We start from the raw sequence: 57,671 nt of genomic DNA on the forward strand, positions 1-57,671 counted from the left end.
AAGTACCTGTAGTTCCAATTTATTTTCATGCTAAAAATAGCCGTCTGTTTTATCGCCTTTCTAAGATTAGCGATACCCTAAGAACAGCCAAGTTACCTTCTGAAGTCTTAACGCAAAAACGTCGTGTTATTAAGGTACGTATTGGTAGACCGATTTCGGTAAAGGATCAGAATGAGCATCCAACGCTTCCTGAGTTTTCAGAATTTTTAAGACGAAAAACTTATATGTTGTCTAAAACCTTTGAAGATAAACCGAAGATTTTAGATAATATTCAGTCGCAATTAAAAGTGGCTAAAATGCCCAAACGTATTGTTACGCCTATTGCACCGAAGATTATGATTGCAGAGGTGGATAAGTTACGTGTGAACGACAGCAGGCTACTTATGAGCAAAAATTACGAAGTGTTTTTAGCCTCGCCTAAGGACATTCCTAATATTCTGAGAGAAATAGGGCGTTTGCGAGAAATTACCTTTAGAGAGGTTGGAGAAGGTACCAATGAAGCTATAGATTTAGATAAGTTTGATACGTATTATCACCATATGTTCTTATGGGATAACGAGCAAAATATTATTGCAGGTGCATACCGTATGGGCTTAGGGTCTAAGATCTATGAACGTTTTGGTATAGATGGGTTTTACCTTCAAGATTTGTTTCGCTTTGAGCCGGAATTGCACAAAATGATGAGCCAATCTATTGAGATGGGGCGTGCTTTTATAATCAAAGAATACCAACAAAAACCAATGCCTTTATTTTTACTTTGGAAAGGGATTGTGCATATTACTTTACGTTTCCCTGAACACAAGTATTTAATTGGTGGAGTAAGTATTAGCAATCAATTTTCTAACTTCTCTAAAAGTTTGATGATTGAGTTTATGAAGTCGCATTATTACGATCCTTACGTGGCGCAATACGTGCATCCTAAAAAGGAATTTAAGGTGAAATTAAAAGATGCGGATAAGGAGTTTGTTTTTGACGAAACCGAAGCCGATCTTAATAAATTTGATAAGATTATTGACGAAGTAGAGCCTGGTGCTTTACGTTTACCAGTATTATTGAAAAAGTACATTAAGCAAAATGCTAAATTGGTGGCTTTTAATGTAGATCCGCTTTTTAATAACGCTGTAGATGGCTTAATGTATATAAAGATTGCTGATCTTCCCGATAGTACTGTAAGACCGGTTATGGAAGAATTTCAGGCCGAATTAGAACGTAAATTCATGGATAGTACTGAAGATAAATAAAGCAGTTTCAGTGGCTATTATGAGTATAAAATAAAAAACCCAGAACTTTAAGTTCTGGGTTTTTCATTTAAAGACTTTTAAACCATTCTTGAAACTGTTTACCAAACAAAAATGTTGGTTTCATTTCTCCGCTTAATGCGCTCATAAGGCTCATAAGCCAAGCGATAATTAAGACTAGGCCAACTAATAAATTTATGCCTGGGATCCATCCTAAAATTAATCCCACTAAGCCTAAGCCAAGCATTTGCCTAATGTAGAATGCACCAAATTCGGTTTTGTTTTTGCCGTTCATAATAAAAGCAATTATCCATCCAATAATGGTGATATGGGCAATAATAGCCACGTTTTTGCCGTCGCTGAAGACCTCTTCTGCCTCATGGCTAAAGTCTTCGGCAGCCTTTTTTGCATCTCGACTAAAGTCTTTGGCTTCTTTTGAGAATTCTTGCGCTTTTTGGCTAATCTTATCCCCAGCTTTTCTAGCGTTATCCTTGGCGTCATCTAACATAGCGTTAAGATCATCGCTTAAGTCATTTGTACTGTCTGACATCTGTATCGGTTTTAAAGGGTTAATAATCAGTAGGTCAATTGCCGCTTAAACATGAGGTAAAATACATATTGAGACTATTGAAATGCCGCATCAACGGGCTCCCATAATTCAATTTTGTTTTGGTCATTATCTAAGATCCAAGCAAACTTTCCATACTCATAAGTCTCCATATCACCTATAATTGTTACACCTTCTTCTTTTAAAACTTTTAAAAGCGCTTCTAAATCTTCAACTCGGTAGTTAAACATGAAGTCTTTTTTTGAAGGTTCAAAGTACTCAGATTCTGCCGGAAATGGGCTCCATTGTGTTGAACAGTCTTGGCCTTCTTTGTTTTTCCACCAAAAGGTAGCCCCATAATCGTCCGTATTAAAACCAAGGTGTTTTTGGTACCAATCTTTCGCCGCTTTAGGATCTTTAGTTTTAAAAAATAGGCCACCTATTCCTGTAACACGCTTTTTCATTTGAGATGTATTTAAGGCCTCTTATTGCTAAGATCCTGTTAGAGTTTTTAAAGGTTATCCTTTTTATTTTTTTATTGCCGATTCGTAGGTCTTAATCCATGCCTCACAGGTCATTTTTTCGCAAAGTTGACCAATGAGTTCAAAGGGGATGTCATCCATTTTTTTAAACCGAACACAGCTTTTGCCCATGTCTAACTTGCGTTTGCAATGCTTAGGGTAGGCATCTACAAACCAATCGTGCAATTTGGAATCGGCATAAATACCGCTGTGATAGAGGTTAATTGAGTTTTTTTGTGAGGCAAAACTCATAAAGGGCAGCGGAATTTTAGGATCGCAATGGTACCCGTCTGGATACTTAGAATGCGGCACATAATAGCCCACCATACCATATTGAATGCCTTCTTCAAAGCCTTCTGGAAGATGAGTGGTGATTACGCTGCGTAATTTTTTTAAAACGTCTTGGCGCTCTTCTGGAACTTGACTAATATAATCGTCTACGGAACTGGCTTTATATTGCATACTTGATCGCTTTGGTTAGGTTTATAAAATTAACAAAATTTCGCTTCAATTTTATCGACGATGGTTTGAGAGAGTTTAATATTGCTTTCAATAGTCCAACCCGCCACATGAGGTGATAATAACACTTTTTCAGAAGCAATAAGGTACTGAAAGGCTTCCGGCATTTTTGCGGAGGTGAATAAATTTTCGAAGGATGATTTTTCGTATTCTAAAACATCGAGTCCGGCTCCTAAAATTTTACCAGATTCTAAGGCGGCAACCAAATCTTGGGTCACCACGCTTTTTCCTCTTGCGGTATTAAGCAACCAAAACGGTTTTTTAAAACCACTGATAAATTCTGAATTGACCATGTTTAGCGTTAATGCTGTTTGCGGAATATGAAGACTAAGCACATCGGATTTAGCTTTGAGTTCTTCTAGTAGCACTTGTTTGGCATTGGCATCGCCAACATTGGTTTTTAAATCATAGCATAGCACTTGGACGTCAAAACCACGAAGTTTCTTGGCAAAGGCTTTTCCCATATTACCATAACCAATAAGGCCCACAGTTTTACCATCTAATTCTAAGCCGCGGTTTTCCTCGCGTAACCATTGGCCTTGGCGTACTTCTTTGTCGGCTTTATTAAGTTTGTTAAACAAGGAGAGCAACATGCCTAAAGTGTGTTCGCCAACGGCATTACGATTGCCTTCTGGAGCAGAAATTAAGTAGATGCCTTTAGATTCTGCATAGGTGGTGTCTATATTTTCTAAGCCGGCACCAACACGACCAATAAATTTTAAATGGCTTGCAGCATCTAAAAACTGCTGGTCTATAGAAAAACGGCTTCTTATAATGATGCCATCGTAACTGGCGATTTTGGCTTCTATCTCTGATTTAGAAGCCTTGTAATCGGTATGATTGGTAAAACCAAGGGCATCTAATTGTTCTATTAATAAAGGATGATTAGCGTCTATATGTAGTATTTTCATAGCAAAACCTTAAAGATGAGGTAGTCGTTAATTTTTTAAGTTGAATTAAGGCTTTAAAGTTACGAAGATTTACGATAGTCTTATAGAACACCGTGTTGCTTGTTTACACCGCGTTAAGGATTGAGCGATTTGTTTAAGCTCTTTTGCTTTTTTTGCAAAAAGCGAGTCGTGAAAGCCTGACCCTTGTGGTAACGCCCAAAGCTTAAATCCCTAAGATCAATTTGGCGATAAGAAAGTAAATTAAAATGCCAAAAACATCGTTACTGGTGGTGATAAAAGGTCCAGTAGCAACGGCGGGGTCTATACCGCGTTTATCTAGGAAAATAGGAATAAAAGTTCCAATTAAAGCGGCCATTATTATCACCGCAATAAGGGCGATACTGATGGTGATAGACACGATGTATGGGGTACCAAAAATGAAATGCGTTATAATAATAGCAACGAGTGAAATGGCAATACCATTAACTAAGCCGAGTAAAAATTCTTTAAATAAACGTTTTAAAATTTTACCATCAATAGTGCCGTTGGCAATACCTTGAACCACGATGGCAGAAGATTGTACACCTACATTTCCTGCGGTGGCTTGAATGAGGGGAACAAAACTTAGTAAGACTACAAAATTGCCCATGTTGTCGTTAAACTGCTCTATAATACTAGCGGCACCAAGGCCACCAAACATACCAATAAACAACCAAGGTAGGCGGGCTTTAGTAAGTTTTAGGATGCTATCATCGGCTTCAACATCTTGCGAAATCCCGGCGGCCATTTGGTAATCTTTGTCGGCTTCCTCTCGTATAACATCTAAAATATCATCAATGGTAATGCGACCTACAAGAATGTTATGATCGTTTATGACAGGGATGGCTTCTAAATCGTATTTTGCCATTACTTTAGCGACGTCTTCTACATTGTCATTTACATGAACCCAGGCTACGTTTTCTTTGGCGATATCTGCAATTTTTTGATCGCTTTTAGAGACAATTAAATCTTTTAAAGAGAGGCGGCCAATAAGGCGTCCTTGACGATCTACGACATAAACGGAGTGCACTCTGGTGACGTCTCTAGCTTGTCCTCTAATGCGGCGTAAACAGCCGGCAACGGTCCAAGTTTCGTAAACTTTTACAAGCTCTTTGGCCATAAGTCCCCCAGCGGTATCCTCATCATAGGCTAGAAGTTCTTGTATTTCTTCACGGTGTTCAGTGTCTCCAATTTGCGAAATTACTTCGGCTTGGCGCTCTTCAGGAAGTTCGGCAATGATATCTGCAGCATCATCGGTATCTAACTCCTCAATTTCTTCGGCAATCTCCTTATTGGATAAGTTTTTAAGGACTTTTTCTCGAATATCTTCATCGAGTTCCATTAAGATCTCAGCGGTAGTTTCTGAGTCGAGAAGCTTTATAACGTAAACGGCCTCATCCAGATTTAACTCATCAAGAATCTCTGCAATATCCGCGTGGTGATACTCATTTAAAAGGGCTTTAAGCGCCTTGTTGTTCTGTTGTTCAACAAGGATTTCTACCTTTTCAATAAGTTCATCAGAAAGCTGAAATTGTATGTTTTCTTGAAGTTCTTCCACGCTAAAATTCTGGATTTAAAAGTTTAGAGTCTTAATTGGCGTTAGGGCCAAATTTCACCTATTCGCTATCGTTTTCTATCAGCAAAGTGAGTTCAATAAATTGCGCTACACTTAACTGTTCTGGTCGTTGGCCAAATATAGCATTTGCTTTTAAATTATCGGAGAGATTAAAGGTTTTTAAACTGTTACGTAATGTTTTTCTTCGTTGTTGAAACCCTGTTTTTACCACGCGAAAAAATAATTTTTCATCACAAGGTAGGCTATAGTTTTCTTTTCGTTTTAAACGCAGTACACCCGAGTCTACTTTTGGAGGTGGATTAAATACTGTTGGGGGTACTGTAAAGAGGTATTCGGCCTCATAAAAGGCTTGAGTAAGTACCGATAAAATACCGTAAACCTTAGAGCCTTCTTTAGAACAAATTCTTAAAGCAACTTCCTTTTGAAACATTCCAGAGAATTCTGGAATCTGATCTCTTAATTCTAGCGTTTTGAATACTATTTGCGAGGAAATATTATACGGGAAATTTCCTATGATGGCAAAAGGTTTGTTATTGAAAACAAGGTTTAAATCGTATTTTAAAAAATCTTGTTCTATAACTCTATCAGCAAGATGCAGATAATTATTTTTTAAATAGGCAACCGACTCGGTATCAATTTCTATAACGTGCGTGGTGGTGTTCTTTTTTAAGAGGTACTTGGTAAGCACGCCCATTCCTGGACCAATTTCTAAAACGTCGTTATAGCCTTCAAGAGATAAGCTGTCTGCGATATCTTGGGCTATAGATTCGTCTGTTAGGAAATGCTGTCCTAGATGTTTTTTGGCTTTAACTTGGTTTTGATTTTCCACGACTACACGACGGTTTTTAAATGGTTAGGGTACAAAGATAAGGGTTGTTGCTAAGCGATAACGGCTTGGCACCGCTTTTCTAGCTTTAAGCCTTGGATCTTCTTAAAAGATATACGGCTTTAGGGGTCAATTTCTGTTTAATTGAAATTAACTGTGTATTCATCTACCACCTCTAATTCGGTTCTAAACGATAAAACTTTATCTCCAAAACGCTGAAGTCCAATTTGCTTTAAACGCTCGGCATCATTGGTGTAGTAGGCTTGCAAAGCTTCTCTAGATAAGGCACGAAACTGTATGGAGTAGGTGTCAGATTCTGGATCTTCAACCAAAACTTTAGTTAGTTTTGCGTCTTTAAACTTTCCGGTGGCTAAAACTTGAGGGATGTGTTCTTTTACCCATTCTAGCCATTCCTTAGTGATGGTTTTATCAATATTTAGAGTGACGTTATATATGATCATTACGCTGAAATTAGAAATTATAAATGTTTTGCAAAAGTATGAATTTATAATAAGAGTAATCTGCGCGACTTAAGGCTAGCGAAATTTATGAATCTTAGAAGCCTTTAAGGTTGCTATACAATGAACTATTAGTCCTTGATTGGGAGGTAAGGCTTAGGAAATCGGATTAGTTGATGAAGTCGCCACGAAGCATACGGAATCTACGGCGGGCTTCTACAAAATAAATACTGTCCTGATATTTAAATAAGATGATTTCGTAATAGTCTTTCGCTTTTTCGGGTTGGTCTAAAGCGGTACGGTACAATTCGGCCAAATGGTAATGGGCATCATCGGCTAAAATTCCGTCTTTGTAATCTTTAATAAGCTGTAGATAGTTGGCTTCAGCCTTATCAAATTGTTTTGTTTGTTCAAAGAGTTGTGCTTGCTTAAAGAGGGCTTGGTCTGTAATGCTTTCGCCTTGATGTGCTTTTAAGAGTTGGTCTAACAGTGAAATTGCTGCTTTGGGTTTATTCTGAAAGGCCAATAAATCGGCTTTGGCATAAGATTTTAAGGCCGTCTGCGTGCTGTCTTCGTATTTGTTATCTGAAATTAATAATTTTAAATCTAAGGCATCGTTAGCAATAAGTTGCGAGGTTGAAGATTTTAAAATTTTTAATTGCGATTCTGCCCAGTCAAAATCACCTTTATAATAACTCGTTTTAGCGACTTTAAAACGGGCTTCTTGAGCAATGGGGCTGTTTTTTAAATTCAGTTGTATTTGCGAATAAAAAATCAAGGCTTCATTAAATTTTTCCTGAAGCACTAAAATATCGGCAAGGAGCAATTTAACTTCGGCTTCTTCAAATTTAGTGAGGTTTAACGTTAAGCTCTGTTTTAAGAAGGTGGTGGCCGCATTAGGGTCTTTTTTATGAAAGGCTAAAAATTTGCCATAGGCCAATTGTAAGTCTAAGTTGCGTTCATTTTTTCCGTAGGTCTTAAATAAGCCCTTATAATTCTCATTGATGGTTTCTAGCTGTTGTAGGTCTGCTGTTTTGGTGTCAATTTCTAAAAGGGCTTGATGAGCACTTAAAACTGCACCGAGATTTTGCGTGACGTCTAAGATGAAATTATAAATGGTTTTAGCGGTAGCATCATCATGGTCTTTGTGCGCTAGGCTAGCTAATTCTATAATACGATAAAGGCTTTCGGGTTGACGTTTGTATAAGGCTTTTTCTTGTATAAACGCTTTTTGGTACGCTTTCTCCTGTATGTATAACCAGCTTAGCATTTCGTACCAATAAGTGCTTGGCTCTTGCTGAATGCGTTTTAAAAGTTGACGTCTTAAATAGCGGTTGTTTTCATTCTCACTATTTTCAGAAATAAAGTCGCTAATAGCACGTTTTATACTATTAATATGGCTAGGCGCATAGGCAATATAGGTGATGTAATTAGAAAACATTTGCTCCACATTTCCCTGATCACCATAGATTTTAGCCAATTGAATACTGTAATCTTTTTGCGGTGTTAGTACTTTTGCTTTTTCATACACCTGAATGGCCCGTTCTAAAAGCGCATACTCTTCAAACTTTCTAGCAATGGAGTAGATGTAGTTGGGATGTTCATCGGTAAAAGCAATAGCATTTTCGTAATGGGGATTGGCACGATCTTTACGGTCTTGAAGCTGAAAATTATAGCCCAGCATAATTTCAATCATCGGGTTGTAGCGTTGCTCTAAAATACTTCTAATTATCGTTTCAGACTTATCGTATTGCTCTAATTGCTGATGAATATCTATAAGTTTTATCCGGTAGTTATAACTGTTAGGATATTGTTTGGCTAAGGATTCGTAAATAATTAAGGCTTTGTTAAACGCTCCTTTTTCATAATAGCTCTCGGCTTGTTCTGCGGTGTGCTGAGCAGCACTAGACAAGCTGTTTAAGACGAAAAGAAAAATAAAAAACCGTTGTAACATTTTAATCAATTAGTAAGCGCTGTTCAAATATAAGCAATGCAAGATGGGGAACTTGTGAAATTAATGATAAAAAAAATGCCTAAACCGAGGTTTAGGCATCACGACCAGTAAAATAAATGTGCTATTAACCAATATTATACAATATGATTCAGTTATTCTAGCGTGGTTGTCTTTTGTATGATTTTGAAAAATTAAAACAACACCTTGCTAACGAGTGCTATTAATGCGACAAGTAATACGATGCGTTTTAAGTTTTTCATATTTAGAGCTGTTTGGTGTGAGACACTAAATACAGAAAATTACACGAATATAGCGAGTAAATGCTTTAATATTCGACAAGGCGCATTAAAAATTAACATTTGTAAGGTAAGTATCGCTTTTAATTACGAAATTTTATCAAAACCTGTATAAGGCCTTAAGGCTTCAGGAATCTCAATACCATCTTCAGTCTGGTAATTTTCTAAGATGCCTGCAAGGACTCTTGGGAGTGCTAATGAGCTTCCGTTTAGGGTGTGACATAATTCGTTTTTACCTTCACTGTTTTTAAAACGTAGTTTTAAGCGGTTCGCTTGGAACGTTTCAAAATTAGATACAGAAGAAATTTCTAACCAACGGTCTTGAGCGGTTGAGAACACTTCAAAATCATAGGTTAACGCAGAAGTAAACCCTAAATCGCCACCACATAATCTAAGAATTCTGTATGGTAATTTTAAGTCTTGTAAGATACTTTTAACATGGGCTACCATGCCATCTAAAGCCTTATAAGAATTATCTGGGTGCTCTACACGTAAGATTTCAACTTTATCAAATTGATGTAATCTGTTTAACCCTCGTACATGAGCGCCATAACTTCCTGCTTCACGTCTAAAACATGGTGTATAGCCTGTAATACCAATAGGAAGATCACTTTCATTTAATAAAGTGTCTCTAAAGATATTAGTGGCAGGGACTTCAGCCGTAGGAATTAAGTATAAATTATCAGCCGTTACATGGTACATTTGTCCTTCTTTATCTGGCAATTGTCCGGTTCCAAAGCCAGAAGCTTCATTGACCAAATGCGGAACTTGATATTCGGTATATCCTGCAGCGGTATTTTTATCTAAGAAATAAGCAATTAAAGCACGTTGTAATCGGGCTCCTTTTCCAATATAGACAGGGAAACCAGCACCCGTAATTTTATTTCCTAGTTCAAAATCAATAAGGTTATATTTTTTAGCCAATTCCCAATGCGGTAAGGCGCCCTCGTGTAATTTTGGGATATCACCTTCTCTAAAAGTTTCCTCATTGTCCTCGTCAGTGTTTCCTGAAGGAACAATAGTATTTGGGACGTTGGGAATTCTGTACAACAATTCTGAAAGCGCTTCCACTTTACTGTTAAGCTCTTGCTCTAAAGTTTTTGTGGTCTCTTTAAGTTGTGTGGTTTTTTCTTTTAAAATATTGGCTTTTTGTTTTTCGCCAGATTTAAATAGATTTCCTATTTCTTTAGATAAGACGTTCGATTCTGCTTTTGTATTGTCTAATTTTGTTTGAATTGCTTTACGGTCTTCATCTAAAGCAATCGCATCATTAATCATTTCTGTGGCATCAATATTTCGTTTTGCTAAACGTGCAATGATGTCTTCTTTGTTCTCTTGTATAAAAGCAACTTGTAGCATATCTATTTTTTAGGTTTTAAACCAATTGTTCTTAATGACAATAAGCAACAAAAGTAAAAAGAAAAAGAGCAGGAAAAAATATAATTGAGTCTATTTTAATAGGCAATTGACATTAAAGAAGTCCCGTAAAATCTAAAGCAGCACGGTCTAAGTTTTTATTTATGGTATGGCGCTTTAGGCTTAGCTAAGGTTTTTAATGCGGTTTCGTCTAAAATGTTTCTTTTTTTGAAGGTAATAGCCAATCGTGATGCTTAAAATGCTGCCAAGGTTCATTGGCAAGATCGACTTCAGGATCTATAAGGCGTTGGGCCGGATTACCATTAACACGGACATACGAGTTAACATAGACTTTTACCGGAATTCCTTCTTCAGAAAAATGGGCTTTTAAGTGCTGCGAAAACTGCCAAATCACATCGGGTTTAGTACTGGCACTACGTTGTTGTTTTTTTGTAAGAAATTCATCTAAGCGAATAGGGATAGACTGTCCTGTTTCTGCATTAATAACACGGTAGGTTGTTCTCCCGCCTTTAGACCGTAGCATCATTCTCCATGATAAACGATGGCCTTCTTCCGTCCATAACACATCATCTTTAAAAAAGTGATGACGTAAAGGAAGTCCTAGTTGAACAATAAAATACACAAAAAATAAAGGCAGTAATAAAACGCGAGATTTAGGAACTATTACTTCCTGAGCGTTGTAATACGGTTTGTGCTTTAGGAAGCGATCTTTTATAAGTTTAGGATCAAAAAAGAATAAGCTAAACGCTAAAGACATGTATGGAAAGATGCCGATTTGAAAAACAAATGAATTAAAAAGATGAAAGAAAATAGACCCCAAAAAGGCATATTTTCTTGTGGGTTTAAAGAGGAGGAGTGGAATGATGAGACCATCAAATAAAATTCCACCATAGGCTAAAAAATAGTGAACAGGTTTCTGTTGCAGAAGTGTGCCCACTAATGGGTAATCTGATTTGCTGTGCATTAAAATTTCCATAACCGTGCCATCTAACCAATCGGGATAAAATTTTGCAGCAGAGGCGTAAGTGTAAAGTATAAACAACTGCAGTACAAAAAGCCATTTGCACCAACTTGGCATGGAAATCCGCTGTAATTTAGGATTTAGTTTTACATCTAATGAGGCGTAGCGATTGGCAGGTAAAAACAGCATTAAAAAGCTAAGCAACATCAATAAGTAATAATGATTGTTGTACGATGATTTTTGCATGAGGTAAGTTGCCGTCCACATTAAGGCAAACATCAACATGCTAAATCGGTATTTGTAGCCTAGCATAATAAAAAGCCCAAAAAGGCCCATAAGCCCATAATACGCATACATCCAATTTCCGGGAAGTGGTTGTAGCCATTCAAACCCTATAAACGAAAAGGTAAATTCTGGTTCAATTAAAACCCGTCTTACCCAGCCTGTGAAAATTGCGCCAACTGCCTCTAAGAAGCAGAGTAATCCAAAAATTATTCTAAAGATAATAAGGCCTGAATTGTCTATATGCTTAAAGAGAAATTTATTCATTTAAACCGTTTATGTAGTCAGAAGCTTCAGTCATATCTTGCTGTAGTTGTGATTTTAAGGCGTCTAAATTTTTAAATTTCTGCTCGCTACGGAGGCGTTTTAAGAATTCAATTCTTAATTCTACATCATAGATATCTTTATTGAAGTTGAAAAAATGAACTTCAATGGAGCGGACTTTACCATCCACAGTGGGGTTGCTTCCTATATTCATCATACCAAAGACAATATTACCGTCTATTATAGATTTAACCACATAAACTCCATCATTTGGAATCAGTTTATAAGAGGCGGTTACATCAATATTAGCGGTAGGGAAATCAATAGTTCTCCCGAGTTCTTTCCCTTTAATTACGGTGCCCGTGATAAAAAAATTATAGCCTAAATAGCTGTTTGCTAAGTCCACTTCACCTTGGTTGAGCGCGGCTCTAATTTTTGTGGAACTTATGGTTACGTCTTCAATGTCTTGTGCGGTAATTTCTTCAACCTTAAAATCAAACTGACCAGCAAATATTTTAAGGTCTTTAATATTGGCACTTCTATTTTTTCCAAAGTGATGATCATAGCCAATAACAACCTGTTTGGTGTTCAATTCTTCTACCAAAATCTGTTTTACATAGGCTTCAGCCGATAGGTTGGCAAAATCTTGGGTGAATTTTTTTACGACCACCTCTTCAATACCTATGGATTTTAAAAGGGCTACCCGTTCTTCAATAGTATTGAGAAGCCGAATAGAATTATCTTTCTGAAGTACCATTCTAGGATGTGGAAAAAGGGTAAGTACCACTGGGGTATAGCCTTGTTGTTTTGCTAGTTTTACCACACGTTTTAGTATCTTTTGATGCCCGATATGAACGCCATCAAAGGTGCCTATGGTTGTAACTTTTGGCGAATGATTCGTCAAGTTTTGAAATTTATAAAGGGTTGATGTTCCTGATATTTTTACTAACGAAAAAAGCTTAAATTAGTCAACTACTAATTTTTATTCCTTTCGTTTATGAAAACAAAACTACATTTTGTTTTGTCATTATCCATTTTTTTAACGGTATTTTCAGTGTCTGCACAACAGTCTTATTGGCAGAAAACCAAAAATAAAACTGTGAATAGCGCGAACACTTCAAGCGTATCATTTCAAAAGCCATCACAAACCTTTTCTTTAAACATAGAAGATTTTAAAACGGAACTTCAGAGAACACCTTTAAGAGCTAGTGGTAATACTAGTAGTACAACAATTTACCTTCCTAATTATAATGGGGAATTAGAACCTTTTGAGGTGGTAGAAACAAGGGTGCTATCCGTAGCGTTGTCAGAGCGTTATCCGCAGATTAAAACTTATTTAGGTTTTGGTACCCAAACACGTGGCGCCAGAGCCCGATTTAGCGTTTCACCGCAAGGATTGCAAGCTATGGTGAGCTATGCAGAAGGACCAATGACGTTTGTAGTGCCCTTGCAACGCGGAGATGCGTCTAATTACACGGTTTATACACGCGAAGAAAAAATAGATCAGATTAAGGATTTTGAATGTCTTACGGAAGATATACCATTACGGACTATTGAAGTAGAAACAAGTTCTAGAGATGCTAATGATCAAGTTTTAAGGCGATTTAGAATTGCGATATCTACCACGGCAGAGTACACCAACTTTTGGGATGATGGTATTGCAAGCAACGGAAATGCTCAAGAAGATGCCTTAGCACAAGTGGTGTCTACCTTAAATAGAGTCAATGAAGTTTTTGAAGTGGATATGGCTGTTACCTTTTCGCTTGTAACGGGGACGGAACTTATCTATGAGGATGCGAATGAAGATCCGTATACCGGAAATTATAATTCGCAATTACAAACAACCTTAAGTGCTACTATAGGTGAAGCGAATTACGATATTGGGCATTTATTTGCGTACGGATCTAATAACGGGAATGCAGGGTGTATAGGCTGCGTTTGTGTTAATAATTCTAAAGGAAGTGGTTTCTCGTCGCATCAATTTACAGGTAATGATGGCGGACCTTATCAAACAGATTTTTTTGATATTGATTATGTGCCTCATGAAATTGGACACCAAATGGGCGCCAATCATACCTATTCTAATTCCTCGGAAGGAACGGGTGTTAATGCAGAGCCGGGGAGTGGAACCACTATTATGGGTTATGCAGGGATTACAGGAAATAATGATGTTCAAGATCACTCCGATCCTTATTTTCATTACTACAGTATTTTACAAATATTAGATAATTTAGAAACAAGAACCTGTTGGGTAGGCACTGTGATTGCCAATCAGGCGCCTGTGGCCAATGCGGGCTTAGATTATTCTATTCCTAAAGGAACTGCCTTTGTATTAAAAGGAGCTGCTACAGATGCCGATGCTAATGATGTGCTTAGCTATACTTGGGAGCAAATTGATGACGGGGTAAGTACGTTTTCAAATTTTGGTCCAGATAAAACGTCAGGTGCTGTTTGGAGGTCTAGGCCGCCAAGTTGGTCGTCAGAGCGTTATATGCCTGTAAAAGAACGTGTCATTGCTGGTGAACTTACCGAAACCAATCCTTCGATTACCGCAAATAATGTATCATGGGAAACGGTTTCTAATGTTGGGCGAAGTTTAAACTTTGCTTTAACCGTAAGAGATCGAAGCGAAGGACAAGGCATTGGACTTACGCCTCAAAGCGATTTTGATACCATCACGGTTAATGTAGACGCTAGTGCAGGACCGTTTATGGTGACCTCGCAGTTGGTAGATGAGATCTGGGATGTAGGCTCTAGTCAAGTTGTTACTTGGGATGTGGCGGGTACAGATGTTGGTAATGTCAATGCAACAGAGGTCAATATCTTATTATCTACAGATGGCGGTTATACCTTTCCTTATGTTTTAGCGGCTAATGTTCCTAATGATGGCGAGCAGCTTATTACGGTGCCTTCCATTGGAGGAGAAACGTCCATAGCACGAATAAAAGTGGAAGCTAGTGCAAATATTTTTTATGCCATTAACCCTGTTAATCTAACGCTTCAAGAATCGGAATTTGTCTTAAATATGGAAGAAGAGACGGTTACGGTTTGTGCTCCAGAAGCTGTGGTTTTTAATTTTACCTATCATACTTTTTTAGACTTTTCAGAAATCACAACCTTTAGTGCTACAGGCCTACCTTCAGGTGCGTCGGTTGTATTTTCTCCGAGCCAAGCGGTTACAGATGGGACTAATGTTACGGCAACTGTAACGGGTATTTCTAATATTTCAATAGGAGATTATCCAATTACTTTAGTAGGGATGTCGGGGAATATTACGCATAGTGCTGAAGGGACTTTTAGTGTTTATAATTCTACCTTTTTAGATCTTAACTTGCTAACACCTTCAAACGGTGCTGTGGATGTCCCTGCGGAAATGGTTAACTTTTCTTGGGATGAAGATCCTAATGCCACCTCTTATACTATTGAAGTGGCTACAGATGCTAGTTTTACAACATTTGTTGAAGTTTCAAACGTAACGGAACCTTCATACGTCACCAACAACTTAAATGGTTTAACACCTTACTTCTGGAGAGTACGAAGTGTGAATGCTTGTGGTATAGGGAATTATTCTGAATCTAATTTTACCACAGCCAACATAGCATGTCAAAGTTATATAACGGAAGATGCTCCAAGGGATATTCCGGACGTGTCTCCCGAAGGTATTAATGCGGTGATCTCTATTACTGAACCTGTGATTATTACAGATGTTAATGTTACTGTAAATGTAGCGCACAACTGGATTGAAGATGTGGTTTTAAAACTTATTGCTCCAGATGGTACTGAAGTGCTACTTTCTCAAAATAATGGCGATAATGGTGATAATTATGAAACAACCGTTTTTGATAGTGATGCTGAGACTGCGATTACAGCGGGTTCAGCGCCCTTTACAGGAACCTTTCAACCGGAAGGCGATTTATCGGTTTTTAATGGAAGCCTTTCTAGTGGAGATTGGACTTTGAACGTGTCTGATGTTTATTTGTATTTAGAAGGAAGTTTAAATAGTTGGTCGCTTGATATATGTGGCGTTCCTCAAGAAGATGATGATAATGATGGCGTTCCTAATGATTTAGATAACTGTCCTATGATGGCCAATTCAGACCAAGCGGATGTAGATGGTGATGGTGTTGGTGATTTGTGTGATGATGATATTGATGGTGATGGAATTTTAAATGCTGATGATAATTGTCCTTTAGTGGCTAATACAAACCAATCTGATATAAATGGCAATGGTATAGGTGATGTGTGCGATTATGTCTGTAATACAACAACGGCATTAGATACGCCTATTTCTATTTCTGCTGAAGGTAATGTGGTTTATACGTCATCTATAACTGTGGTTGAAGAAGGTACAGTAACAGATCTTGATGTATTAATAACAATTGCACATTCGTGGACAGCTGATTTAGATATTTCCTTAACAAGTCCTAATGGTACTGTTATAGAATTGTCTACTGATAATGGTGGTAATGGTGATAATTATACCTCTACAGTATTTGATACTGAAGCTTCAATGCCTATCGGGGAAGCCTCGGCTCCATTTACGGGAAGTTATTTACCAGAAGGAGATTTGTCACTGCTCTATGGGGAATCTGTCACTGGAGATTGGGTTTTAACGGTGGTAGATGATACAGCACAAGATGGAGGTACTCTTGAGGCTTTTGCCTTAGATATTTGTATGTTACCTACCTTATCGGTTGCTGATGTGGATTATAATGCCAGTATAAGGGTTTATCCTAACCCTAATAATGGTTGGTTTAATGTCTTTATGTCTAACCCAAAATCTAGCCAAATAGAGGTCATTGTTTACGATATTAATGGAAGGCGTATTTTTGAAAAACAATATAATGCTACTCAAGATTTTCGAGAGACCATAGATCTCAATCAAGTGGAGTCTGGTGTTTATTTAGTAAACATAAAAGATGGACTTCAGCAAAACCTTAAGAAGATTGTAGTGGACTAAGCGCAGGTTATAGAAATGTAAAAAGGAGTCTAAATTTATATTAGACTCCTTTTTTTTTATTTTCCATTAAATTGGTTCATTGTATTATTCACTCCAGCTAAAGCAAAAGATTTTACCAATTCTGCCGAAATTTTTAAGCGTTCTTTCAGTTGTGTGTTTTCTTCATCGGTCCATTCACCAAGAACGTAGTCTATTTGTTTGCCTTTGCTAAACTCATCACTGATACCAAATCGAAAGCGGTTATATTTTACGGTTTGTAATTTATCTTGCGTGTCTTTTAGTCCATTATGGCCTCCGTCGCTACCTTTGGTTTTTAATCTAAGCGATCCAAAAGGAAGGTTTAGATCGTCAGTAACCACAAGTAGATTTTCTAAAGGTATTTTTTCTTTTTCTAACCAGTATTTTATGGCTTTTCCGCTGAGGTTCATAAACGTACTCGGCTTTAAAAGAATCAACGTTCTGCCTTTAACTTTTAGCGTCGCAACATCACCAAGTTTTACAGTTTCAAAAGTAATGTCATTAGTTTCAGCTAAATAATCGAGGATTTTAAAACCAATATTATGTCTGGTATTGGTGTATTTGTCACCAATGTTTCCTAAGCCAACGATTAAGAATTTTTTCATTTTATCTTCTTCTGAGAGTTCTGTTTTGTCACTAAAACCAAACCATTTTTTAAAAAACTTAAACATGATGTATTTCTAGTTTGTACAAAAGTAAAAAGAAGTTGACTAAAAACTAACTTTATAGCTATGGTCTTTGGTTTGTGGGTTTTGTTTTTAAAGCTATTTCAAAGATTACAAATAGAATTATAACTTATAACTCACTTTAAACATCACAATTCTTGGTAAAATAAATGTTCTACTATCACTAATCACAAAAGCATTAAAGGAATTTTGTTGTTTAAATTTTACATCAAATAAGTTGGTAGCATTTACCTCAAATCCCCAGGGACTATCTTCTACTTGGTAGAATAACGACGCATTTGCGGTATCAAAAGTGGTTTTAATATCTAGACTTTTATTAGTGTAATTATCAAAGGTATAATCGGCTTTAAAGATGAAATCCTTTAAAAAATCGTATTCCAAAATTACTTCTAATTGGTCATTTTCAAAATTAGAGACGTTATTTAAGGCTTTGTAAGTATTAAAGTCTTTAGTATAATTAATTTCTAAGTTGGGATGGTTTTTAAAAGATGTTTCCACACCAATGGTGGAAGCGATAGATTTTGAGATATTAAGATTGGTTTCATTATTCAAAATTTGGTAAAAATCATTATAACTAAAACGACTACTCAGATTATAACGGATTTTATTAATTTTTTTTGAAACGCGCCCACTAAGCATCCAATTATGTTCTGGTTGGTCAAACATTATGGCTGTATTAAAAGATTCAATACCATTAAGTTCCGAAACTGTTTTTATACTTTCTATACGTTTATTAAAACTGGTATTGAAGTTAAGGTTTAAATTTTTAAACAAACTAAATTTATAATAGCTCAAGGTTGCAGAATGGTACAATTGGTTTTCTAACTGATTGTTGCCTTTATAAACACTATTAAAGTTAGACAGCACAAAATTATTAGCCAATTGATTAATACCAGGAAAACGAGCATTCAGTTTGTATTTAAAATTGAGTTTCTCGCTATTATTAAATTCTACTTTGCTTGTAAATTGTGGTAAAAATAAGTTTTTAGAAAACGTATCTGTAACTTCAAATTGTTGCGTGCTCCATAAATATCCATGATAAAATATACCAGGCTTAAAAGTAGCGATACCTATTTGAAATTTATATTCCAGCCCTAAATAGGTGTTTATAAAACTATAATCAAAATCATTACCAAAACCTGCAGAATTAAAATTGTTAATGCTTCCGTCGCTATGCAATTGTACATCTTTATTATAAAAATTATTGAAAGAGGTATTGATTCCTAAGCTTGTATATAGATGATTAAAGTTATTGATTACCCAATAATCTTTAATAATCGCATTAAAATTATGAGATCTCGATTTTTTGGTCTGTAGAATATTATAAACAGCATCATCTTCTAAAGGAATTAAACCTTGTAAAATCTGTTGGTTGGTTAGCCATTCGGTTATGGGTTTGTCATTCTGAAAATTATAAGTTGTTTCTAAAGTCGCTGTATGTGCTTTAGACAGTTTGCGACTGTAAGTAATGTTTTGTTTTAGATTAAGTGCCGTAACATCTGTTAAAGTCGTAATGCTATTGTTTTGGTCTGGGTTAATTGTATTTACAAAACCATGACTATCATTATTGGTGACTTTTACAAAAGCATTATAAGCAAAATCTTCATTATAACTGGGGTCGTAATCTATGGTAACTTTTCCAATAGTAAAAAAGTTACCATAGATTATTAGTAACCGTTCTGTTTTCTGTAAAAGGGTCTGTTATATCTTGGTAAGCATTCAACGTATTGCTGGCCGTTTGGGTTTTAGAATTAGAGGTTATAAGGTAACCGCTAATATCCGTAACATTTGAAATCGATTGTCTAATATTTAAGGCACCAAATTGGTTAACATTATCCGTGAAATCTTGGTTATTGAGGTATTTTGCAAAATCGCTATTAAACAAACTAAAATAACTGCCAGCATCCTCTAATAATTTACCAAAACCACCTTCAAACTCCAAATAATCACTAAAACTAAAACTTTTTATGCCTTGGTTGTTAAGGTCTCCAATAAAATTAACATTGGTTTTTGGGCTATAATAAAAAAGATTAGGATGCACAAGGTAACGTTCCTTAATACCAGCACCAGCTTCTATATCTCCAAATACAAACTTCTTTTTATCTTCTTTTAGTAAGATATTTAGGGCCATATCCTCAGAGTCTTGCAAACCTTTAAGCATAGCAACTTCATTGTAATTGTCTAATACTTCTACTTTTTCCACAGCATCTGCTGAGATGTTATTTACGGCTAATTTACTATTGCCTGTAAAGAAAGTTTTGTTTTCTACTAAGACCTTAGTTACTTTTTTACCTTGCACAGTAACGTTACCTTCTCTATCTACCTCTACTCCAGGTAGTTTTTTTAAGGCATCTCGTAGTTTGCGTTCCTCACCAGTTACAAATTTGGTAACATTGTAAGTAATAGTATCTTTTTTTACCGTAATTGATGGTGTGTACTTTATGTTAACCTCGTCTAATTGGTCTGGGTTTTCTTTTAGTATAAAATCTTTGGTAATATCTAATTCTGTTGTAGTTAGTTTAATTGTTTGAGGCTTATAGCCTAAATAACTTACTGTAATCTCGTAGGTTTGGTTTTTTACCAGACCTAGTTTATAGCTGCCATTGTTTTCTGAAATAGCAAATTTAATCTCTTGGTCATCTGCTTGTGGTATTGCTAAGATGTTGGTATATGGTAATGGGTTGTGTAATGAGTCTGTGACCTTACCTGAAACTAAGATTTGTTGTGCATTACAGATTGAAAAAAATCCCGCTAAAAATAGCAGGATTTTAAAATTGAAAAATTTTTCTAGTGAACTAATTTCTATTGATATTAAAATTTTGTTGAGCTTTTTCACCATATTCTTCTAATTCCTCTTTTGTGATTAATTTCCCATTTGGTTTTTTAATGGTTTTCATTTTACTTTCTTTGAATTTGATAGTGTCAACACTATAAGTTATTTTATCATCCTTTAGTTCAATAATTAAACCTGGTAATCCGCTAAAACCTTTTGGTCCAAAATTGTACTGTAAACTCGGATCATACCAAGCAATCACTTCAACAGTATGCTCTCGAAGATTATTTTTAACTTTATAGCTTGTAGTAGCTTTGAAGCATTTTAAATCACCAATAATTTTAGTTTCTTTTGATAGTTTCCAAATTAAACTATCTACAGGTGTTTTAATTTTGAATTTAATACCGTATGCACTAAAAAAATGCGTATAGTTGCCACTTAATTGATTTGAATAATAACTATCACCATAACCAATCATGATTTTAGCCATATCATAATCCATTATATTAATATCTGAAGGCATTGTATTCTCAAACCAAAAATAAGATTCACTTTTTGAGGCTATTAGATGAGCTTTCATCGAATTCAATAATTTTAAAGATCTATTAAAACCTTCAATAATTTCTTTTGATTTTTCTTTCGCTATTCCTTCGAAATCTTTCTCTTCGTTAAAAAGAGAATTTGTTTCGATATTATAATCCACAATAATGTGCTGGGCGTAAGTGTTCTTACAGCAAAATAGTAATGCAATTATAAGACAAGTTATTATTTTTTTCATTTAATTAATTGTAATTCCAGTATCCTCCAGCCCTTAGGTCCACGTTGTCAATACAGTATTGATATGCATTGCCTGCCATTTCATGTGCTTGTGCATTTGAGAACCCGACGAATCGCGCAAGTAAAAGGCGAGAATCATATTCGTTTGAACATTCATCATGGTTAAAGGTTGGGTCATCAATTGAAGTTACAGTTGATGGCGACATACTAATTAAACTACTCGCAAACATTACCACAGCCATAAGGCTAAATATTTTTTTCTTCATAATTAATAAGATTTTAAACCCCTCATATTTTTTAAGATAGGTTGGTTAATAAATAATAACGAGAATAAACTAACGAGGTATTTACTAACGAGTAACGAATTACGAGAAAAAATAAAACAAATAACAGCTAGTTTTTAATTTCTGAAAGCTTGCGTTTTATAATTTTATTTAGCTCTTCTTGAGTCACTACTTTATCAATCTTTGGTTTTTCAATGACTTTACTTTCTTTTTCTAAAAGAATATTATTTGCGAAAAATATATATTGCCCAGAATGGAACTCCAATACTAAACCAGGTAAACCAACGGCTTCAAACGGTCCTAAGTTAAATGCCAATGTAGGGCAGAACCAAGCGATTATTTCCGTATACCTAGTTTCTCCTTTTTTATCGAGAAAAGGACGATTGAATACAGCTTTGTAACATAAATAGTCATCTATTAATTTAGAATCTTTAGTTACCGACCACTTAGTATCGTCAAAATTTTTCTTAATTGAAAAACTTTCGTTTAAAATCTCTTTATTTTCGTAATAGACTTTGTTTATTAAGTCAGTATAGTAAACGTTATTACCTCTAAGTAAACTAATAGCCATCTTTGTCATATAATCTTCGCCATCTATTGGAAGATCATCCTCCAAACTAAATAACCCATAAGATTTGTTAAAAACAAGTTTAAATTTTAAAGCATTTGTTTTTTTGTCAACATTATTCGCAAATTCCTTGTATCCAATATTCTTAGATTGATTCTCAGAACTGTCAATACTTTTTTTCTGTACAGAATAACTTATAATGCCCGAATTGATTTGTGAGTTACAAACAAAACTGACTGATAATATTAAATATAAAAATAAAACTCTCATCTATCCATCTAATACGCCAGCAGCACCTAATTTATTTAAACATATTGAATATGCTCCAAAATATCCTTCATAATAATTCAAACCATTTGCAACAAATAAGGTCCCATGAAATTCGGCATATAATTCACATGTAGATTTATATGCTACTGTACTTTTAGTTTGGTTGGCATTCAAATTCAAAGAACTACCTACAAACATTACCACAGCCATACCACCTAATTAAAAACGCTTTAAATGTTAACTGCGGAAAAACCGTAATTGAAACTGTAAAATAATTAAAACTTTAACGGTTTTGAGTTTGGGTTTTAGTACTAAGTTTTTGTATATGAATGTGTTGCTGTGATATGAAGAATGAAATTAATCGTTAAATATTAGAGATTTAAGATAACCATTAACCGCATAATCTACAACTCTTGAAATCATCACATCACTACTATTAAGGGTGTGAGTCAAACCATCTTCCAAAGGATCACAGCCTCTAGAATAGTTATAATCATTTTGGTAGTTGTTTTCAAATAGGTTCAAGTTGGAAAATATTTTTGAATTAAATATCTCAGAGTTAAATTCAAAATCAGTGTCAGCTTCCAACATAGAAAACTTAGAATCGTTTTGTTGAAATTCGAAAGCCAAAGGTGTTGCAATTGTTGTAAATTCAAAAGCAGTCAATTCCTTATTTAATAATGCAGTGGCACTAAAGTCAACTGTTTTAAAGTCTAATGTCTGTGCAAAACAAAATGTACCTAGTACAAATACAAAAACGAATGTAATACGTTGTTTCATTTTAAATGATTTTTTCTGATACTTTAAAAATACCAAAAATTTATGGATATTTGTTATTCTATGAAACCATTCTGGGCCAACATAAAATTGCATCTTCATTTCCTTATCAAAAGGAATCCAGAATAAACACGCACAATTCTTGTGAAGGCAGGAATCTCTTCAAATTTTATTACCTTTAAAATTATTAGTTAAGTGTCACCTTGAGCGCAGTCGAAAGGTCTTTGTAATATTTAAAACTATTCAAAAACATGCCATTCTATCATAAATTAGGGAAAATTCCACCAAAACGCCATACGCAGTTCAAAAAACCAAATGGCGATTTTTATTACGAGCAATTGTTTGGTACTATTGGTTTTGACGGGATGTCTACTAATAGTTACCATGAGCAACGCCCAACACAAGTCAAAGAAATAAAAAAACAATACAGCGTTGCGCCTAAGATTGCTAAAGAAAACAACATGCAATCCTATCGTTTTAGAGGCTTTCAAGTACCACCAGAAAACGATTATTTAGAGAGTCGTAAAATAGTCCTCACCAATAGCGATTGTAATATCATCTTAGCAGCTCCAAAACAGTCTACAGAAGATTATTTCTATAAAAATACGGATGCAGACGAATTAATTTTCATCCATAAAGGCACAGGGAAATTAAGAACGCATCTCGGAAATTTAGATTTTAAATACGGTGATTATCTTTTAGTGCCAAGAGGTGTAATTTATAAACTCGATTTTGATACCGAAGACAATCGCTTATTCATTGTAGAATCTAGACGACCAATTTACACGCCAAAACGTTACCGTAATTATTTTGGACAATTATTAGAACATTCGCCATTCTGTGAGCGCGATTTACGTCAGCCATACGAATTGGAAACCTATAATGAGTCTGGTGAGTTTTTAATTAAAATAAAAAAGAACGATGACATTTTTGATATGGTCTATGCATCGCATCCTTTTGATGTAGTTGGTTACGATGGCTATAATTATCCATATGCCTTTTCTATTCACGATTTTGAGCCGATTACAGGTCGCGTGCATCAACCGCCTCCAGTTCATCAAACCTTTGAAACCGATGCATTTGTAGTGTGTAGTTTTGTGCCGCGTTTATACGATTACCATCCCATCGCTGTTCCTGCGCCATACAACCACAGTAATATAGATAGTGATGAGGTCTTGTATTATGTTGATGGTGATTTTATGAGTCGAAATGATATTGCAGCTGGCCATATATCCTTACATCCAGCTGGTATTCCGCATGGACCGCATCCTGGAACCATGGAAAAAAGTATAGGGAAGACAAAAACCGAAGAATTAGCGGTTATGGTAGATACCTTTAAGCCTTTAAAAGTAACGGAAGAGGCTTTAAAAATTGCAGATGAAGATTACTTTAAATCCTGGTTAGAACATTAAATAATAAGAAAGTAGTAATACATGAATCAAAATAAATTACCTGCAGATCCACTGTCTCTGGTATTAGGGATCTTAGCTTTAGTTATGGGAATTGCAGGCTGCTGCTGTTATGGTGTTACCGCCATTATTCCACTAATCATGTCTATAATTGGGTTGGTGGTTGCCAATAAAAGTTTACGGGCGTTTGGCGAAAATCCTGAGATTTATGATCCACAATCAAGAAATAACGTTAACACGGCAAAAATTATAAATATAATTGCGCTTGGCCTTAATGGGGTTGTCGTTCTCGTGGGAATTATTGCGCTTGTATTTTACGGAACCGTAATTTCATCGGCTATTTTAGAGGGTTTGGAACATGGTGATTTTGAATATGAAGAGCATTATTATGAGTCTGAATATGAAACCACCATAGCGCCAGAGGATACTGGGTCTTGGGATGACGAGGTCTATGATATTGAAGATGATATTAAGGCTACATCTTTAGATAGTGTGCAGTAGCACTAAAGGAGATAGACAAGGCCTAAATTATACAATATTGGTTGGCAATTTGTCTTTTTAAGGCTGAGGTACAACAAAGAATTAAACTAAATAACACAACAATAATCAACAAAAAAAAATCGAGAAATCAGTTATAAGTGAAGCGGCCGCAATGAGTAATGAAACGCAGGCTTTAGGTCCTTTTAGAGTATTTCTAATTTCCCGATTCTAAATGAAACAACATGGCAAAAGAAATAGAAAACGTAAATTACAGTTTAGAGAAAATTTTTGAAGGCGCACAAGACTTCCTTCCGCTCTTAGGTACGGATTATGTGGAGTTCTATGTGGGTAATGCAAAGCAAGCCGCACACTTTTATAAAACCGCATTCGGCTTTCAATCTTACGCTTATAAAGGTTTAGAGACTGGCTCTAAAGATTCGGTGAGTTATGTCTTAAAACAAGATAAAATTCGCTTAGTACTGACTACGCCATTAAATAGTAAATCTGAAATTAACAAGCATATTGTAAAACATGGCGATGGCGTAAAAGTTGTAGCGCTATGGGTAGAGGATGCGCGTAAATCTTACGAGGAAACCACAAAGCGTGGTGCCAAATCTTTTATGGAGCCAACGGTTGAAAAAGATGAATTTGGTGAAGTCGTTAGAGCTGGAATTTACACCTACGGTGAAACCGTGCATATGTTTGTAGAACGTAAAAACTACAGTGGCACATTTATGCCAGGCTTTTTGGAGTGGAAAAGTGATTACAATCCGGAGCCAACCGGTTTAAAATACATAGACCATATGGTTGGTAATGTAGGTTGGGGCGAAATGAACACGTGGGTAAAATGGTACGAAGATGTGATGGGCTTTGTTAACTTTTTATCTTTTGATGACAAACAAATCCATACGGAGTATTCCGCTTTAATGAGTAAAGTGATGAGTAACGGAAATGGGCGCATTAAATTTCCTATTAACGAGCCTGCAGAAGCGGCTAAACGGTCACAGATTGAAGAGTATTTAGATTTTTATGAAGGAGCGGGCGTACAGCATATTGCTGTTGCCACCGATGATATTATTACAACCGTATCACAATTAAAATCGAGAGGTGTTGAGTTTTTATCTACACCTCCTGAAGCTTACTACCGCGCTGTTCCGGGGCGATTAGAAGAGCATAGCCACGAACTTAGAGAAGATATCGAAAAACTTAAAAGTTTAGGGATTATGATTGATGCCGATGAAGAAGGCTATTTACTTCAAATCTTTACTAAACCAGTAGAAGACCGACCAACCTTGTTTTTTGAAATTATTCAGCGCATGGGAGCTCGTGGTTTTGGTGCTGGTAACTTTAAAGCCTTATTTGAGTCTATTGAGAGGGAACAAGAGAAGCGAGGGACGTTGTAAAACGAAGACAACATTAATAATGTGCATCGAAGGATTATAAATTCGGGATCTAAGAAACTATCCTGTTTTTGTTCGGCCTAGAACTGTAGAGTTCAAATTAGTTTGCGGCTGAATATTTTAAATTATAAGCGCGTTTAGCTCATGACTGCTAAACGCGCTTTTTTCTAATTAATACCCCACACTTCGGTCTACTGAGCCTATATGTCTAACAGTGTTATTCATTTTTATCATGCCATTTGATCTTAAGAGGATATCCAATGAGTCCGCTTCCGTATTGGTTTCAGAAAAGAGGAATCCCTTTCTGTACGCTGAGGGAGAATCACTTTAAAACTTTTGGCTTTAAAATGCGTACGATTAACTTTTGCTTTAAATTGTATTTCACGGATTAAGTACCTTTGGAATAGAATTTGTATTTGTGATTCTTGTAACGTATTAAATGCATCACATTAATTATATTTACAATCTATAGGAAGTTGTTTTCGTAAATAAAAACGAGACAGGCGGATAGATAATGTTTGTAGAACGCCTATGTGACTGTTAATAGTAATAGAGAGAACACATGAAACATGTATTGATCATCATATTTTTTTTAGTCGGATTTCAGGCCTCTAATGCCGAAAAACCTTCAGCGTTTCAAGATGGTGAGTGGTTTAAATTCGAAATGAATTACAGTGGGTTTTTAAAAGCCGGAAACGCAACCTTATCGGTTAAAGAAACGAGTTTAAGAGGGAAGCCTGTGTACCACGTTGTGGGTAAAGGATGGACTACCGGAGCCATTAAGTGGTTTTTTAAAGTAAAAGACCGCTACGAAACTTATTTTGATAAAGTGACCGGAGCACCCTATAAATTTATTCGGAAAATAGACGAAGGTGGGCACACTAAAGACATAGAGATTAACTTTGATCACGAGTCTAGAAAAGCACAAGTAAAAAATCATAAGAGAAACGAGATTAGTACCATTACTACGGAAGAGAATGTTCAGGATATGGTTTCTATGTACTACTACCTAAGGAATAAAATTGATATTTCCACTTTAAAAGAAGGTGATGAAATAAAAACCAATATGTTTTTTGATGAAGAAAACTATGGCTTTAAATTAAAATATTTAGGAAGAGAAATTATTAAGACCGAATTTGGTAAGGTGAAAACCATAAAATTTAGGCCTTATGTTATGGCAGGACGTGTGTTTAAAGAAGAAGAGAGTTTAACTTTATGGGTGAGTGCCGATAAAAATAAAATTCCATTAAAAATAAAAGCCGATTTAGCCGTAGGTTCATTACGAGCAGATCTTATAGGATTTAAAGGATTAAAATATCCGTTTGAAATCATTTACAAAGAATAATTAATATATGTCAAAGCAAAACAACTACGATGCTATCGTAAAGGCGCTTGAAGATAAGTACGAAAAAATAGATCAAGATACAGACGACCATTTATATGGTCTTCTTTATAGTAAACCCATTACGTATTGGGATTATATCCAAACCGATGCCTTGTTAAATCTGCAAATACAGCGCACAACACTTCCCGATGAGATGGTGTTTATTTCCTACCATCAAATTAATGAGTTACTTTTTAAAATGATCTTGTGGGAAATTGCTCAAGTGGCAGAAAAGGAAGATTTAGACGTCACGTTTTTTGAGTCTAAACTGATGCGTGTAAGCCGCTATTTCGATATGCTTTCAACGTCCTTCAATATTATGAGAGAAGGTATGGATGTAGAGCAGTATATGAAATTTAGGTATACACTGACCCCAGCTAGTGGATTTCAAAGTGCGCAATATAGACTTATAGAGTTTGCCTCTACAGAGTTAATTAATCTTATTGATTATAGATTTAGAAAAGATATTGACAGGGAAACGCCTTTTACTCATGCTTTTGAACATTTATATTGGCAGGCTGCAGGAAAAGACCATAAAACAGGGAAAAAATCCACACTTTTGGTTAATTTTGAAAAACGTTATAAAGATGAGTTTTTAAGGTTTATGGAAACCTATAACACTAAGAATCTTTGGACACGTTTTAAAGAGCTGCCAGAAAAGGATCAGAAAAATGAAGAGCTTATAAAAGCGATGCGTCATTATGATTATACGGTGAATATCTCTTGGGTCATGGCACACTACAATGCTGCTAAACATTATATAGATAGTGGTATTGGAGATGGTGAAGCTACAGGAGGAAGTGATTGGAAAAAATACATGCATCCAAAATATCAGAAGCGTATTTTCTTTCCGGAATTATGGAGTGAAGAAGAAGTAGAAAATTGGGGAAATAATTTATAATTAGTTAATGCATTTAAGAAGTAGTCTAGCAATAGTTCTCATAGCACTAAGTTTATGGTCGTGTAAAGAAGACGATAAGTCTGCAGAACTAGCATACGAGAAAGAACAAGCAAAACAGGTTGAAGAGGAAAAAATTTTAGAATTTGGTTTCGATCTTAATAATTACATCGTAAAACGAGATACCATAAAATCTGGTGATAGTTTCGGTGAAATTTTACAACGTCATAATATTGGGTATCCTGCTATTTTTGAAATTGCTGAAGCCACTAAAGATACCTTCGATATTAGAAAACTACACCCGGGTAGACCCTATACTTTTCTTTATACTAAAGAATCTCAGAAGGACAGTCTTCCAAGTCCAGAGACTTTTGTGTATCAAAACACCCAAGAAGAATATGTGGTTATCGGATTAAAAGATTCTATTCATGCCTATACCGATAGAAAACCCATTACTTACGTAGAAAAAACTGCAACAGGGGTTATAGAAAGTAGTATTTCTAATACGCTTGAAGAAAAAGGGCTTAGCCAACGTCTCGCTCATAAAATGGCCGATGATATCTATGCTTGGACTATAGATTTTAGACGTTTACAAAAAGGCGATCGTTTTAAAGTGATCTATACCGATAAGTATATAGATGATACCATTTATGCCGGAATTAAAGATGTAAAAGCCGCTTATTTTGAGCATAATGGCGATTCGCTTTATGCGTTTCAGTTTGAAAGTGATTCTATAAAAGGGATTGTAGATTATTTTAATGAAGATGCTAAAAACCTACGTCGTGCTTTCTTAAAAGCTCCAGTACAGTTTAGTAGAATATCGTCGCGCTACAACCTAAAGCGCCGTATTGCGGTGTATGGTTATAAAGTGCGTCCTCATAAAGGTACTGATTTTGCGGCACCTATAGGAACACCAATTATGGCTACGGCTAACGGAACCGTTATAGAGTCTACAAGACGTGGTGGTAATGGTAAATTTGTAAAAATAAGGCATAATGCCACTTACAGTACCCAATACTTACACATGAAAGCCCAAAATGTAAAAAAAGGCGAATTTGTAAAACAAGGCGATATAATAGGATGGGTAGGAATGACAGGAAACACTGGAGGACCACACGTCTGTTATCGTTTTTGGAAAAACGGCAAACAGGTAGATCCGTTTAAAGAAAAATTACCCGAAGCAGAACCTATTTCTGATAGTTTAAAGGTGAAATATCTAGAGTATATTAAACCTATTAAACAACAACTTGATAATATCCATTTCTTAGAGGCAACGCCTAAAGAAACACAAACCACTATAACTGAAGATCCAATTTTATAATTAAAATTATGGCATTAAAAGCAAGCAACCCGACAACAACTAAAACTTGGGAGAAATTACAAGCACACTTTGAAACGATAAAATCTACACATTTAAAAGATTTATTTAGTACAGATGCTAAAAGGGCTGATGATCTTACAGTAAAGTGGGAGGATTTTTATGCTGACTTTTCAAAAAATAGAATCACTACAGAAACGGTAGACCTTTTAGTTGAATTAGCGAATGAGCTCGATTTAAAAGATGCGATTTCTAAATATTTTGAAGGCGATATTATTAACGCTACTGAAGGGAGAGCTGTATTGCATACCGCATTAAGAGCTCCTGAAGATGCAGAAGTTTTTGTAGATGGTGAAAATGTTATACCGGGAATTCACGAGGTAAAACGTAAAATAGAAACCTTTACAAATGCTGTAGTTAATGGCGATCATAAAGGGCATACCGGGAAAGCAATAACCGATGTGGTTAATATTGGTATTGGAGGTTCAGATTTAGGGCCAGCCATGGTTGTAGATTCTTTACAATACTATAAAAATCAATTAGAAACACATTTTGTAAGTAATGTAGATGGTGATCACTACCAAGAGATCATTAAAAATTTAAATCCGGAAACAACACTTTTTGTAATTGTATCTAAAACATTTACAACACAAGAAACCTTGTCTAATGCCAATTCTATTAGAGCTTGGTTTTTAAAGTCTTTACCACAAGAGGCTGTAGCAAAACATTTTGTTGCCGTATCTACAAATATAGAAAGTGTTAAAGGCTTCGGTATTGCTGAAGAAAATATCTTCCCAATGAAGGATTGGGTTGGTGGACGTTTTTCACTTTGGAGTGCTGTGGGCTTATCAATTAGTTTAGCTTTAGGCTACAAGCATTTTGAAAGTCTATTAGACGGGGCGCATAAAATGGACACCCATTTTAAAACGGCCGATTTTAATGAGAACATTCCAGTAATTGCGGCTTTATTAACCGTGTGGTACAATAATTTCTTTCAAGCAGAAAGTGAAGCTATTATCCCTTACACACAATATTTAAACCAGTTTGCAACCTATTTGCAACAAGGTATCATGGAAAGTAATGGTAAAAGTGTAGATAGAGACGGCCAGAAGGTTAACTACCAAACGGGGACGCTAATTTGGGGAGAGCCAGGAACCAATTCGCAACACGCCTTTTTTCAATTGATACACCAAGGAACCAAACTTATTCCTACAGATTTTATTGGGTACGTAGAATCGTTATACGGTAATAAAGACCATCATAATAAATTGATGTCAAATTATTTTGCACAAACAGAAGCCTTAATGAATGGTAAAACAGAAGCTGAAGTTTTAACCGAGTTTGAAGGCAGTACTTTGTCTGAAGAGGCTATTAAAACCTTAGCACCATTTAAAATATTTGATGGTAATAAACCGACAACATCGTTACTAATTCAAAAATTAACACCAGAGAGTTTAGGGAAATTAATAGCCATGTACGAGCACAAAATTTTCGTACAAGGTATCCTTTGGAATGTATACAGTTACGATCAATTTGGCGTTGAATTAGGAAAACAATTGGCAAAATCGATACTAAAAGAGCTTGAAGAAGATGATATTAAGGCTAATCATGATGCGTCAACAGAAAGTTTACTTGCCTTTTTTAAGAAGAACTGTTAAAAATTGTTAAAAAGTTTTTAAAATTTTAGCTATGCGTGCATAAAAGTTAAGAATTCAATATTTATCTTCGTAGCACTTAATTGTTAACATTAACTTAATGTTTTAGCTATTGTATTGCGTAATTTTGCGCTGAAAAAAAACCAATTAACTTAAATTTTATGAAAAAATTTAATCAAATTTTATGTGTTGCTGTTCTGACATTATTTAGTACGGTGATGTATGCTCAAACCACTATCAAAGGTAAAGTGCTTGATAGTGAAATGAATTCTCCTTTACCAGGAGCTAATGTTTTAGTAAAAGGAACTTCTACAGGTGTAACAACTGATTTTGAAGGAACTTTTTCTATCACAACCGATGCTAACTCTGGAGAAATTGTAATTTCTTACGTAGGTTTCAATTCTGTAACAATTCCATTTAGCGGAAATACAGATGTAGGTAACATCACTTTATCGCCAGATAATAGTTTAGATGAGGTTGTTGTTATTGGAGGTGGTCTTATTGATTTAGCTTCTGATAGAGAAACTCCTGTTGCTGTATCTACGATTAAAGCTTCAGAGATTCAACAAAAAATTGGAGCTGGTGACGTAACTACTACTTTAGTAAACACGCCTTCAGTTTATGTTTCAGGTCAAGAAAGTGGTTTTGGTGATTCTAACATTCGAGTTCGTGGATTCGATCAAGATAACACGGCTTTCTTATTAAATGGACAACCAATTAATGGTATGGAAGATGGTAAGATGTACTGGTCTAACTGGTCTGGTGTTTCTGATATTGCAAATGCAGTTCAAATTCAAAGAGGTTTAGGTTCTTCTAAATTAGCAATTTCTTCTGTAGGTGGTACAGTTAACTTTGTAACAAAGTCAACGGATAAAAGACAAGGTGGTTTTGCTGCTGTAACTACAGGTTACAACAACTATTTAAAAACGGCTGCTGGTTATAGTACAGGTTTAAACGAAAAAGGTTTTGGGGCTACAGTAATGTTATCTCATTGGCAAGGTGATGGGTACAATTTAGGAACTCAAGGTCAAGGGCAAACTTATTTTCTTTCTTTTGGTCAAAAAATTAACGATTCTCATTTCTTAAACTTCTTAGTTACTGGTGCGCCACAATCGCACGATCAAAACTATAGAAAATCTATTTCTGATTATTTAGAATATGGAAAGAAATACAACTATAACTACGGTTACCGTAATGGAGAATACCTTAGTTTAAGAACAAACTTTTACCACAAGCCAGTTGCTAACTTAAACTGGGACTGGACAATTAGCGATAAATCTAATTTATCTACAGTAGTTTACGCGTCATGGGGACGTGGAGGTGGAACTGGTGGTTATGGAGCTTATACTGCATCAACAGAAAATGGACTTGTTGATTGGGATGCTACAATAGCTGCTAATCAAACTGTCGCTGGCGGTATTGGTAATGGAAGTGGTCCTTACGTTGGTACTGCGATCCGTGCTTCTATGAACAACCACGCTTGGTACGGTTTAGTAACTAACTACGAAACTGAATTGACAGATAACCTTACTTTAAACGTAGGTGGAGATTTACGTACTTATAAAGGAACTCACTTTAGACAATTAGTAGATTTATTAGGTCTTAATGGTATTGATGAAGGGCAAACTAGCGCTCAGTATCCAGATGGCTATATTGTTTCTGCAACTAACAGTATTAATCCTTGGTCTACAGTATTTAACTATGCTGATGAAGATGAAAGAATTGATTACGATTACGATGAGCGTATCAACTATGGTGGTATCTTCGGTCAGTTAGAATATGCTTCAGAAAAAGTTTCTGGATTCTTCCAAGGAGCCGTTTCTAACCAAAGTCACGTAAGATGGGATAGATTTAACTATGAAGAAGCTAACGAAGAATCTGAAACGATAAACAATACAGGTTACAACGTTAAAGCTGGTGGTAGTTATGCCGTTACTGAAAACAGTAAATTTTATGTAAATGCTGGGTACTATTCACGTCAGCCTTACCATGATAATATTTACTTAAACTACACAAACGAAGTTAACCCGTTAACTGAAAACGAGAAAATACTTGGTTTAGAAGCAGGATATACTATTAGTACTTCTAACTTCTCTGCTTCTTTAGATTTATACAGAACGTCTTGGAAAGATCGTGTAGAATCTTCTTCTTTTACTGATGCTGATACTAACGAATTATTTTATAGAACAAACGAAGGTGTAGAGCAATTACACTCAGGTGCTGAACTTACTTTAGCATACAGACCTTTCGATGCGCTTAGAATTAACGGTTTTGCTTCTGTTGGTAACTGGAAATATAAAGGAGATGCACAAACTACAATTAGAAACGAAGCTCTTGAAACACTTTCTGTAGAAACAGAAGATGTTGATGGTGGTGAAGTAGGTGGTGCTGCACAAACAACAATTGGTTTGGGGATAAACTATGAAATTGTTGAGCGTTTTTCTGTCGATGCAGATTACAGATATAACGATAACTTATATGCAGATGTAGGAGCTGTCAAAGAGAACTTAGAATTACCTAGCTTTGGTGTTATGGATTTAGGTTTATCTTACAAAATGTTAGTAGGTCAAGATAAAATGAACTCTATTAGCTTCAGATTTAATGTAAACAACTTATTAAACGAAGAGTACATTTCTCAGTCTAGTACTGCTTACCAAGCAGAAGCTGGAGATGAAACGTACATGGGGCTTAATCAAAATAACCAAGTGTATTTTGGAAACTTAAGAACTTGGAACTTTGGTATCCGTTACAAGTTTTAATTCTTTAAAGTTTGAATACAAAAAGGCAGCTCTTAGAGCTGCCTTTTTTATTATATCCTATTTTTATTTTTTACTTTTTTATTCCTTCCAACGCACCGTTTCCATAATGTGTTTTATATCCTTTTTTAAATATTCTGCAGCCGGATAAATAGAGTCGTAGTTGGGTTTGGCATAGAAATATAAAGACCCACTTAAAAAGTGTGTTGTACTGTCTGTAACGTAAAACTGGGATTGAGATGCGGCATCCCCTCCAATTTCATATAACATACCATAGGTCCTGTTTTCAGCATTTATAAATTCCCCTTGGCTTATCTCATCAGCCTTTATTGTGTGCTTTTGCGTTAGGTTTTGGGCATCGCGCAATAAACTATCTAAATTGCTGTGAACCTCTTTATACGTCAGATATATTGTAGCATTTAAGGACGGATATTTTACATCTATGCCGTGGGTTGTTGCTGTTGACTTTACGGTTTTTATAGGTTCGGATAGCTTATTTTTTTCAAAAGAAAACGGTAAGGGAACCACAGTCTTTTCGTAGACGGCCTTAGGGTATTCTAGTCTTAAATAGCCTTTAGGTTTAGGTAAAGGATCATTACCGCAACCTAATAACAATAAACTTAATATGGGTAGGGCTATGCGTTTCATGCTTGTCTGTCTAATAAGGTGAGTTTAATTTGTTTAATACGTTTGCGTTCTAAAGCTTCAATAGTAAACACATAATTTTTGAAATTTATTTTACTTCCTACTCTCGGAAATCCTCCTGAAATTTCTAAAACAAAGCCTGCAAGGGTTTCTGCCTCGCCTTTCTGAGCTTCAAAAAGTTCTGCATCAGCTTCAATACCTACAATTTTGTACACATCTTTTAAAGGTGTTTTTCCTTCAAAACTATAATTGTTATTGTTCAGTTTGGTGTAAATAAGATCGTCATCGTCATATTCATCACTAATATCACCAACAATTTCTTCAATAATATCTTCTAAAGATACCAAGCCAGAAGTACCACCATACTCATCGACTACAACGGCAAGGTGGACTTTTTTAGTTTGAAATTCCACCATTAAATCATCCAATTTCTTGTTTTCTGGGACAAAAAAAGGGGCTCTTAAAATGGTAGTCCAATCAAAGGTCTTTTTATTTAAATGTGGTAGTAAATCTTTTACGTATAAAACCCCAATAATAGTGTCAATACTTTCTTCGTACACCGGAATTCTAGAATAACCATTCGCTATAATTTCAGCAATAATAGTTTCGTAAGGCGTATCTATTCTCAAGGCAAACAAATCCATCCTAGGACGCATAACTTGCTTGGTATCGGTATTTCCAAAAGAGACAATACCCTGAAGTAGTTTTTGTTCTTCTTGTGTGGTGTCTTGACTATTGGTGAGCTCTAAGGCCTGAGACAATTGGTCTACACTTAGATTAGAGCGTTGTTTTCCAAATTTATTATGAATTTGAAGCGTTACAAAACGCATCGGTAAACTTATAGGCGAAAAAATAACGTCTAGTACACTTAAGGGGCGTGCCATAAACGAGGAGAATTTTACACGGTTTCTGTTGGCGTAAATTTTTGGAATAATCTCTCCAAATAATAAGATTAAAAACGTGGCCGTTACCACTTCTAATAAAAACCTTGCAAGTGGGTTTGTAATGTCATGAAAAATGGTTTCTCCAATATAAGAGAACAATAATACTACCGCGATATTTATAAAATTATTAGCCACTAAAATGGTTGCTAATAACTTTTTTGGACGCTCTAAGAGAGCGGCAATAATTTGCATGGCTGGCGATTTATTTTCTAAGCCTTCATCTAAATTGGATTTGGTTAGAGAAAATAAAGCCACTTCTGCTCCAGAGATTAAAGCCGAGCAGGTTAGTAATATAATAAGGATAATGATACTTGTTATAAAGGAGGTATCGGTATAAGATAAAGTTGAAATTAAAACCGTGGGTTCTGGGTCCAAGATAATAGGATATTTAAAGATTAAAATGGCAAATCATCATTGTCGGATTCTACAGGTGGTGTCGTAGAACTTTGAGGCTGAGATGTTGCTGATTTTTGAGACGCGGCGTTTGGCGATTGCTCACTCTTGGGGGTTAAAAACGTAAAGTCGTCGCATTGTATTTCAGTAGAATAACGTTCCATACCTTTGTCGTCCGTCCACTTTCTCGTTTTAATACGACCCTCAATATATATTTTATCGCCTTTAGAAAGGTATTTTTCACAAATTTCAGCAGCCTTATTTCTAACCACTATATTATGCCACTCCGTATTAGTAATACGTTCATTGGTTTGTTTGCTTGTATAGCTCTCGCTTGTAGCAATAGGAAAACGGCCTACACAATTTTTATCATCAAAATAGTGCATTTTTACTTCGTCTCCTAAGTTTCCAATCAGCATTACTTTATTTAAGGTTCCAGACATAATAATTCATTTTTAATAGGTTGCAAAGTTACTCAATTGCATAACTAGGAGATTAAAAGTAATAAAAAAATGTGATTTCTTTAAGGTTCTAAAACCCGAATTGGGTTATAAAGTCGTTTATAAGCGCCGGAACGGGGTATTTTTTTAGAGATTTTATAGGAATGGCCCCTTCAGGAAGCGTTTGTGTTTCAATAATCCAGAATTTGGTATGCAGGTGCTGGTGCGATAATTTATGGATCACATCAACCTCATTATATAAGGCGTAATCAAAAGTCATGTCCTCCAAGATGCTATTTTCAAGCCCTAACATATGAAACTCTTCAGAACTTAAACTTTTATCAGATTCAATTAACGGGAACTGATAGAGGTTTTGCCAAATACCTTTATGGGTCCGTTGTTCAATAAAAGTTTGTTGTTGCTGATCAATCCCTACTATAAAGTTGAAATATTTGGTGGTGATTTTGGTCTTTTTCAATTTCACGGGTAACTCTCCAATACGTTGGTGTTGTAAAGCGGCACAATTCGTATTTAAGGGGCAGGCTTCACAGTTGGGGTTTTTAGGTTTACATTGCAAAGCTCCAAACTCCATTAAGGCTTGGTTATAAGTAGCCGGCTGGTCTTTTAAAATCAACGAACTGGCCAAGGTTTTAAATTCTTTGATGCCTGCGGAAGTGTTAATAGGCGTATCAATACCAAAATAACGCGATAATACACGGTATACATTACCATCTACCACGGCAGCCGGTTCATTAAAGGCAATTGAAGCAATGGCACTGGCCGTATAATCTCCAACACCTTTCAATTTTAATAAGTCCTTATAATTATCAGGAAATTTTCCGTTAAGCTCATAGGCAATATGTTTGGCTGTGGTGTGTAAATTTCGGGCTCTAGAATAATAGCCTAAACCTTGCCATAATTTTAAAACAGAAGTTTCTGAGGCTTCCGCGAGATCAAAAACAGTAGGGTAATTTGCAACAAATTCTTCATAATAGGGTAACCCTTGTTTAATTTGGGTCTGCTGTAAAATGATTTCTGATAGCCAAATTGTATAGGGATTATTAGTGGTCCTCCAAGGGAGGTCTCTCTTTTTGTCTGAATACCAGAGGATTAATTTTGATTGAAAACTCATTATGCTATTTTAATAAAAAACAAAGCTAAATGTTTATTGTGTTAAATTTTAATTAATTACGCTTGATGAATTGAAATTAAATTACTTATATTTGCATCCCTTAGAATTTATAGTAACCCTAAAACTAGTAACAAAAATGACAAAAGCTGATTTGGTAGCGAAAATATCTGATAAATTAGGTATTGAGAAAGGTGACGTTCAAGCCACTGTTGAAACATTTATGGAAGAAGTAAAGACATCTTTAGAAAGTGGAGATAACGTTTATTTAAGAGGTTTCGGAAGTTTCATTATTAAGACAAGAGCTGAAAAAACAGGTCGTAATATTTCAAAGAATACTACAATAAAAATTCCTGCACACAACATTCCTGCATTTAAGCCAGCTAAAGTATTTTTAGAGGGTGTTAAATCTAATGTTGAGGTTAACTAAGAAAGCATTAAAACAAAATATTAATTTAAAAAGCATTATTTATTATGCCAAGTGGTAAAAAAAGAAAAAGACACAAGGTAGCGACGCATAAGCGTAAGAAACGTAGACGCGCTAATCGTCATAAAAAGAAATAAATTGTTAAAAGTAGTTTTATAACTACTTTTTTCAGTTTTAAAGGAACGTTCTTTGATATAGAATTTAGAAGGTATTTAATAGAGTCCTTCTAGGTTTGTTGGATTTTACATCCTGTGTCAAATAATTTAGTAACATCCATCTATCTCAATGAAGAGTTAGATTTAAATTGACATTATGAACAATGAATTAATCGTAAGATCGAGTTCAGATATTGTTGATTTTGCCTTATTAAAAGATGGAAAACTTATTGAATTACACAAAGACGAAGAGGATAACAACTTTGCGGTAGGTGATATTTTTATTGCCAAAATCCGTAAAGTTATTCCTGGTCTAAACGCTGCGTTTGTTAACGTAGGGTATGAGAAAGATGGTTTTTTACACTATCATGATCTAGGACCGCAACTGCCTTCGCTTTTAAAATTCATTAAACGTGTAAGCACAGGGAAATTAAGAGATTATTCTCTTAAAGACTTTCCGATGGAGAAAGATTTAGACAAAAATGGTACCATTGCAAATGCCATAAAGTCTAATCAATCCATTTTAGTACAAGTAGTAAAAGAACCGATCTCTACTAAGGGACCGCGCATTAGTTCAGAATTGTCTATTGCCGGAAGATATATTGTCTTGGTACCTTTTTCTAACCGTATTTCAATTTCACAAAAAATTGATTCGCAAGAAGAAAAAGACCGCCTAAAAAGGCTTGTTAAAAGTATCACACCAAAGGGATTTGGGGTTATTATTCGTACCGTAGCAGAAGGCAAGAAAGTTGCCGAGCTCGATAGTGATTTACAAAATTTGCTGGATCGATGGACAGCAATGTGTAAAAAATTGTACAAAGCACATCACCCAACTAAGGTCTTGGGAGAAATGAACAAAGCATCCTCAATTTTGAGAGATATTTTTAATGATTCTTTCTCTGCTATAGTTGTAGACGATGAAGAAATGTATGTACAAGTAAAAGATTATGTGCAACAAATTGCACCAAACAAAGAATCCATAGTGAAGTACTATAAGAATGGTGTCCCAATCTTTGAAAAATTTGGTATAGAACGCCAAATTAAGACCTCATTCGGTAGAACCGTCTCTATGGCTAAAGGCGCCTATTTAGTTATTGAACACACTGAAGCATTACATGTTGTAGATGTGAACAGTGGTAACCGTTCTAATAAAGAAAAAAACCAAGAAGACACCGCCTTAGAAGTCAACATGATCTCTGCCCAAGAGATTGCCCGACAATTGCGTTTACGTGATATGGGAGGCATTATTGTTATCGATTTTATTGATATGGGTAAAGCAGAGAACAGAAAAAAGCTTTATAATTATCTTAGAGATGAGATGAAAGATGATAAAGCAAAGCATAAAATATTGCCGCCGAGTAAGTTTGGATTAGTGCAAATAACCAGACAGCGTGTTAGGCCAGAACGCAATATTAAAACGAAAGAAGAAAATCCGAACCATATTGGAGGTGATGAAATCGAAGCACCAATTAAAGTGGTGGAACGCATTAATCAAGACCTACAACGTATTTTCAAAAAAAATCATAAAAAGGTGATTCTTAATACACACCCTTTTATAGCAGCCTTTTTAACCCAAGGGTTTCCATCAGTACGTTCAAAGTGGTTTATTGAACACAAAAAGTGGGTAAAAGTTTTACCTAGAGATGCTTACACTTATCTTGAATATCATTTTTATGACAAAGATGGTAACAAAATCAAATAATATCTATTAAAAAAGCCCAACTGAAATTTTCAGTTGGGCTTTTGTGTTTTATAGCATAAGGCCTTAATCTCTAGACATTAATATGCTTAGCACATACCAAAATAATAACATTAGTGATGCAAACAGCCCTAAAGCAGCAGGGATGTAATCTTCTACACCATATTTCTTGACTAAGTTAGAGGTTTGATATAAAATAGAACCTCCAGCGAGTAAACACATACCTGCTGAAAACCATAAACCTAAGTTAAACCCAAATATTGCTCCGGCAATGATGATACCTATAGCGATAAAAAAGCCTATCGTTAATCCTGTTTTTAAGAAAGAGAAATCTTTTTTGGTTAATAATACAACGGCAGATAAGCCTGTAAATAAGGCTAGAGTAACAATCGCTGCTTGGTTAAGAATTTCTGGTCCAGATTCCATATAGAATGCCGCAATAAAGAGCATAGGAACAAAAATGAGGGCTTCAAAGAAAATATAAATTCCATAAGCCAAATACTGCTTGCTTTTGTCCGTCGTTTTTAAAGCCATATTCTCGGCGTAATTGGTCGCTAACATAAAGCCGCCTAACATAATTAACCACTTATAACCTTGGGTCATGGATAACATAAATTCTACAACGGTCTCACTTTGTAAGAGTAGGTATTCAAAAAGTATAAAAACTAAAACTCCGGCAGCTACATGGGCATAGGTCTTTTTGTAAAAGGCCATGCGTTCCACATCTGGGATCTCGCTAATTAATAGTTTTTCTGGGTATTGATTTTCCATATTTCCTTTAGATTTGGTTAGTGCCACTAAAATATGTTATTTCTTAAGGTATTCAAATAAAAAAGAGTTCCAATTATTCAGAACTCTTTTATTTAAAAGCATTTGTATTTTTTAATTTCTACTACCAAACACTTGTAGTGCCCAGTATAATAAAGAGGCTAAAGCACCAATAGCAGCAACTAAATAGGTTCTCGCTGCCCATTTTAAGGCATCTTTAGAACCGCTGTATTCTTCTGGTGTGAGCATGTTTTTAGTTTTTAACCAAGCTAAAGCCCGGTGACTCGCATCGTATTCTACGGGCAAGGTTATAAAACTAAATAACGTTGCAAAGCCCATAAATATTAAACCAGCAACCGAAATCCAATATCCTAATCCTATACCTGCACCAGCAGCTAAAACTAAACCTCCAATAACTAACCATTGCGACATCCCAGAGGTCACACTAACTAGAGGCACTAAAGCCGAGCGCATTCCTAATGCACTATAAGCTTGAGCGTGTTGTACGGCATGTCCGCACTCATGAGCAGCTACAGCGGCAGCGGCGGCATTGCGTTGGTTGTATACGGCTTCACTTAAATTCACCGTTTTATTTTTAGGATTATAATGATCCGTTAATTGTCCAGGAGTAGAAATCACTTCCACATCATAAATACCGTTATCAGCGAGCATTTTTTCTGCAATTTCTCGGCCCGATAAGCCATTGCGCAGCTGCACTTTAGAGTATTTAGCGAACTTTTGTTTTAATTGGTTGCTAACAAGCCAACTGACTAAGCCAATAGCACCGATTAATACATAATATCCTAGCATTCCATTCATAATTCAAAAGTTTTAATTCTTATAAATTTACTAAATGAATAGCAAATAATAAGCCAAATTTGAGTTAAGAAATTTTGTCAGTATAGGATGATTTTAAGCTTTACATCGCATCAATAGACCAGTTAAAGGCGTCAGCTATTTCTTCATAGACAATTCTTCCGTTTACAATATTAAGCCCTTTAGCAAGGGTTTTATCTTGCTTACACGCGTTTTCCCAACCTTTATTAGCTAAACGTAAAACGTAAGGGAGTGTTACATTGGTTAAGGCTAGTGTAGAGGTGTACGGAACAGCTCCTGGCATGTTAGCAACACAATAATGAACCACATCATCAATAATAAAGGTCGGATCTTCGTGCGTGGTTGGTTTAGAGGTTTCTATACAACCACCTTGATCTACGGCCACATCCACTAAAACAGTTCCAGGGCGCATTTCTTTAAGCATATCTCTAGTGATTAATTTTGGTGCAATTCCGCCACGTACTAAGACGCCACCTATAATTAAATCGTGATCTTTAATGCGTTTTCTAATGTTGTATTCACTAGAAAATTCAGTGACCACATGGCTTGGCATTACGTCATTTACATAACGGAGTTGCTTCATATTAATATCCATAATTGTAACATGAGCGCCTAGGCCTGCAGCCATTTTTGCGGCTTGGATACCAACGACTCCTGCTCCTAAGACTAAAACGCGTCCTGGTGGAACTCCGGGAACACCACCTAAAAGAACTCCACGGCCTTTAATGGGTTTTTCTAAATATTTAGCACCTTGCTGTACCGCCATTCTACCTGCAACTTCAGACATCGGCGTTAATAATGGCAGTGAACCATCTTTGTCTTCTACAGTTTCATAGGCAATACATACCGCCTGACTGTTAAGCATAGCTCTTGTTAAAGGCTCGCTTGAAGCAAAATGAAAATAAGTAAATACCACATGGTGGGCTTGGATAAGAGGATACTCTTCTTCTATAGGTTCTTTCACCTTTACAATCATATCACTCGAGGAGTAGACATCTACGATGGTGTCTAAAATAATACCACCGGCATTGATATAATCTAGATCTGAGAACCCGCTTCCTAAACCAGCCTCTTTCTGAACATATACCGTATGCTTGTGTTTTGTAAGTTCGAAAACACCTGCGGGGGTCATACCAACGCGGTTTTCGTTATTTTTGATTTCCTTTGGAATGCCAATTTTCATTTGTTTTGCAGCTTTAGAGGTTTGTAAACAGTAAGAAAGTACCGCCAAAAATCTTAGCTATGCAAGGACATAAAGCAGGATAAAATAATTTTTATGATATTGTTATTTTGAAGCTTTTATATTGAAAACTTTTAAAAATAGGTCTTTTTTTTGAAGCGATATGCTATTGCGACTTCTTAAGCCGAAGGTCTAAAATTGAAAATGAACAAGGCTTAAGGTTCTGCCTTAGGCAACCTATTTTTTGAAGGTTTAAGGTGATCGATTATGCCATGGTTGCAGGTAGATTTTGACCACTTTATCATTTTCAAAAACCAGAACAAGTTCACTTAATTCTTTCGCGGAAAAAGGATCTAGTAAACCTATATAATAATAAAAGGCATCGGGGTTTGCTGTAGACGCGGCGATAGGTTTTCCTAACTCTTTAATAACATAGGCTTTGCTCTCGCCGAGAAAGAGTTCTCTATCCATTACATCGTCTACCATTTCTGCTCTAGTGTCGTGCTGGGTACGCCAGCGCTGTGCATCGAAACGCTCGTTAAATTGATAGATTAAAATACGACTGATTACAAAGGCACTAAATAAGATAAGACCTATTTGATTGACTTGGTTATTACGGAAATCAAAATAGTCCGTGAGTGGTTTAGCTTTCTTTTTTTTGGGTTGCTTTTCTAATGATGGTTTGTTTATAGGCATTAGATTACACTTTAGAAAGTTCAGCGTAACTTAGAAAATAAGTGTCTTCACATGGGGTCATGGCATGCGGATAACTAGGAATAAGTAATACGCCTTCCGGTGTTAAACTCCAGGTTTTATACTGCCAATAACTGTCATCAACAAAAGTTTCGCACTCTTCATCTTGTACGTCATTTTCTGTAGATTGATATTTCTGTTTTAGCGTTTGAAAAAAATCAACCTCTGGGTACAAAGTCTCAATGTCTTTAACTTCTTTTAAAGTTTCTAAATTAAAGGTATAAGCAACAGTGCCATATGAAGGGTGTGCGCCACCACAATAGACACTGTAATATTTTAAATAACTTATAAAGTTGGTATTAACAAGGTTGATGTTGTATGATATTTCAAACCAAGAATTACAGTTTAATTTGTCTTTGGCGTCTTCAAGATGTATGGCATCTAGAATAGGATTGAATGTATCGCGCTGTGCTTTGGTAAAACCGTTACCTAATCTAAATAAAGGGAGTTTAGAATAGTTCTCATGAAACCAAACCAATTGTTTACCCTTGTAATTAACAATGCTATCTTTTACAAAGCTGAGTTTTGGGTCTCTAAAATCTTCAAAGATATTTTGCTGCGTTTCGGATAAAACCACATTAAAACGGTCTTCTTTTAGTTGTAAAGTGCCTATAAGTTGATGACCTTTTTTTGTGAGTTGAAAGACTTCATCTGCATCTAAAACGCTTTCTGGATGATAAAAATAACCATCAATTAAAGTGAGATTTTTGTTGTTGCGTTTACCGGAAATAGGAATACTAATTAACTTAGAATCGTAAAAATAATAGCCATCTATTTCGCTAGAAGTGCTATCATTTTCTTGTGGATAACTATTAATTTCTAAATGAATTGGATAGTTAGCAACAGTACCAACATAACTTTGCGACCAAGCTATAATTGGCAACAAAGTTATGATGATATGTTTTAGAAGTTTAGCCAACAATATTTACAATTTTACCTGGCACCACAATCACTTTTTTAGGTGTTCGGCCATCTAATTGCGCTATGGTTTTTTCATGAGCCATAACGGTTTTTTCAATAGCGTCCTTGCTCATATCCATTGGTAACTCTAAAGTAAAACGCATTTTACCATTAAAAGAAATTGGATATTTTTTACTGCTTTCTACCAGGTGACTGGCATCAAATTCTGGAAAAGCTGCCGTTGATATCGATTCCGTATGTCCTAATTTTGAATATAACTCTTCAGCAATATGTGGTGCATAAGGTGAAATTAAAACTAATAACGGTTCTAATATGGCTTTGCTAGTACACTTTTGCTGAGTTAACTCATTAACGGCAATCATAAAGGTAGATACAGAGGTGTTGAAAGAGAAATTTTCAATGTCTTCTTGGACTTTCTTTATGGTTTTATGAAGGGTTTTTAAGTTGTCTTTTGTTGGTTCAGCATCGTTAACCTTTAAACTATTGTCATTAACGTATAGTTTCCATAATTTTTTAAGGAAATTATGCACACCGGTGATTCCTGCGGTATTCCAAGGTTTGTATTGTTCTAAGGGGCCTAAGAACATTTCGTAAAGTCTTAAGCTGTCCGCACCGTAATCGGCACAAATACTATCAGGATTAACCACGTTGTATTTTGATTTCGACATTTTTTCAACGTCTCTACCAACTTTATAAACGCCGTCTTCTAGGATAAATTCGGCATCTTTAAAGTCTTCACCAAATTCACCATCCGTTTTTAAACCTTCAATATCTAACTCATCAGAAGCATTTACATACTGCACTTTTACGTGAATAGGTAACACGTTTTTATCTTCGATTAATCCCTGTGAATAATATAAGTTAGGGTTGCTCTCGTCTCTATAAACAAAAGCACTAGTTCCCAATATCATTCCTTGGTTAATCAACTTTTTAAAAGGTTCTTCTACATTTACAAAACCGCGATCTTTTAAAAGTTTTACCCAAAAACGTGAGTAGAGTAGGTGACCTGTAGCATGTTCGCTACCACCAATATATAAATCTACATTTTCCCAATACTTAAGGGCATCTTCACTTGCAAAAACACCATCTCTATTAGCGGCATCTTCCATATAACGGAAGAAATACCAAGAACTCCCTGCCCAACCTGGCATGGTATTAAGTTCTAGAGGGAATACAGTTTTATGGTCTATCAACTCATTACTAACAACGGCACACTGATTAGTATCCCAAGCCCAAACGTCTGCACGTCCTAGTGGCGGTTCACCTTCTTCAGTTGGCAGGTATTTTTCTACTTCTGGTAAAACGATAGGTAAATGGGCCTGATCTATCATTTGTGGCATTCCATTTACGTAGTATACTGGGAAAGGTTCTCCCCAATAACGCTGACGAGAGAACACGGCATCACGTAATCGATAATTAGTTTTACCTTCGCCTTGGCCTAATTTTTCTAATTCGAAAATAACGCGTTTAGAGGCTTTTTTATAGTTCATACCATTTAGGAAATCGCTATTGGCAATTTTCACATGGTCTTTAGAGGCGTAAGCTTCTTCGGAAATATCGGCACCTTCAAAGATATTTGGAATGGCTATATCAAAATGTTTAGCAAAATCATAATCACGTTGATCGCCACAAGGCACCGCCATTACAGCACCTGTTCCGTAGCTTGCTAGTACGTAATCGCCAATCCAAATTGGAATTGGTGCTTTAGAAAAGGGGTGCTCAGCATAAGCTCCTGTAAAGACACCAGAAATGGTTTTTACATCGGCCATACGATCGCGCTCGCTACGTTTTGCTGTTTTTTCTATATAAGCTTCAACGGCTTCTTTTTGTTCTGGCGTAGTAATTTTAGACACCAACTCATGTTCTGGCGCTAAGGTCATAAAAGACACGCCGAAAATAGTGTCTGGTCTAGTCGTAAAGACGTCTATTTTGTGAGACGTCTCGACTGCGCTCGACGAGACAGCAGGAATGACATTGAATGTTACAGAAGCTCCAACCGATTTTCCAATCCAGTTTTTTTGAATGTCTTTTAATGCATCGGTCCAATCAACCGTATCTAGACCTTGTAGTAAACGTTCTGCATAAGCTGAAATACGCATAGACCATTGTGTCATTTTTTTACGGACTACAGGATGTCCACCACGTTCTGAAACACCATTTACAATTTCGTCATTGGCTAAAACGGTTCCTAAAGCAGGACACCAATTCACTTCTGTTTCGGCTAAATAAGTTAAGCGGTATTTTAAAAGAACGTCTTGTTGTTCTTCCGAAGAGAAATTATTCCATTCAGCAGCGGTAAAAGGTGCAATGTCATCATCACAGGCTGCATTAACATTGGTGTTACCTTCAGTTTCAAATTTTGAAATTAAGGTTTTTATGTCTTCCGCTTTATTTGTATCGTTATTGTACCAAGATTCAAACAACTGAATGAAAATCCATTGGGTCCACTTGTAATATTCCGGATTAGAGGTACGTACTTCACGACTCCAATCGAAAGAAAATCCAATCTGATCGAGTTGTCTTCTATAAGTGGTAATATTGGTTTCTGTAGTGACTGCCGGATGCTGCCCTGTTTGAATAGCATACTGTTCTGCAGGTAATCCAAATGAATCATAACCCTGAGGGTGCAATACATTAAACCCTTTATGACGTTTGTAACGCGCATAGATATCACTGGCAATATAACCTAAGGGGTGCCCAACATGTAAGCCTGCTCCTGAAGGATAAGGGAACATGTCTAAAACATAATATTTAGGTTTATCGCTTTGGTTTGAGGCTTTAAAGGTTTGCTGAGTTGCCCAATAGTTTTGCCACTTTTTCTCTATGTCGTTAAAATTGTATGTCATTGTCTTATTTTCCTTGTAGTAATGGCGCAAATTTAATAATAACCTTCTAAACCGCCTATTTTAAAATGCATAGGAATTATAAATGAAAAAGCACCTCGTAATTAACAAGATGCTTTCTGTAATTGTAGTGGTGAGGGTTTAAAATTTATACCCAAGAGCGACTTGAAAAACACTGTTTTTAATATCTGGGTTTTCAGCTACTGTTGAAATGCCAAAATTATAACGGGCTTGTACAAATAGATTGGTGCCAAGGTTATAGCCTATACCTGCATTAGCACCGATATCGATGTTAGCGGCATTGGTATCTTCGTCTGGTAGATCGCTATTGATATATTCGCCTTTATCATTGACTAAAAATGAAAATTGTGGCCCCACTTCTATGCTCAAGCCTTCAATTAAATAGTATTTTGCCATCACTGGAATAGCGAGGTAATCTACTTTTATTTTAACAACATCTTGAACTTCTGAGCCTTGTGTTGAATAGAGGAGTTCTGGTTGAAGCGAAAAGGTTTCACTTAACGGAATTTCGGAAATGACACCAACATGAAAACCTAAAAGTCGATTTCTATCGGCATCGCCTCCTGTAAAATTAGCGCTATTGAGTCCTGCTTTCGCTCCAAACGTGATATCTTGAGCCTTGATTTGTTGTGTAAATCCTAAAGTGGCAAGGATGGCCAGCATGCATAATTTTTTCATGAGTATTGATTTTTAAGAGGTTATTGATTGTTTTGGGTTTTTACAAGAATTATGCCAACGCGAGATGAAAAGCTTCAGAATTAGAGTCTTTAAACGGTAAGTTTATCTTTAAAATGGTAGGCTAGTAGTGCTTTTGGTACACTTTGTAGGGGTATTTACAACACGAAGAAAAGATCAGCGTTGTAATAGTAGCATAAGCAAATTCTTTATTATTTTTACCGAACTAATTAGCAGTATGACATGGCATCATCTTTTGACAAATACCAAAAGCGAAAACTTATATCTTCTTACATCTCCGTAGTAATAAGTATTGCATTGGTTTTATTCCTTTTAGGCTGTTTAGGTCTTTTGGTTATCAACTCTAAAAAAGTAGCAGATCACTTTAAAGAACAGGTGGTTATGACCATTTATTTAAATGACACCGCCAAAGATGTGGAGGTGAATCAGCTTAAAAAGAGTTTAGCGATGGCCAACTATACCAAGGATGCTGTTTACGTGTCTAAAGAAGAAGCTGCTGAATTTATGAAGGCGGAAACGGGCGAAGATTTTATGGATTTTGTGGGCTATAATCCACTTAAGAATTCTATTGATGTGCACCTAAAAGCCGATTTTGTTACCACCGAACAGTTAACTGAAATTTCAGAAGGTCTGTCTAACAAAGCTTTTATTGAAGAGATTAGGTATGATAATGATTTGGTAGAACTTATGAATGATAATGTAAAGAAAATTACATTTTGGGTTTTAATCATTAGTGCTGTTTTTACTTTAATAGCGGTATTGTTAATTAACAGCTCTATCCGATTGGCGGTATATTCTAAGCGTTTTATTATAAAAACCATGCAAATGGTAGGAGCTACCAAACGTTTTATTAGAAAACCTTTTATTTGGAAAAGCGTTCAACTCGGTATTGTTGGGGCTTTAGTGGCTTTAGGAGGTATGGCTGTGGTTCTATATTATTTAGATCTTAGTTTCCCGGAATTAGAATTGTTGAAAAATACGATAGCTATTGCAGGACTCTTTGCAGGCATTTTCTTATTAGGCATTCTTATAACATGGATTAGTACTTTTATAGCAACGCAACGGTTTTTAAATTTAAAAACCGATCAGTTATATTATTAGATGTTAGGAATATATTAATGCTAACGGTTATTTATAAATAAAACTGTTACTTTGTAATATAATTAGTTGAATTGAAAAGATCATGGGAGTAAACAAACATAATGACAATTCTAAATCCGAATTTATTTTCGGTAAGAAAAACTATAAGTTCTTATTTATAGGCTTAGCCTTTATTGTTATTGGTTTTATCTTAATGTCTGGTGGGGGTAGTGATGACCCTAATGTTTTTAATGAAGCGATCTACAGCTGGAGACGTATACGTTTAGCACCAACCTTAGTCTTAATAGGTTTTGGTATTCAGGTTTACGCTATTCTCTTAAACCCGAATAAAAAATAATTTAAGGCTGTAAATACGCAATAAATTTATTTGTAATTTGCTTTAAATAGTCTTCGGTATGCTCTAAAGCATCTTCAAAATTTTTAGATTTACTGATGATGGAATCGCTATAGGCAATGCCCATGCCATTTAATTCTGAAGCGCTTAAATTAATACTTCCGCAAAAGGCTGCTACTTTAATCTGATACTTTTGTGCTGAATTTAGTACACCACTTAAGGTTTTACCAGATAGGGTTTGCAGATCCAGTTGCCCTTCCCCTGTAATAATCCAATCGGCTTGTTGAATCTTAGTATCAAAGTCGGCAATCTGTTGTATTAGATCTATACCAGGTAGCAATGTACCATTAAGAAATGTAACGGTACCAGCCCCCATGCCACCTGCCGCACCAGCGCCTTGTATGTCTTGCGTTGTACAATTAAAATGTTCATCTAAAATTTTAGAGAAGCTCTGTAAGCCTTGGTTTAAATATGCGATTGCCGAGTCTGATGCGCCTTTTTGTTTGGCATAAATATAAGCAGCACCTTCAGGACCATAAAGAGGATTGGTGACATCGCAGGCTATTTGAAATTTAACCTGTGCAAGCCTTGGGTCTACATTGGTAGCATCAATCTTAGTTATCCTTGATAAATTTTTACCAATAGGTTTAACTTCAGTATTAGTCTCATCTAAAAACCGATACCCTAAAGCGCTTGCCATTCCTACACCACAATCGTTTGTGGCACTGCCTCCAAGTCCTAATATAATGTGCTGAGCACCTTTATTTATGGCATTTAAAATGAGTTCGCCTGTTCCGTATGTACTGGTGTTCATACAATTTTGTTCTGACGCCTGTAAGAGTTTCATACCCGAGGCCTCCGCCATTTCAATAAAAGCCATTTTATTGGGTTCGGAATAAAGATAGGAGGCTATGACCGGTTTATAAACGGGGTTATTTACTTCCGTTTGTATCACACTTCCTTTTAAGTAATAATTGATAACATCAATGGTACCGTCGCCACCATCGGCTAAAGGTAAGATGATAACCTCTGCATTTAAGGCCGATTTTAAAAGCGGAGCTATGATATTACAGAACTCTAATCCGGTGAGTGAGCCTTTATATTTATCGGGTGCTAAAACAATTTTCATAGGTGTTCTCTAACTTAATAATTGGGGTAAAAAGTAACTTGCGGCCAGAATTAATACAAAAAATGACATTAAGATAAGACTCTCTTTCTTTAACAGGTCTTTGGTATGAAATGAATAAGATAAATCCATTTGTTTTGCCGGAACGTTTGAGGTTAATTTACTTACAATGATGGCTGTAACAAGCGCAATAACAAAACCAGTGAGGTTGTACCAAATCCAAAATAAATCAAGAACATTAGGATAACCCAAATCAGCCAAAGCACTGTGAATCGACGCCGTACCTGAGTAAAAATGCCCTTCGGTAAAGAGGTAAATAAGTTCCGGTAAATATTTAAAAATTAGGTTTACAACAACGGCCGTAATAATGGCGGTATTCATGCCAATATGGTTCACTTTCTTAAAGAAAATAGCAATTATAAATGCTGCTAAAATAGGTCCGAAAAATAAAGAGGAAATAGCATTGATTAATTCAATAACCGTACTCTTACTATTTCCGAAGAGATAGGCGGCTAATATGCAGACGACACCCCAAAAAATAACCAAACCTTTAGAGAGCAGCATGTATTTTCTTTCTGAAAGTTTCTTTTCTCTGTTATTGAAAAAGTCTTCAATAGTTACAGCACTTAGCGAGTTTATGGTAGAACTTAATGACGACATGGCTGCCGATAGAATTCCGACCATTAATATCCCAATAAGACCGTTTGGTAAATAATTGATGATAAACACCGGAATCATTAAATCGGGTTTAATACCAGAACTCGCATATTCTGCAGGGTAGTGTACCCGTGTTGTTTCTCTGATACTTTCATAAAATTCAGGCACATTGGTAACGAGATAGCCAATAATTAAACCCATAATACAATATACTAAAACGACAGGGAAACGCAAGATCCCGTTGGCCATTAATAGTTTTCTAATGGTGCCTTCATCTTTAGCCGAAAGTAAACGTTGGGCTTGAGTTTGGTCTGTACCGTAGTACGATAAGTATAAGAAAAAGCCCCCTAAGAGCATAGGCCAAAATCCATATTCTTCACCATCAAACAGCCCTAAGTTAGAAAAATCGATCACCTGAAGTCTTGAAGGGTCAAATCCAGTAAAGGTCCCTGTGTCTTGCATTAAAGAATAGCCAATAATGACACAGATAATGAGTCCAGAAAATAGAATAATCATTTGTATGGCATCTCCCCAAACTACAGCTTTCATACCCCCTTGATAAGAATAAATAAGGGTGACAATACTAATGATAAGGAGGGTCCAGTGAAAACTAATTCCGATGACGGCTTGTATGATTAAAGCCATGGTAAACACCATAACTCCTGTTCCTAAAGCTCTACTGATTTGAAATACAATGCTGATTATTTTTCGTGTAGATTTTGAAAATCGACGTTCTAGGTATTCGTAAATACTAACAATTCCTGACTTGTAGAGCGGTGGAATTATAAAATACATAATCCCAATCATGGCTAAGGGTACTCCAAATTCAAAAGTTAACCATTTCATACCTCCATTGGCTTTAAGACCAACAAAGGCAGGAGCAGATATAAAACTTATAGCGGAAAGCTGGGTGGCCATTGTAGACAAACTCAGCGGAAACCAACCCAAACTTTTTCCGCCTAAAAAATAATCTTTAGAATTGTTATTTTCTTTAAAAAAATAACCCATTGCTATAAACCCAAACAGGTAAAAAGCAATAATAGTATAGTCTAACCAATTCATTTAAATTTATGTTTTTATATGCTTTCGGACTGATAATGCCCGGTTGTAAACACGTGTTAACCTGGCAAAAGAATTTCCGATGTCAGTAATATAAGAAATAGCCCCGAATGTTGGGAATCTACAGAATGCTGTCATTGAATTCCGTCTCAGGTTTTCTACGACATTAGGATTTAGGGTTACTTAAAGCTTCATTGAGATTTTCAGTGGCTAAACACGCTTTATAACTCTAAAAATATGACTTATTTCAATTTTCTTATGCTTGAAATAAGTCATAGGTGTGTTATTAAGATTTTAAGAGGTCTAAAAATAATGCGGCACTCCACGAGAAGTTATGCCCTCCATATCCGGCATTATCTTTTACGTCCTTTCTAGGATCAAAATACTCGTAAAAGCCATATTTTTGTATTAGGGTCATAGAATCGTCTTTAACACGTTTGGCTAAATCCGTGCAATCATAAGTTTTTAAACCTTTGTAGAGTAGCCAGTTGAGGTTAATCCAAATTGGGCCTCTCCAATACTTTTTCGGATTAAAACGATCGCTTTCAGGATCAAAGGATGCACAGAGGTAGTGTGCTTCGGTTCCGAATTTAGAGGTTAAGGTATCAATTACAATTTTGGCTTGTGCTTCATTAGGAATACCCGCAAATAAAGGGGTAAAAGAAGATGAGGTTATAAATTCAATTTGCTTTTCATTTCTAAGATCGTAATGCACATAAGCGCCTAATTTTTCATTGAATAATTTTTCATTGAATCTTGCTATAGCCTTTGTTTGCCATTGTTTTAAAGTCTCAATTTTATCGGCATTATCTCCAATTAATTCATAGAGTTCTATTAAGGCCGCATTAGATTTTATAAGCATAGAGTTAACCAAAGGATCTTGAACTAGGAACGGTGATAATTCCGCAATTTTAGCATCATCGTAGTTATGAGCTTTTGCAATTTCTATAAGGTGCAAATAGTAATCATATTCTCTGTTAGACGGTCTCTGGGTAGGATCTACATGGGTGGTATCGCGGCGTTCAAATTTATAGTGCGGCGGATCCATGGTAGCCCAAATATCATCCCAAATAGGTGAATTATCTGTACCAGATTCCCAGTTGTGATAGATGTACACTAAACCTTCTTGGTTAGGGTCTCTATGGGTGTAAAAGTGCTTGTGATTATCAAAAACCTTATCAATATTCGCTTTTATAAAGTTAAGCGTGTCTACTTTGTCGTCTATAATATTATAAAGTTCTTTTAGTACAAAGCCTAAAACTGGAGGTTGTGTCATTCCTGTGGTTCTGTGGCTTTTGGAGGCCAAAGGGTGTAATTTAGACAGATGGAATTCTGGTCCAGGAAAGTACGTATCACTATCATTATGAAAAACGATATGTGGAAGAAATCCATTTTCCCATTGGGCACTGAGTAACGCTTCAATTTCACGTTTGGCTTTTACCGCATCGTAATGGGCAAAGCCTATGGCTATAAAACCAGAATCCCAGTTCCATTGAAATGGATATAAGCCTTCACACGGAATGGTAAACCCCTTGTCTTCGTTGAAATTATTGTTGAGAACGGTTTTTGCCGTTTGTATTAAATTTTCTTTTGTCATGATAGCAGTATAAAATTTGAGATAGCATTGACACCCGCTACGGTGTCAATGCCGATGTATAAATTAGGTTTAAAAATTAAATGTTGTCGTTAAGAAGAAACGTCTTGGTAAAATTGGTCGTCCTACAAAAAAGTCTCCATCACTAGACTGTCCTGAAATTCCTGCTCTAGGATTACCTTCAGTAAGTCCGGCACTATCAAATAGGTTAAAGACTGAAAAACCAACACGAAGGTTGTTGTTTCCTGCAGTTTCAAAAGTATAACCAGCACCAATTCTTGCGATGGTGATAGGATCTAGCTCTACATTATTGGTGTCATCCGTATATTTAGCACCTGTATGATTAACAGTAAAGTTGGCGTCTAGTTTACGGTTGTCGTAGTTTAAGCCTAAAGACCCTAAAATGTTAGGCTGTCTTGCAATTTCATTACCTTCATTAATGGTTGTGATTCCCCCATTGACTAAATCTTCAGTTTGATTTTTTGAAATTTCATGATTCTGATAGGTTACCGTTGCTGAGGCGCTTAAATAATCTGTAAACCTGTAATTTCCTGTGGCTTCTAATCCAACGGTTTTTGTAGATTGTTCACTACGTCCTTGGTCTACTAACTCTCCATTAACAATGGCCTGATCAATACGGATACGATCGCTAAGTCCAACATAATATACAGCCGCAGAACCTGAGAATTTTTGTGTTCCGAATTTGGCACCAAGTTCTCCTTGAATAATTGTTTCGGCTTCATAATTAGTGTCTCTAATTCCTGGTGTTGGCGTGAAACCTCTCTGCTGTGGAAAGAAATAACCTCTAGAAAAGTTAGCGTATAAATTTGTTGATTCTGTAAGTTTATACAAACCAGCTAAAGACAGGGCCCAGTCTGTAGCTTCAATTTCACCTGTTGTAAAGGTTCCATCAGCAAATCTTACGTTTTGTAAGTCGCTAGTAAGCTCCGTATCGGTATACACTTGGCTTGTGGCAAGACCACCATGTCTAAACGTCCCTTTAGTAGATTCTACTCTTAATCCCACATCAAAACGCCATTTATCTAAAACAATTTCATCTGTAATATAAAAAGCCGTTCTACTTTGTTCTAAATAATTATTTAAAGTCATACCAATTCTATTGTACAAGCCTCCTGTAGAGTAAACAACATTAGCTCCGTTAGGGTTGGTATAGCTTAAGTTAACCAATTGTGGATTGTTATTAAATTCTGAAAGGACACGGTATTGGTAATTAACATCTTCTGCTTCTGTTCTAGCTAAGAAGGTTCCTGCGGTATAGGTATGAATTCCGTTATCTGATTTTAATATTAAACGCGCTTCACCAGAATAATCCGTCATTGGGCGCAGTCGATCGATGTGTAAGTTTTCTATCACCAAATCATTCCCGTTAATTTGTGCACCAGAACCCCCTTGGTAAGTAGCACTGTACCCCGTGTTATTTGGAGCGACAGCATTCACATAATCGGATAAGGTAATTGGGTTACCGTAATTACCTTCTCCACCAATGTAAAGGGCAAAATTGTGCTTGTAATTGGCGTATTTTACTTTAGATTCAAATCTTAAGTTATCGCTTAAGTTGTAATCAAAATCCGCTAAAAGGTAGCCCCCTTTGGTATATACGCCATCGTCAATTGGGCTTTCGTATACGCCTCCAGGAGTTAAAAATGAGGTGTTGGCTAACTCGCCAGATAATAATTGTTCCACCGGATCGCCATCGTTCCCTGTAAGACGTTCTCTAGACCCTCCTTCTAATGGGAGTGGCATAAAGAATTGAGCTCTATCATTGATAAATTGTCCGTGAATGGTAAAGGATCCATTTTCAAATTTTTGTTTCAAATTAGCACGTAATTGAAATCCTCGAGTATCCATACCTGTGTCAATTGGTCCGCTATCCTTTCTTACAAAACCTGTAACGGCATAAAAGGTGTTAGAATCTTCACCACCTAAACGACCACCAGTATAAAAGTCAGTTTTAAAACGGCCAGAATCGCCATATTCTAAGTTGATGATATTTTCTTCATTGCTGTCTCCGGTTTTACTTGTATAGTTAATAATACCCGCTACAGAACCTGATCCGTAAAGTACCGCAGCACCACCTCTTACAAATTCTACCCCTTTAAAACCGATGTCTGCACGCGCATAAACATCATGGGCTGAAGAGTTCAGACCAAAGGTTGCCATTAAGGGCATACCATCGTATTGTAAAGGATTAAAAACATATTGTCCACCAGAAGGCAAACCTCTTACAAATAAATTAGTTGCGGTTTCTCCACCACCACCTTCTGCGGTGATCCCTGGAATACTTCTTAAAATATCAGCCTGACTATTAGCAGATAATTTAGTAATGTCCTTTTGTTTTACCGAACTAATAGACATTGGTGTATCTTTCTGAGATCTAAATGTTGAAGAGGCTGTAAGAACGACAGTATCTAATGTATTGCCACCTTCGGTTAAAACAGCATTTAAGGAAATGAGTTCCCCGTTACATATAATGGATTTCTCGAAGGTTTGAAATCCAACATAAGAAATTTGAAGCGTTTGTGCTCCGGATACATTAGTGGTAAATGCAAATTTTCCATCAAAATCGGAAATAGCACCAGAGGTACTCCCTTTAATGATGACGTTGGCTCCCATAATTGGCATACCGGAGGCGTCTGTAATTTTACCCGTAATTTCGGTTTGTGAAAAAGCAGTAAACGCACAAAGAAACAGTGCGAATGCGAGTAGAGATGTTTTCATTCGTTTATAGTTTTGTTGTTATATGGGTAAATTTATTATCAAATTGTTAAGTTTGTGTCAGAAAAATTATGAAATTACCACGCAAACGTTTGCGGTAACGTTTGTGTTAAACAAAATAGTGTGAAAAGTAAAATTCCTACGTTAAAAGAAATTGCAACCAAATTAGGCCTATCCATTTCTACAGTATCTCGAGCCTTAAATGATCATCCCGATATCAGTGCGCCCACACGTAAACGAGTTAAAGATTTAGCTGCTGAGCTTAATTACATTCCTAATATTTTTGCGAAAGGTTTTAGAACCCATAAGACTAATATTATTGGAGTTATTGTACCGAGTATTACGCATTATTTTACCACCACTTTAATGCGAGGGATTTTAGAGGAAGCCTCGCTACAAGGGTATCGGGTTATTGTTTCGGAATCTAATGATGATGTGGATAAACAGACCGAAATGTTAAACACAATGATTCAGTTTGGTGTTGATGGCGTGCTCCTGTCTTTGTCTAAAATGACTAGAGATATCAGTTCCATTTTAAAATTGATGAATACTTTACCTCTCATTTTATTTGATAAGGCCTCTAATAAAATTCCGTGTACACAGGTGGTGATTAATGAAGAGGAAGCGGGTTATAATGCGGTAGAGCATTTAATAAATATTGGTAAACGCCGCATTGCCATTATAAAAGAATCTGAATTTTCATATAATTCTGAAAAGCGTTACGAAGGCTATTTAAGAGCTTTAAAAGAAAATAATATACCTGTAGACGAAAAAATTATTTTAAGTGTGGATGATATTTCGATTAAACAAGGGAAAAGAATGGCTAATGTTTTAATGAGTTTAAAGGAAAAACCTGATGCTATTTTTGCGATAACAGACGGCGCTGCCATTGGGGTAATTAAAGCCCTAAACAAACTCAATGTTAAAATTCCTGAAGAGGTGGCTGTGGTTGGATTTAGTAATTCTATAAACTCTACCATAATAGAACCTATGCTGACTACCATAGATCAGCCCGGCCAAAAAATAGGGGCTACTGCCGTTAAATATTTAAT

At 36.0% G+C, this 57,671-nt stretch carries 49 protein-coding genes (2 of these 49 running past the window's edge); 15 read left to right on the forward strand and 34 right to left on the reverse strand.

All coding sequences use genetic code 11. The features are described 5' to 3' along the window. Positions 1-1,241, forward strand: the 3' portion of a protein-coding gene (locus tag DFQ08_RS02900) for a GNAT family N-acyltransferase (protein WP_114308285.1). Its footprint begins 592 nt before the window's first position; the window shows 1,241 of its 1,833 coding nt (coding positions 593-1,833); the start codon falls outside the window, past its left edge; its stop codon occupies positions 1,239-1,241. Positions 1,242-1,308: 67 nt separating this feature from the next. On the opposite strand, the gene DFQ08_RS02905 is transcribed toward DFQ08_RS02900, so the two are convergent. From DFQ08_RS02905 to DFQ08_RS02955, 11 genes are all read right to left on the reverse strand, one after another. After that, positions 1,309-1,788: a YtxH domain-containing protein gene (locus DFQ08_RS02905; protein WP_114308286.1), complete on the reverse strand. Its 480-nt coding sequence runs from the start codon at positions 1,786-1,788 to the stop codon at positions 1,309-1,311. 74 nt (positions 1,789-1,862) lie between these two features. Then, positions 1,863-2,249 carry a VOC family protein gene (locus tag DFQ08_RS02910; RefSeq protein WP_114308287.1) on the reverse strand — a complete coding sequence of 129 codons (387 nt, stop codon included), beginning with the start codon at positions 2,247-2,249 and terminating at the stop codon, positions 1,863-1,865. A gap of 63 nt (positions 2,250-2,312) precedes the next feature. Beyond that, positions 2,313-2,768, reverse strand: coding sequence for a DUF1801 domain-containing protein (locus DFQ08_RS02915; protein ID WP_114308288.1), 456 nt, complete (start codon positions 2,766-2,768; stop codon positions 2,313-2,315). A gap of 29 nt (positions 2,769-2,797) precedes the next feature. Next, positions 2,798-3,736, reverse strand: coding sequence for a 2-hydroxyacid dehydrogenase (locus DFQ08_RS02920; protein ID WP_114308289.1), 939 nt, complete (start codon positions 3,734-3,736; stop codon positions 2,798-2,800). A 202-nt stretch (positions 3,737-3,938) separates the two neighbouring features. Beyond that, positions 3,939-5,312 carry a magnesium transporter gene (gene mgtE / locus DFQ08_RS02925; RefSeq protein WP_114308290.1) on the reverse strand — a complete coding sequence of 458 codons (1,374 nt, stop codon included), beginning with the start codon at positions 5,310-5,312 and terminating at the stop codon, positions 3,939-3,941. A gap of 58 nt (positions 5,313-5,370) precedes the next feature. Next, on the reverse strand, positions 5,371-6,159 hold the full coding sequence (rsmA, locus tag DFQ08_RS02930) for a 16S rRNA (adenine(1518)-N(6)/adenine(1519)-N(6))-dimethyltransferase RsmA (protein WP_114308291.1): 789 nt from the start codon (positions 6,157-6,159) through the stop codon (positions 5,371-5,373). Between the two features lie 137 nt (positions 6,160-6,296). Then, complete coding sequence (locus tag DFQ08_RS02935) at positions 6,297-6,617, reverse strand: DUF4286 family protein (protein WP_114308292.1); 321 nt, start codon at positions 6,615-6,617, stop codon at positions 6,297-6,299. Between the two features lie 166 nt (positions 6,618-6,783). After that, the gene (locus tag DFQ08_RS02940) at positions 6,784-8,526 is read right to left on the reverse strand and encodes a tetratricopeptide repeat protein (RefSeq protein WP_245935355.1); all 1,743 of its coding nucleotides are present in this window, start codon (positions 8,524-8,526) and stop codon (positions 6,784-6,786) included. Positions 8,527-8,951: 425 nt separating this feature from the next. Then, positions 8,952-10,223, reverse strand: a complete 1,272-nt coding sequence (serS, locus tag DFQ08_RS02945) for a serine--tRNA ligase (protein WP_114308294.1) — start codon at positions 10,221-10,223, stop codon at positions 8,952-8,954. Between the two features lie 208 nt (positions 10,224-10,431). After that, positions 10,432-11,751 carry an HTTM domain-containing protein gene (locus DFQ08_RS02950; RefSeq protein ID WP_114308295.1) on the reverse strand — a complete coding sequence of 440 codons (1,320 nt, stop codon included), beginning with the start codon at positions 11,749-11,751 and terminating at the stop codon, positions 10,432-10,434. Then, positions 11,744-12,652 carry a bifunctional riboflavin kinase/FAD synthetase gene (locus tag DFQ08_RS02955; protein ID WP_114308296.1) on the reverse strand — a complete coding sequence of 303 codons (909 nt, stop codon included), beginning with the start codon at positions 12,650-12,652 and terminating at the stop codon, positions 11,744-11,746. Before DFQ08_RS02955 ends, DFQ08_RS02950 begins: the two co-directional genes overlap by 8 nt. 93 nt (positions 12,653-12,745) lie before the next feature. Here DFQ08_RS02955 and DFQ08_RS02960 point away from each other — a divergent pair, with 93 nt between their 5' ends. Next, positions 12,746-16,708, forward strand: a complete 3,963-nt coding sequence (locus DFQ08_RS02960; protein WP_114308297.1) for a reprolysin-like metallopeptidase — start codon at positions 12,746-12,748, stop codon at positions 16,706-16,708. Positions 16,709-16,764: 56 nt separating this feature from the next. Here DFQ08_RS02960 and pth read toward each other — a convergent pair whose 3' ends face one another. The 8 genes from pth to DFQ08_RS02995 all read right to left on the reverse strand — a co-directional run bounded on the left by pth (position 16,765) and on the right by DFQ08_RS02995 (position 22,864). Further along, positions 16,765-17,397: an aminoacyl-tRNA hydrolase gene (gene pth, locus DFQ08_RS02965; RefSeq protein WP_114308298.1), complete on the reverse strand. Its 633-nt coding sequence runs from the start codon at positions 17,395-17,397 to the stop codon at positions 16,765-16,767. A gap of 117 nt (positions 17,398-17,514) precedes the next feature. After that, positions 17,515-18,591, reverse strand: coding sequence for a hypothetical protein (locus DFQ08_RS16295; protein WP_245935356.1), 1,077 nt, complete (start codon positions 18,589-18,591; stop codon positions 17,515-17,517). Between the two features lie 475 nt (positions 18,592-19,066). Continuing rightward, complete coding sequence (locus DFQ08_RS16300; RefSeq protein WP_245935357.1) at positions 19,067-20,251, reverse strand: carboxypeptidase-like regulatory domain-containing protein; 1,185 nt, start codon at positions 20,249-20,251, stop codon at positions 19,067-19,069. Further along, positions 20,208-20,963, reverse strand: a complete 756-nt coding sequence (locus DFQ08_RS02975; protein WP_114308299.1) for a GLPGLI family protein — start codon at positions 20,961-20,963, stop codon at positions 20,208-20,210. Before DFQ08_RS02975 ends, DFQ08_RS16300 begins: the two co-directional genes overlap by 44 nt. A gap of 4 nt (positions 20,964-20,967) precedes the next feature. Next, a complete protein-coding gene (locus DFQ08_RS02980) occupies positions 20,968-21,228 on the reverse strand; it encodes a hypothetical protein (RefSeq protein WP_114308300.1) in 261 nt (86 codons plus the stop codon). Positions 21,229-21,355: 127 nt separating this feature from the next. Then, positions 21,356-22,084: a GLPGLI family protein gene (locus tag DFQ08_RS02985; RefSeq protein WP_114308301.1), complete on the reverse strand. Its 729-nt coding sequence runs from the start codon at positions 22,082-22,084 to the stop codon at positions 21,356-21,358. Then, positions 22,085-22,294, reverse strand: coding sequence for a hypothetical protein (locus DFQ08_RS02990; protein ID WP_114308302.1), 210 nt, complete (start codon positions 22,292-22,294; stop codon positions 22,085-22,087). A 147-nt stretch (positions 22,295-22,441) separates the two neighbouring features. Continuing rightward, complete coding sequence (locus tag DFQ08_RS02995) at positions 22,442-22,864, reverse strand: hypothetical protein (protein WP_147269432.1); 423 nt, start codon at positions 22,862-22,864, stop codon at positions 22,442-22,444. Between the two features lie 248 nt (positions 22,865-23,112). Between DFQ08_RS02995 and DFQ08_RS03000 the strand changes: the two genes are divergently transcribed. The 8 genes from DFQ08_RS03000 to DFQ08_RS03035 all read left to right on the forward strand — a co-directional run bounded on the left by DFQ08_RS03000 (position 23,113) and on the right by DFQ08_RS03035 (position 34,164). Next, positions 23,113-24,273, forward strand: a complete 1,161-nt coding sequence (locus DFQ08_RS03000) for a homogentisate 1,2-dioxygenase (RefSeq protein WP_114308304.1) — start codon at positions 23,113-23,115, stop codon at positions 24,271-24,273. Between the two features lie 21 nt (positions 24,274-24,294). Further along, a complete protein-coding gene (locus DFQ08_RS03005; RefSeq protein WP_114308305.1) occupies positions 24,295-24,771 on the forward strand; it encodes a CCC motif membrane protein in 477 nt (158 codons plus the stop codon). A gap of 221 nt (positions 24,772-24,992) precedes the next feature. Then, complete coding sequence (gene hppD, locus DFQ08_RS03010) at positions 24,993-26,153, forward strand: 4-hydroxyphenylpyruvate dioxygenase (RefSeq protein ID WP_114308306.1); 1,161 nt, start codon at positions 24,993-24,995, stop codon at positions 26,151-26,153. A 559-nt stretch (positions 26,154-26,712) separates the two neighbouring features. Next, positions 26,713-27,495 carry a DUF3108 domain-containing protein gene (locus DFQ08_RS03015; RefSeq protein ID WP_114308307.1) on the forward strand — a complete coding sequence of 261 codons (783 nt, stop codon included), beginning with the start codon at positions 26,713-26,715 and terminating at the stop codon, positions 27,493-27,495. A 7-nt stretch (positions 27,496-27,502) separates the two neighbouring features. Next, positions 27,503-28,435: a tryptophan 2,3-dioxygenase family protein gene (locus DFQ08_RS03020; protein WP_114308308.1), complete on the forward strand. Its 933-nt coding sequence runs from the start codon at positions 27,503-27,505 to the stop codon at positions 28,433-28,435. A 7-nt stretch (positions 28,436-28,442) separates the two neighbouring features. Next, entirely contained in the window at positions 28,443-29,753 is a 1,311-nt protein-coding gene (locus DFQ08_RS03025) for a peptidoglycan DD-metalloendopeptidase family protein (protein ID WP_114308309.1), read from the forward strand. An 8-nt stretch (positions 29,754-29,761) separates the two neighbouring features. After that, positions 29,762-31,408: a glucose-6-phosphate isomerase gene (pgi, locus tag DFQ08_RS03030; RefSeq protein ID WP_114308310.1), complete on the forward strand. Its 1,647-nt coding sequence runs from the start codon at positions 29,762-29,764 to the stop codon at positions 31,406-31,408. Positions 31,409-31,566: 158 nt separating this feature from the next. Next, a complete protein-coding gene (locus DFQ08_RS03035) occupies positions 31,567-34,164 on the forward strand; it encodes a TonB-dependent receptor (protein WP_114308311.1) in 2,598 nt (865 codons plus the stop codon). A gap of 78 nt (positions 34,165-34,242) precedes the next feature. Here DFQ08_RS03035 and gldD read toward each other — a convergent pair whose 3' ends face one another. The 4 genes from gldD to mutY form a co-directional block, all read right to left on the reverse strand. Further along, positions 34,243-34,809: a gliding motility lipoprotein GldD gene (gldD, locus tag DFQ08_RS03040; RefSeq protein ID WP_114308312.1), complete on the reverse strand. Its 567-nt coding sequence runs from the start codon at positions 34,807-34,809 to the stop codon at positions 34,243-34,245. Beyond that, a complete protein-coding gene (locus tag DFQ08_RS03045; protein WP_114308313.1) occupies positions 34,806-36,125 on the reverse strand; it encodes a gliding motility-associated protein GldE in 1,320 nt (439 codons plus the stop codon). The genes gldD and DFQ08_RS03045 overlap by 4 nt, the downstream gene beginning before the upstream one ends. 20 nt (positions 36,126-36,145) lie before the next feature. Then, positions 36,146-36,586, reverse strand: a complete 441-nt coding sequence (locus tag DFQ08_RS03050; protein ID WP_114308314.1) for a single-stranded DNA-binding protein — start codon at positions 36,584-36,586, stop codon at positions 36,146-36,148. 88 nt (positions 36,587-36,674) lie between these two features. After that, positions 36,675-37,715 (reverse strand): A/G-specific adenine glycosylase, encoded by a 1,041-nt coding sequence (gene mutY / locus DFQ08_RS03055; RefSeq protein ID WP_114308315.1) that lies wholly within the window; start codon positions 37,713-37,715, stop codon positions 36,675-36,677. 109 nt (positions 37,716-37,824) lie between these two features. Between mutY and DFQ08_RS03060 the strand changes: the two genes are divergently transcribed. Next, positions 37,825-38,142, forward strand: coding sequence for an HU family DNA-binding protein (locus DFQ08_RS03060; protein WP_256928803.1), 318 nt, complete (start codon positions 37,825-37,827; stop codon positions 38,140-38,142). Between the two features lie 309 nt (positions 38,143-38,451). Continuing rightward, positions 38,452-39,996, forward strand: coding sequence for an Rne/Rng family ribonuclease (locus DFQ08_RS03065; RefSeq protein ID WP_114308316.1), 1,545 nt, complete (start codon positions 38,452-38,454; stop codon positions 39,994-39,996). Between the two features lie 63 nt (positions 39,997-40,059). On the opposite strand, the gene DFQ08_RS03070 is transcribed toward DFQ08_RS03065, so the two are convergent. The 7 genes from DFQ08_RS03070 to DFQ08_RS03100 form a co-directional block, all read right to left on the reverse strand. Beyond that, complete coding sequence (locus DFQ08_RS03070) at positions 40,060-40,764, reverse strand: Bax inhibitor-1/YccA family protein (protein ID WP_114308662.1); 705 nt, start codon at positions 40,762-40,764, stop codon at positions 40,060-40,062. A 111-nt stretch (positions 40,765-40,875) separates the two neighbouring features. Continuing rightward, on the reverse strand, positions 40,876-41,571 hold the full coding sequence (locus DFQ08_RS03075) for a zinc metallopeptidase (RefSeq protein ID WP_114308663.1): 696 nt from the start codon (positions 41,569-41,571) through the stop codon (positions 40,876-40,878). A gap of 109 nt (positions 41,572-41,680) precedes the next feature. Continuing rightward, a complete protein-coding gene (gene ald, locus DFQ08_RS03080) occupies positions 41,681-42,781 on the reverse strand; it encodes an alanine dehydrogenase (RefSeq protein ID WP_114308664.1) in 1,101 nt (366 codons plus the stop codon). Positions 42,782-43,030: 249 nt separating this feature from the next. Further along, complete coding sequence (gene bamE / locus DFQ08_RS03085) at positions 43,031-43,474, reverse strand: outer membrane protein assembly factor BamE domain-containing protein (RefSeq protein ID WP_114308317.1); 444 nt, start codon at positions 43,472-43,474, stop codon at positions 43,031-43,033. A 4-nt stretch (positions 43,475-43,478) separates the two neighbouring features. Further along, positions 43,479-44,417 (reverse strand): DUF4163 domain-containing protein, encoded by a 939-nt coding sequence (locus DFQ08_RS03090; RefSeq protein ID WP_147269433.1) that lies wholly within the window; start codon positions 44,415-44,417, stop codon positions 43,479-43,481. A gap of 25 nt (positions 44,418-44,442) precedes the next feature. Next, the gene (leuS, locus tag DFQ08_RS03095) at positions 44,443-47,298 is read right to left on the reverse strand and encodes a leucine--tRNA ligase (protein WP_114308319.1); all 2,856 of its coding nucleotides are present in this window, start codon (positions 47,296-47,298) and stop codon (positions 44,443-44,445) included. 138 nt (positions 47,299-47,436) lie between these two features. After that, entirely contained in the window at positions 47,437-47,994 is a 558-nt protein-coding gene (locus DFQ08_RS03100) for a porin family protein (RefSeq protein WP_114308320.1), read from the reverse strand. 240 nt (positions 47,995-48,234) lie between these two features. Here DFQ08_RS03100 and DFQ08_RS03105 point away from each other — a divergent pair, with 240 nt between their 5' ends. Further along, positions 48,235-49,113 (forward strand): cell division protein FtsX, encoded by an 879-nt coding sequence (locus DFQ08_RS03105; RefSeq protein WP_114308321.1) that lies wholly within the window; start codon positions 48,235-48,237, stop codon positions 49,111-49,113. An 82-nt stretch (positions 49,114-49,195) separates the two neighbouring features. Continuing rightward, complete coding sequence (locus DFQ08_RS03110) at positions 49,196-49,450, forward strand: DUF3098 domain-containing protein (protein ID WP_114308322.1); 255 nt, start codon at positions 49,196-49,198, stop codon at positions 49,448-49,450. A 1-nt stretch (position 49,451) separates the two neighbouring features. Here the strand turns inward: DFQ08_RS03110 and DFQ08_RS03115 are convergent, their stop codons facing one another. The 4 genes from DFQ08_RS03115 to DFQ08_RS03130 form a co-directional block, all read right to left on the reverse strand. Continuing rightward, on the reverse strand, positions 49,452-50,576 hold the full coding sequence (locus tag DFQ08_RS03115) for a glycerate kinase (RefSeq protein ID WP_114308323.1): 1,125 nt from the start codon (positions 50,574-50,576) through the stop codon (positions 49,452-49,454). Between the two features lie 9 nt (positions 50,577-50,585). Continuing rightward, entirely contained in the window at positions 50,586-52,292 is a 1,707-nt protein-coding gene (locus DFQ08_RS03120) for a sodium:solute symporter family transporter (RefSeq protein WP_114308324.1), read from the reverse strand. A gap of 283 nt (positions 52,293-52,575) precedes the next feature. Next, a complete protein-coding gene (locus DFQ08_RS03125; RefSeq protein ID WP_114308325.1) occupies positions 52,576-53,886 on the reverse strand; it encodes an MGH1-like glycoside hydrolase domain-containing protein in 1,311 nt (436 codons plus the stop codon). A gap of 69 nt (positions 53,887-53,955) precedes the next feature. Next, a complete protein-coding gene (locus DFQ08_RS03130; protein WP_114308326.1) occupies positions 53,956-56,622 on the reverse strand; it encodes a TonB-dependent receptor in 2,667 nt (888 codons plus the stop codon). Positions 56,623-56,742: 120 nt separating this feature from the next. Between DFQ08_RS03130 and DFQ08_RS03135 the strand changes: the two genes are divergently transcribed. Continuing rightward, positions 56,743-57,671 carry the 5' portion of a LacI family DNA-binding transcriptional regulator gene (locus DFQ08_RS03135; RefSeq protein ID WP_114308327.1) on the forward strand. The gene runs 94 nt beyond the window's last position, so 929 of the gene's 1,023 nt are visible here — the first part of the coding sequence; the start codon lies at positions 56,743-56,745; its stop codon lies beyond the right edge, outside the window.

The organism is Winogradskyella arenosi, assembly GCF_003337305.1.
GTDB lineage: Bacteria > Bacteroidota > Bacteroidia > Flavobacteriales > Flavobacteriaceae > Winogradskyella > Winogradskyella arenosi.

Excerpts from the sequence above, each read along its gene's own strand:
- DFQ08_RS03000 (WP_114308304.1), top strand. The coding sequence starts at position 23,113 with ATGCCATTCTATCATAAATTAGGGAAAATTCCACCAAAACGCCATACG.
- serS (WP_114308294.1), bottom strand. The coding sequence starts at position 10,223 with ATGCTACAAGTTGCTTTTATACAAGAGAACAAAGAAGACATCATTGCA.
- DFQ08_RS03050 (WP_114308314.1), bottom strand. The coding sequence starts at position 36,586 with ATGTCTGGAACCTTAAATAAAGTAATGCTGATTGGAAACTTAGGAGAC.
- DFQ08_RS02920 (WP_114308289.1), bottom strand. The coding sequence starts at position 3,736 with ATGAAAATACTACATATAGACGCTAATCATCCTTTATTAATAGAACAA.
- DFQ08_RS03015 (WP_114308307.1), top strand. The coding sequence starts at position 26,713 with ATGAAACATGTATTGATCATCATATTTTTTTTAGTCGGATTTCAGGCC.
- DFQ08_RS03075 (WP_114308663.1), bottom strand. The coding sequence starts at position 41,571 with ATGCTAGGATATTATGTATTAATCGGTGCTATTGGCTTAGTCAGTTGG.
- DFQ08_RS02935 (WP_114308292.1), bottom strand. The coding sequence starts at position 6,617 with ATGATCATATATAACGTCACTCTAAATATTGATAAAACCATCACTAAG.
- DFQ08_RS03120 (WP_114308324.1), bottom strand. The coding sequence starts at position 52,292 with ATGAATTGGTTAGACTATACTATTATTGCTTTTTACCTGTTTGGGTTT.
- DFQ08_RS02975 (WP_114308299.1), bottom strand. The coding sequence starts at position 20,963 with ATGAAAAAAATAATAACTTGTCTTATAATTGCATTACTATTTTGCTGT.
- ald (WP_114308664.1), bottom strand. The coding sequence starts at position 42,781 with ATGAAAATTGGCATTCCAAAGGAAATCAAAAATAACGAAAACCGCGTT.
- DFQ08_RS03025 (WP_114308309.1), top strand. The coding sequence starts at position 28,443 with ATGCATTTAAGAAGTAGTCTAGCAATAGTTCTCATAGCACTAAGTTTA.
- DFQ08_RS03020 (WP_114308308.1), top strand. The coding sequence starts at position 27,503 with ATGTCAAAGCAAAACAACTACGATGCTATCGTAAAGGCGCTTGAAGAT.
- mutY (WP_114308315.1), bottom strand. The coding sequence starts at position 37,715 with ATGAGTTTTCAATCAAAATTAATCCTCTGGTATTCAGACAAAAAGAGA.
- gldD (WP_114308312.1), bottom strand. The coding sequence starts at position 34,809 with ATGAAACGCATAGCCCTACCCATATTAAGTTTATTGTTATTAGGTTGC.
- DFQ08_RS03105 (WP_114308321.1), top strand. The coding sequence starts at position 48,235 with ATGGCATCATCTTTTGACAAATACCAAAAGCGAAAACTTATATCTTCT.
- DFQ08_RS03130 (WP_114308326.1), bottom strand. The coding sequence starts at position 56,622 with ATGAAAACATCTCTACTCGCATTCGCACTGTTTCTTTGTGCGTTTACT.
- DFQ08_RS03035 (WP_114308311.1), top strand. The coding sequence starts at position 31,567 with ATGAAAAAATTTAATCAAATTTTATGTGTTGCTGTTCTGACATTATTT.
- DFQ08_RS02950 (WP_114308295.1), bottom strand. The coding sequence starts at position 11,751 with ATGAATAAATTTCTCTTTAAGCATATAGACAATTCAGGCCTTATTATC.
- DFQ08_RS03110 (WP_114308322.1), top strand. The coding sequence starts at position 49,196 with ATGGGAGTAAACAAACATAATGACAATTCTAAATCCGAATTTATTTTC.
- DFQ08_RS03005 (WP_114308305.1), top strand. The coding sequence starts at position 24,295 with ATGAATCAAAATAAATTACCTGCAGATCCACTGTCTCTGGTATTAGGG.
- pgi (WP_114308310.1), top strand. The coding sequence starts at position 29,762 with ATGGCATTAAAAGCAAGCAACCCGACAACAACTAAAACTTGGGAGAAA.
- DFQ08_RS03065 (WP_114308316.1), top strand. The coding sequence starts at position 38,452 with ATGAACAATGAATTAATCGTAAGATCGAGTTCAGATATTGTTGATTTT.
- DFQ08_RS02995 (WP_147269432.1), bottom strand. The coding sequence starts at position 22,864 with ATGAAACAACGTATTACATTCGTTTTTGTATTTGTACTAGGTACATTT.
- DFQ08_RS02980 (WP_114308300.1), bottom strand. The coding sequence starts at position 21,228 with ATGAAGAAAAAAATATTTAGCCTTATGGCTGTGGTAATGTTTGCGAGT.
- hppD (WP_114308306.1), top strand. The coding sequence starts at position 24,993 with ATGGCAAAAGAAATAGAAAACGTAAATTACAGTTTAGAGAAAATTTTT.
- DFQ08_RS02985 (WP_114308301.1), bottom strand. The coding sequence starts at position 22,084 with ATGAGAGTTTTATTTTTATATTTAATATTATCAGTCAGTTTTGTTTGT.
- DFQ08_RS02960 (WP_114308297.1), top strand. The coding sequence starts at position 12,746 with ATGAAAACAAAACTACATTTTGTTTTGTCATTATCCATTTTTTTAACG.
- DFQ08_RS03125 (WP_114308325.1), bottom strand. The coding sequence starts at position 53,886 with ATGACAAAAGAAAATTTAATACAAACGGCAAAAACCGTTCTCAACAAT.
- DFQ08_RS02915 (WP_114308288.1), bottom strand. The coding sequence starts at position 2,768 with ATGCAATATAAAGCCAGTTCCGTAGACGATTATATTAGTCAAGTTCCA.
- DFQ08_RS02905 (WP_114308286.1), bottom strand. The coding sequence starts at position 1,788 with ATGTCAGACAGTACAAATGACTTAAGCGATGATCTTAACGCTATGTTA.
- DFQ08_RS03070 (WP_114308662.1), bottom strand. The coding sequence starts at position 40,764 with ATGGAAAATCAATACCCAGAAAAACTATTAATTAGCGAGATCCCAGAT.
- DFQ08_RS02910 (WP_114308287.1), bottom strand. The coding sequence starts at position 2,249 with ATGAAAAAGCGTGTTACAGGAATAGGTGGCCTATTTTTTAAAACTAAA.
- DFQ08_RS03115 (WP_114308323.1), bottom strand. The coding sequence starts at position 50,576 with ATGAAAATTGTTTTAGCACCCGATAAATATAAAGGCTCACTCACCGGA.
- bamE (WP_114308317.1), bottom strand. The coding sequence starts at position 43,474 with ATGCCTATAAACAAACCATCATTAGAAAAGCAACCCAAAAAAAAGAAA.
- DFQ08_RS02990 (WP_114308302.1), bottom strand. The coding sequence starts at position 22,294 with ATGGCTGTGGTAATGTTTGTAGGTAGTTCTTTGAATTTGAATGCCAAC.
- pth (WP_114308298.1), bottom strand. The coding sequence starts at position 17,397 with ATGTTTAAGTTTTTTAAAAAATGGTTTGGTTTTAGTGACAAAACAGAA.
- DFQ08_RS16300 (WP_245935357.1), bottom strand. The coding sequence starts at position 20,251 with ATGGTGAAAAAGCTCAACAAAATTTTAATATCAATAGAAATTAGTTCA.
- leuS (WP_114308319.1), bottom strand. The coding sequence starts at position 47,298 with ATGACATACAATTTTAACGACATAGAGAAAAAGTGGCAAAACTATTGG.
- DFQ08_RS03100 (WP_114308320.1), bottom strand. The coding sequence starts at position 47,994 with ATGAAAAAATTATGCATGCTGGCCATCCTTGCCACTTTAGGATTTACA.